This is a genomic window from Planosporangium spinosum (genome assembly GCF_049999945.1).
Classification (GTDB): Bacteria; Actinomycetota; Actinomycetes; order Mycobacteriales; family Micromonosporaceae; genus Planosporangium; species Planosporangium spinosum.
The window spans coordinates 227208-283301 of sequence record NZ_JBLYUB010000008.1 but is presented as its reverse complement, the minus strand read 5'-3'; the positions used below and the strand labels follow the sequence as shown (position 1 = coordinate 283301).

The following is a 56094-nucleotide window of genomic DNA, read 5'->3' as shown; positions in this document are numbered from 1 at the left end:
CGGTGCGCCACGACGGGCGTTGACGCGGTGACGATCTGGGTCGACACGGATGTCGAGTCTATGTACGCCTATCTGGCCAAGCGTGACGCCGCCCGAGACAGCTGGAAGCTCAGCAACTGGGACGCATACAGCAGGTGGATCGACCCATCGCTGCGCCCGGCCGTGCCGCACTTCGTCGTCGACAACGGCAGACAGGCCCCCGTCTCCCTCACCGCTCAGGCCAGCCGGCTCAGCCAGATAGTCTCACCCTCGTGATATCTGCCGGCATCGCCCTGTACGGACCGCCCGCGGCGGGCAAGGACACCATCACCGCAGCGCTACACCGGCTTGACCCACGCTACGTAGGGTTCGGCAAGCTCAAGCTCGCCGAGGAACACGGCGACTCCACCGGCTACCGCATCACCACTGAAGACGAACTGGCCGCGCTGCGCGCCACCGGTCAGGTGATCTACGAAAACGCCCGTTACCGCAACCGGTACATCGTCGACCGGCCCGGCCTCGATGCCGCGTTCGCCGCCGGCCACATACCGGTCGTGCACATGGGTCAGGTCGCCGGCGTACGCGCCTTGCTGGCCTACCCGGCCGCGTGGACCACCGTGCTGCTGTGGTGCCCCCGAGAGGTGACTGCCGAACGGGCCCGCCTACGCGGCAGCCGTGACATCGACGCCCGCCTGACCGCCTGGGACGAAACCGCCACCGACCTGCGCACCGCCACGCCGGACGAGTTCGCACTGAGGATCGACACCGACCGGCACACGCCCGACGTCGCGGCCGCTCTCATCGACGCCGCCATCCGTTACCACGCCGGAAGCGTGACGGCATGACGTGCTCCGTCGTCGTGCCGACCCTCACCCCGCTCACCCCCGACGGCCGCATCGACCGCGCCGCCCTGCCGCCGTATGTCCAGCGCGCCGCCGCCACCTGGGTCGACGCGTTCCTGGTGTCCGGCTCGACCACCCGCGGCGACCTGCTCACCGTCGCGCAACGGGCCGAGGTGCTCGACATCTGGCTGGAAACGATCGACCCATCCCGGTTGATCGCCTGCTGCTGGCACCACGACGACCTCGCCGTAGCCGCCCGGCGGGGTATCGCCCCGATGATGGTCATGCGGGATCTGCCTGACACCGCGGCAGCGCTGCGTCTGTTCGCCGATCTACCCCCCGGCAGTTACATCTACAGCCACCCCATGTACACCCCGACCGTGCTCGACGCCCGCCTGGCCGCCACCGCGACAGCTGCCGGCGTCCTGCCAGCCGGCGGGAAGATCGCAAAGATCGGACTCGATGGCATCACCGCCCTGCGGGCTGTCGTCGGCGACACCTTCCAACTCTGGGATGGCTCCTCACGCCGTATCGCCGCAAGCGTCCGCGCCGGCGCCACCGGCGTAATCGCCACTCCACTCAGCCCGATCCCCACACCTTTCCCACCACGTGAGCTGGCTGCCGTCCAGGCCGCCGTCGACCACGTCCAGGCGGAGCTTGACGCGCTGCCGGACCGCCCGCATCGCACCGCCATGCTGCAGGGTCGCGCCTTCCACGCCACCGCCGCCGACGCATGACCGCACCAGTTCCCCACCCTGAGCTGCTCATCGCCCGGCACGGCGAAGCGCACTGCAACATCGCCGGCATCATTGCCGGGCCATCCTGCACCGGCCTCACGTCGCGCGGCCGGGACATGGCCGCAGCCCTGGGCAAACGACTCGCCGCCGAAGCGCCTGTCACCGCCATCCACGCCAGCACTACCCCGCGGGCTCGCGAGACCGCCGACATCATCGCCGAAGCGCTACACCTACCCGTGACCGGGCAGCACGACCTTCGCGTTCCCGACCCGGGCACCGCCGAAGGACTCACCTGGGCCGAAGCCCGCGCCGCCGGTACCGACCCGGACAACCCCGTCCGGCCCGCCAGCGCGAGCGCCGAAACCTGGGCAGCCTATTTGGCACGCGCAAGCGCCTGCCTGCAGACGATCCTCGATGACCTCACCGGCAGGGTCCTCGTTGTCGGCCACAGCGAGACCCTCACCGCCGCGTTCCACCTGCTCCTGGGCGTCGACACCCTCGGCCGGCTAAAGCTCGCCCTCGACCACACCGCCGTCACCACCCTGCGCCCCGTCCGCGAGTACGCCGGCGTCGTAGTCGAACAACGATGGCAGCTTGTTCAGCACAACGACGTGACCCACCTCAATCAGCGGGCGTGAACGCGAGCACCGCTCCGTCCGAACTTTTGAAATGACGCGCCGTTCCCGCAGCGAACCACGCTGCCCATTCGATCTTCTACCGCAGGCGCGGCCCGTGCCAGCGCTGACGTGAACCCAGTCTGGGCATCCAGGCAGCAGCACGTCGGCCGGCCGCCATGGCGGCGGGACGGAAAGCTCGCGCCCGGTTTCGGCATCCACTGAGCGAGAGGTCCATGCGGACAACTCTCTTGTCCGCATACGCGGGGTACCTCAGCGCAGGTGTGGAAGCGGACGATGTGGCTGCGGCCCGTAGGCGGCCCGCTCCATCCGTAGGACCGGACACAACGCCCGAGTCACAACAGAAAGCGGAGCTGGCGATGATCAATAGCCTTGAACAAGTCAGCAGCCTTTCCCGAGAATGGGGAATAAACGAGGAGGACATTCTCCTCATCGCACTCAATTCGTGTGGGGTGCGGTCGCGCCTGGACAAGGCGCGGATGAGATTTCGGTTGCGCCTTGATTCGCGACCGGACGAGCAGCTTTACCTAATCTTGTCCCTCGGCCGGAGCGGATCCCCCTTCGAACTCGACGAGCACAGGTTGTGCCTCAACGGCCGCCGTATCGGCGTCGTGGACGCGCTGGAGGACGACGACGCAGTGCTGGGATATTGGCGCAACGGCCGCAAGGTCCTGACGCTGAACTCGAACGCACGCAGTCAGTGCACCGGGTGTGTCTTCTGCCCAAACACTCTCGAGGCGTCGTCGGACCCGCGGTTAGCCGCGTTGGCCGATCTGGACGCGTACCTCGCCGCCATTGTGTCCGACTTCGACTTGAGAGATCTATCGGAAGTGGAGACGGTGACCGTCTGCACCGGTTGCTTCCATTACGAGCACCTGGCGGTTGACCACCTGCGCCAAGTTCGCGCCGCGATGGCCGCGCACGGCTGCTCCGGCGATATTCACTTCCTGAGCAGTGTTCTGACGTCCCGTGAGGGCTTGGATAAGGCCGCTGCGATTGGACCTTTCCACCTCACTCTGACAGCCGAGTGCTTTAGCCGCCGCCCTCTCATCCTTAAGGAGTCGAAGGCCAGGCTGACGCCGACTCAAATGGTGGAAGTTCTGGCGACGGCAAAGGACAGGGGCATCGTCACCGATTTCACCTACATCGTTGGCCTGGACTCGCCTGAGGTCGCCGTCGAGCATCTCACCCGGTTCGTTCCGGTCACCACGACGTTTCCCCGCTTTCAGGTATACCAGCCGCACAACGACCTGATGGACGTGTTCGCCGCCGACGGTGCACGCGAAATCGAGTACTACCTGCGCATGCGCAGAGAGCTTGAACGGCTGTTCGCACCGACTGGGCTTCGCCCGAGGTCCTGGGAGAACTACCGGCCGCTGTGGTATTTCAGCTTCGCCGACGAGCCGCTGTCGGGCACCCGGATCTGAGGCGGCTGACGTGCCAGCACCCGCACCGGGCGCAGTCATCCGAGAGCTGCGGACGACTGCGCTCACGGCTCAGCCCCAGACGGCTGACGGCGTCCTGCCCGAGTGGGCCGAAGCGGCCGTGAGTCGGCCAACCCGTCCGCCGTGGCCGGAGACCCAGCGTCGGTATGTCATAGAGGTTCACGATAGCGACGGAGCGGTCGGCATGTTCGGCCCTTGCAGTGCGGCTGTCATCGAGGTCATCCGCGACCAAATCGCGCCCGCCCTGGTCGGCTGCCCCGTTGACGCCTGGCGCTGGCTGAGCCGACTGCCCGTCATTGGTCGCCACTGTAGCGGACCACACTTCCGGCTAGCCGTTTCGGCCGTTGAGCTCGCGCTGTGGGACCTGCGCAGCCGGCGCGCCTGCCGAACCGTGGCCGACCTGCTGGGCGGACGTTACCGCGACGCTGTCCCGGCGTACGCCACGGCGTTCGGCATCGACGTCGGCCATCCACTCGCACCGGACATCGCACGTTGGATCGTTGAATCCCGATTCTGGGGACAGAAGTGGCGGCTGACCGGCGTCGATCGCGACGAAAGCCCCCGCGCGGACATCGGCCGTTTGCACCGTCTTCGGGAAGCGATCGGGCCTGACGCACGATTGATGATCGATGGTATCGGTCGCTGGAGCAGCGCCTATCTGTTGAGGTTGCTTCCGGCGCTGGTCGAGGCGGACGTCACGTGGGTCGAGGAGCCCTTGGCCGGCGACTCGCCGGCGTGGCCCGGGGTGCACGTCCCGCTGGCCGCCGGGGAGCACGCCTACGACCCCGAGGACCAGATCGCCACGATCGTTTCGGGGCGCGTGCAGGTCTGGCAACCTGACGTCGCCTGGCATGGCGGCCTGACCCACGCTCTGGCGATGGTTGACCTTGCGGCCAGTTGCGGCCTGCCAAGCTTCCCGCACGCATCGAGTCTCCCTGCGGCGCTCCACCTGGCCGCGCTCTGCGATGACGCCACCATCCCAGCCGTCGAATACCACCTCACCCTTGATCCGCGCCGACATCACGTTCTCGAACAGCCCCCAGTGCCGGCAGGCGGTCTGCTGCCGTTGCCCGACGGAGTCGGTCTCACCAGTCGCTACCGCGTAGCCAACGACGACCGACTGACCCTCACCGTGGGAGGTATCCGTGCGTCCTGATCTGCTCAGAGCGATCTGCTTCGACATCGGCGGCACGTTAGTAGAGATGGAACGCGGCACGCTCGCCGAGGAGATCTCCGCGTTGCTCGGCGTGGACCGGCCACTCGTACGAGATCTGTTGATCGAACATGGCAAGCGCAGGCGTACGACGCCAGACAGTCTGGGAGCCGTGGTAGCCGAAGGCTGCGGACGCCGCGAGGACGCCGGCGTGGTCGCCGACGTCATACGACGCCGCCGCACCGACATCAGCCAGCCTCGCCTGTATGCCGACGCCGTCACCACGCTGGAGACGTTGACGCGGGGCGGGTGGCGGATCTTCTACCTCAGCAACGCCGTCGGCTATCTAGATCCTGGCCCTGTGCCTGACTTTTACTCCTACGCCGAGCTCGTCCTACACAGCTGGGAGATCGGCTTCTGCACACCAGAGCCGACCGCGTTTCGCGCTGTCATCGACCGCACCGGGCTCGAGCCGCACACGATTGTGCACGTCGGGGACTCGTGGGAAAGCAACGTGATAGGAGCGCTGGCCGCTGGCTGGCAGGCTATCCATCTGTCGCGAGACGAGGAGTCCCCGGCAACCAGTCACCCTGATGTACCTCGGATCGGTACTCTTCTCGAACTGGTCGACTTCCTTCCCCCGGGGCCTGTTACCGAGGCAACGACGGCTGAGCTAAGGGGCCGAGCGTGACCAGCGCACAGCGACCGAAGGGCCTACAGGTCACATCCGCTCAGCGCATGGTGACAGCGGTCCGTCAGCAGGCTGCTCTGCCCGTTGCCGGAGGATGGTGCACCGCCGCCCGACACGATCCGATCACGGGCCTCGTTGCCTATCCGGACTTCGATGACGAGTTCCCCGCGCTGTTGTGGCAGTCCCTGCAAAACGGCCAAACGGTAGGGCTCGCGGTCGGCGACGTCGATCATCTCAAGGAGTACGTCGAGGCGGCCAACGTGGCCGACCCGATGAGCTTCGGGCATCTGGCAGGCAACGCACTGATGCGGCAACTGGGCGAGGTCACCACGTCCTGGTTCCACCGGCAGGACTTCAGCGGCGGGTGCGCCTCAACGTTCGGCGGTGACGAGATCATCTTGGCCGCGCAGACCGAAGGGCTGGCTGTCTTCCATGACAGCGTCGTCTGTCTTGCCCGTCTGCTCGCTACCGAACTGCCGCGTACGGTCTCCTTCGCCTTGGCGATCCTGTCCCGCACCGATCTGCCGGCTGTGGGGCCGGGCCCAGGATGGAGTCGGCACCTGTACGTGCACCTCGTCTCGGCTGTCGATCGGTGCCTGTTTGCGGCCAAGGCGACACGAGGGCCCGGCGCCGTAGCGGGCTCGGTCACCATCGCCGCGCTACCACCGGTACCTCACCAGCGGCGGACCGCGGAATGAGCGACCTTCAACCGCTCCCAGTCGATCCCCGTAACCATGTCAGCGTCATCGGGCAGGTCCGGGAGGTAGCTGGCCGGACCCTGCTGGTACTGCCGTTACGTGCGCCGGTCGGCAACTCTCGGGGGCACCGGCTTCGGGTGGCTATCGGCGACGCGCCAGCGTCGGTGCGGGTGGCGCTCGTCGTGGCCGGTCAGCTCGCGCTCCGGCTCGACCGACCCAGCACGGTGGCCAACGGTCGTGTTCCGGTGACTGTACGGCCTCTGTCACGTCGCCGTGTGCGCCGTGTCCCGCACGACCTGGCATCCGCCTTGGCAACCGCTGGCCTGGATCTTGCCGACCTTCCCGACCACGAGGTGGACCAGCTCCTGCTGCTCATCGGGGAGGCCGGCTCGCCCGATGTGCGCGCAGGCCGCGTCGCGGCAGCGGTGGCGGCCGTCGAGGCGAGGAGCCGCCGTGACGTCTAGACGCGGCAATCCCTGGGCGCAAGCAGCCGCCATCGCCGAGGCTACCGTGCCTCGCGACTGCGTCGACGCGGCCTGGCGGGCGTTGAACTACCTGTCGGCCGCGCAGCTGTACCTGCGCGACAACCTCCTGCTCGAGCGGCCCATTACCGCGGAGGATGTGAAGGAGCACCCGTCCGGCCATTGGGGCACCTGCCCATCGGTCAATCTTCTGCTGGCGAGCCTCGGCCCGATTTTCGCCCATGCGCCTGCCAGTAATGACGCGATCGTGGTACATGGCGCCGGTCACGCCGGGCCGGCAGCCCTTGCGTACGGGTACCTGACTCGACGACTCGGGCATGTCTATCCGCGGTTCCGGCAGTCTGCCGCCGGGCTGCGTGCGCTGGTCACCGATTTTCCGCACCCGGACGACCTCGGCGGTGAGATCACACCGCTCCTTCCTGACCAGCTCTACATGGGTGGCCAGCTCGGTCCGGCCCTCTCCTTCGCCCACGGTGCGGCACTGGACGCCCCGGACCGCTTGGTCGTCGCACTCATCGGTGACGGTGAGTGCGAAACCGGCGCGACGGCTGCCGCCTGGCTGGCTGCTCATGCACTTCGCGGAACTGGCATGCACGGCCGGGTGTTGCCCGTCATCCTTCTCAACGGTCTACGCATGGGTGGCACATCCCTGCTCGGGCGGCTCGGCCCCCAATCGGTCCAGCGGTACCTTGACGGACTCGGATACCGACCGTTCGTGGTGGACGCCCCCAGCGATATGCCGGAGGCCCTCGCCGCGGCGCTGTCCGCTGCCGCCCCTCTGGAGGATGGGCCCTCGTCCGTGCTCATCTGCACCCTGCCCAAGGGGCACACCGGCCCGGAAACCGTGGACGGGATCCGGATCGGGGCCACTCCCCGGGTACACAAGACCCCGCTCGTTGACCCCCGCGACAATCGGGCCGAACGGGATGCGCTGTATTCCTGGCTGCTGTCGTACCGGCCGGCCGAACTGCTCGACCCCCACGGCCGCCCCACCACACCGGTATCCGCCGCGCTGTGCGGTCCGCCATCGCCACGTACGCCAAACCTCGGCGCGCCCCGGGGCTGCGTGCAGTCCTGCACTGTGCGCGCGGCCGCCGCAACAGGCATGAGCTTCTCCGAATCGATCACGAAAGTACTCGCGGACAGCGCAGCCACCGGCGGATTTCGACTGTTCAGCCCGGACGAGCTGGCATCCAATCGAATAGGCTTGTCCGATCCGATGGGTCACACCCCACCCTGGGTTGTCGAGGTCCTCAATGAGGAGATCTGCCACGCGTGGGCGCAGGGTTACCTCGAGACCGGCAGGCGCTCGGTGGTGGCCACGTACGAAGCGTTCGCACCGATCGCGTCGAGCCTGCTTACCCAGCACCTGAAGTATCGAGCACTCGCGCGCCACGCACAGCGTCCGGCCAAGCCCAGCGTCGTGTACCTGATCACCAGCCTCGGGTGGAACAACACCTACAGCCACCAGAACCCTGGGTTCGTCTCGGCGCTGCTCGCCACCGAGGACCCATCGGTGCACGTGCAGACGCCTGCCGACGCTCCGAGAGCGGCGGCGAGCCTCACCTTCGCGCTACGCAAGCTCGACCGATGTTCCGTCGTGATTGCCAGCAAACATCCCGTGCCGGAACATCCGCTCGACACGCTCGACGTCGAGCTGCGTGACGGACTCGCGGTCTGGCCCCACCTCACCGACCCCGAAAGCCCGGATCTCGTGCTCGCTGCAGCGGGCGATATCGCAGCGCGTGAGATGACTGCCGCGGCACGAACGCTACGTACCAGGCTTCCCGACGTGCACTTACGGTTCGTCGCCATTCACGATCTGACCGCACTCGGCAGTCCCCATACATGGCCGCTGGGCCTGTCCGCCGAGCGGTTCACGGCGATCTTCGGCGTCACCACCCCGGTCCTATTGGCCGTCCCGTTCTTCCCCGAGGCCGCCCGCGCTCTCCTGTGGCCGCGTCCGGCACCCGAAAGGTTCACGATCGTGGGCTATGTCGATCCCGGACGGCCGATGTCCGCCACATGCCTGTTACGCCAGTCGGGCATGGACAGCGACTCCCTCGCCTCGCGTGCCATAGCGCTGCTGCGATCTGCACCGCCTGCTGACAGGAATGAGACGAGCACCTCATGTTTCCCCGCCCCGATCTCCGTCTGATTGACGAATTCAACGAACGTGGCATCGTGGTCGTCCGCGACGCGATCGACCCTCACCAGCGCCTTGTGCTGCGGCGGGCGTGTGAGGCCCTACTCGCCTCGAACCGGACACGCGGCCGCGACCGTGGCGCCGACGGCAAGGACGGATTTCGCGGCTGCGTGGGCTTGGACGACGCCTTCCGGCCACTGGTTGCCAACCCGAACGTCCTCTCCATCATCGTGGCGTTACTCAGCCCGAACATCCACCTCCTGTCGAGCCACCTGGTCGCCCTACCGTCACTGTCGGCCGACGGACCGCGCACGATTCGTACACCTGAACGGCCAGGCTGGCACCGTGACATGTACGGCGTAGCGGAGGACCTCGGCTACGAAAACGTGCCGCGTATGGCGGTCAAGTGCGCCTACTATCTGACCGACCTCACGCCAGACTCCGGGATCACCGTGTTCCTTCCAGGCAGTCACCTACTGACCGAACGTCCCGCCATCCCCGCCGGCGCCGTCGACCCACCCGCAGCCATCACGCCAGACATCGGACCGTGCGATGCGGTTCTCTTCGATAACCGCACCTGGCATGCCGGCGGGATCAACACCTCCGGCAAACCACGACTTGCGCTGATGATGCAATACGGCTACCGCTGGCTCGCGCGGGTCGACGACCCGTCACCGGAACTTCTCGCACGTAACGATTTATCCCCTGTGGAGCGCCAGCTACTTGGCGCGCCAGACCGGGCCCCGGATGGTTCTCTGGTGAAGGGCGCTGGCGCCGCCCCGCTACGGGCCGCCATGGCTGGCCTCCGCTGTGGGTCGCGGGCCACGCACGAGGCGGATACGCCTGCCACCGGACCGGTCCCTGACGGACGTCGCCCGGATGTCCGCGAGTCAGCAAACACACCGAAGGAGCCGGCACGGTGAAGTACCAGCCCGACGAACTCTTCCGATCAACCGCCCCGTACTACGCCCGGTACCGCCCCGGGTATCCCCGCGAGTTCTTCACCTACCTACGCGAACGGTTCGGCCTCGACGGCACGCAGCGCGCCCTGGACCTTGGCTGCGGCCCTGGCCAGATCGCCGTCCCCCTCTCCGCGGACGTCCGTGAAGTGATCGCGGTCGACCCGGAGCCGACCATGCTCGACGAGGGCCGCACCCTGGCAGCGGAGCGCGGGATCACGAACATCCACTGGCGGGTGGGCGACTCCTACCAACTACCGACCATGGGGCTTGACCAACTGGATCTAGTGACCATGGGTGCATCGTTCCACTGGATGGACCGCCCCGAGGTGCTACGAACACTCGACCGCATGATCGTCGCGAACGGTGCCGTCGTCGTGGCCAGCGGCGGGCCGGCAGGGGCTTCGGCGCCGCCGCCGTGGGAAGACGTGGTCACCGAGGTACGCGCCACGTGGCTGGGTCCGGAACGCCGCGCTGGCTCGGGCACCTACACCCATCCCGAGCAGCGACACGAGGAGGTACTACGGCACTCGCCGTTCGGCCACGTAGAGGTCGTCAGCTGGACCTGGGAGTTGGAACGAACCCTCGACCAGGTCGTCGGCCTGCAGTTCTCCTACTCGTACTCCGCACCCGCACTGCTGGGCGACAATAAGGACGCCTACGAGGCCGACCTTCGCCGGGCACTGACCGCGACCAACCCCTCGGGCCGCTACATCCAGGTCATCCGTACCGAGGCGATCATCGCGACCCGGCCAGGCTGACCCGACTGCGAGGACAGGTCGACCCATCGAGTGCGCTGGGCGGTCGGGCGCCGGCCGCGTGGGACAGCAGGCCGCGCATGGTCAGTGCGTCCGCCACCCGGCCGCTGTGCCGCACCAGCCCCGCCCCGCGCTCCTTGGCGTCGACCGATCGCCGCATGCGAACTATCGACTCTGTCCGCATGCGGCGACAACTGCGCTGGTGCAGGCAGCCGCGCGACATCGAGCTGCCATAACATCGATTAGTGCTACTGCATCTCGGGCGACGCTACAGATCCGGAGAACTGCCGCGACTGGGTTCGGACCAGAAAGGCCATGGGACAGAGATCGCGATCGCTGCAGCCGTCGCTGTCGGCGGCGCATCTCTTCGGTGCCCGACTACGACAGCGGCGCGTGGAGCGCGAGCTGTCCCAGCACACACTCGGACGACTGGTGCACGTCAGCGGGGATCTCATCGGCAAGATCGAGAAGGGTGAGCGACGCGCGAATCACGACCTTGTCGATCGCTGCGACCGGGCGCTCGCCTGCGACGGCGAACTCGTCGCCCTGTGGGCCGCCGCCGAGGCCGAGCATCGAGGCGTCCGCGCCACCCCCGGCGCGGTGGAACGGGAGACGGTGCTCGCACACCTACCAGCGTTACGGCGAGTGCTTAATGCCTACGATCTCCCCGACGATGGGCCGTCGCCGCCGCTGGACGAGGTACGGCACGGCGTCGAACGGTTCGTCGGGATGCGGCTGGCCTCGCAGTACGTCGGGCTCGCCGAGGAATTGCCATCCGCATTACCCGCGTATCTGCGCGCCTACCACGCCGCCCATGGGCAGCGGCGGGCGGAACTGGCCCGACTGCTCGCCCAAGCGTTCCGCGCCGCGGACGCGATCGCGGACAAGTTCGGGCTCTACGACCTCTCAGCGCGCATCATCGGCATTCTGACCCTCATGGCCGAGGAATCCGGCGACGCGCCGACAATCGCGGCTGCGGCCTACGTCCGGGCGGAGATCTTCTTCGCCAGCGGCGAATGGGACATCGGTCGTCGCATGTTGGAGCGAGCCGCCACTGCGATGACTCCTATCGGGGACGTTTCCACAGCGGCATACGGTGCTCTGCATATGCGGGCGGCCGTGTTGGCGGCGCGCGCCGGCCGACCAGACCGGGCACGTGACCATATCGATGAAGCGGCTGGGGTCGCCGCACATATCCAGGAAGGCGTCTACGCCGGCACCGCATTCGGCCCCGCCTCGGTGCGCATCCATCACGTCTCGCTGGCGATGGACGCTGGCGATCCGGCTGACGCCCTGCGCATCGCCTCCGGTTGGGTGCCCCCGCTGAGAGTGCCCGCCGAGCGGCGCTCGCACTTCTTCGTCGACCTCGCCGACGCCCAGACTCGGTGCGGCCGGTACGAGGATGCCGTCACCACGCTTCAGGCCGCGCGGAAGGTCGCACCCCAACACGTCCGCTACCACCCGCAGGTCAAGGCGGCACTGCTGACCCTCAGCCACCGAGTACCCTCACCGTCATCCACGCTGCGCGACCTGGCGCGGTGGACCGGTGTCGCGGCGGGCCTCAGGTCATAGGCGCCAGCACGTCGACGAGATCGGTCAACGAGTCCACCACCCAGTCCGCGGTCTGACGCACCTGCGGTTCGTCGGCCCAGAGATAGCCCCAGGGGCCGCGGCGGATCAACGCTGTACGGAAACCCGCGGCATGCGCCGGAATCAGGTCGTTGTCACGGTGATCCCCGACATAGACGATCTCGGCACGTTCGCCTCGGGCAAACTTCGCGACCCGATCGAAGAACGCCGCATCAGGCTTGACCACACCCCACTCACCAGAGGTGGCGATCGCATCAACCGGCAGGTTCAGCGCTCGCAGCAGGGCAGCGGCTCGGGCGGTCTGGTTTCCCGCAATGCCGACCCACAGTCCGCCGGCTCGCAGACGTGTCAGCGCCGGTAGCACGTCCGAATAGAGATCGGCGGCGTCGATCTGCTCGCCCAGTCCCGCCTCCTCCCGGCGCTCCCGCTCCTTGAGCAGGTCGAAGCCTGGGCGGAAGTACTGAAACGTCTCCGCATTGTTGCGGCCCTGCGCCGTCACGGCACCGAGCACCGCCGAGAACGTATGGCGTGGCACGCCGATCCAGTCCGCCCACGCGGCGAACTCCCGCGTGTCGTCCAGCAGCGTCTCACCCACGTCGAACACCACAGACCTGATCATTGCCGAGCCTTCACCCCTTCCTCCGCAGCCGGCACGGTAGCCCCTGACGGTCGCTTTCCCGCCACCCCGGTCACGTTAAGCGTCCCCACCTTCGAACCTGCCAGGCCAGCCAGCGCCCTCGGACAATCCGACCGTCCGCATCACCGGTATCAACGGCTGGCCCCGGCTACGCGACCGTGGACACCGTCGCCCCGGCCGGACGTGCGTCAACGCCACCTTCAAAACTGACCCCCAGGCGGTCCCGCAGTACCCCAGGGGTCAGTCGGCAGACGTCTTCGACGCCGCGCTCGAGGTTGCCGCCACGCGCTCCGCCTGAACAGCGGGCCGTTTCACCTGTGGTGACACAAAGGGGCGGACATCGAATTGAGCAACGTGTACGGTAACTCGTACCGCTACCGAGCAGCCGCCACCTGCGCGCCCTCGCCGGCGCACGCGGTCGGCCCACTCCGTGAGGATGGGATGGCCCAGACTCCACGCCAGCTTTCGCCGCACACCTCGGCCAGGCACTACTTCGGCGCGCAGCTGCGATCGTGGCGGGAGCGGCGCGGCTGGTCACAAGCGCAACTGGGTGAGCGACTGCACGTCAGCGCAGATCTTGTCGCCAAGGTCGAGAAGGCGCTGCGCTGGCCGACGACCACGTTCACCACCGATTGCGACACGGCCCTGGACACCTGCGGCGCCCTCGCCCGTCTCCTGCCCCTGGTCGAACTCGAACGCAAACAGGAGCGGGCCGTGGCCGCCGCCACCGCCCGCGCCGTGCGCACCGCCGTCGCGCACCAGCGACGCACGGCCCCGTCTCTAGGATCGACATACGCTGACGCGTTGAGGACCACCCTTGGTGTCACCGCAGACCTCACCGGCGGCACCCAAGGCCGGCTGGCAGCGGCCCTACCCGGGGTACAGCTGACAGTCCCGCCGCCGGCGTGGCCGGTCGACCGGCTCCTGACCCTGCCGTTCGGCCGCGCGCTGCCCACGACCACGCTCACCCTGACCGCGGCTCCTCCACAGCCGCATGCCCCGACCCTCCCGCCCCTCAGGGACGGCGGCTCGCGCCACGTCGTGGCCGCGGGGCTACGAAACCTCGCCGTCGCGGAACTACGCCACGGCGACGAGCCCGCCATCGCCGTAGCAGCCGGGCCGCCGCTGGGAGCCGGTGCAATCTCACCGGCCTACCGCCTCGACGCCCTCACCCTCGGCATCATCTGGGCGCTGTGCGGCATGGACGACGCCCTCCTCAACGATGACGCCGCGCTCGCCGAGAGCATGCCCAGACTCCGCCGCTACGCCGAGCTGCCCGGCTCCGCGGTCAGCCGGGACGCCGCAGCAGACCTCACCCCGGTCAGCCAGATGTGGCTCGGTTCGGACTTCTGCGCCCGCTACATCAGCCGCCACCTCACCACGGTGGCGGATCGGCCGGTCTTCTGGACCAGCGAGCAGTACGGCGAAGAAGCAAGCACCTGGCTGCTGTTCCGCCACAAGATTGACTACCTGTGCGCCACGAGCCGCCGGTTCACCACCCCCACCTCCCCGGTCACACGGATCTTCTGCATCCCCGAAGCCGCGGTACGCGCAAGTCCCGAGGCAGAACGCGTCCTGCTGCTGCTATCGGCCGCGTTCATGGAGTCGCTGCGCATCGCGGTCCACGTCAACCCCGACCCCGGCTACGGCGCTGTTGAAGGCTTCGTGCTCGCACCCCACGCGCAAGTCCTCCTCGCCAACTGGGTGCGCTCCGACGGGCTATGGCACGTCGATGCCCTTGACCGGCGCACCGCCCTGCGCCGGTACGACGATGTCGCACGGGGCGGCCAAGCCGACTCGATCACCACGGCCCATCGCTCCGGTCAGCGCCTGATGGCCATCGCCGAATACCTCGGCCTCAACTGGTCCTGGCTGCGCCAGCGCTGCTCCGAGCTCGCCACCGCCGGCATCGACGGCCTCCTGCGACCACGCAGCCGCCTGCTGTCCACCGACGGCCTCAACGCCGCCTGCCACTACCTGGGCCGACTGACGTGACATTCCACTCGACCCCGAGCCTGTGGCAGGCTGCCGCAGGCACACCATACGGACAAGGAGAAGCGGTGGCACAGACGCCGGCATCGGTCCTGATGCTCTCCCTCGGCGGCACGATCGCCATGACGTCGAGCAACGCCGGTGGCGGCGTGGTGCCGACCCTCACCGGCGAGCAGCTGATCGCCGCCGTCCCCGGCCTGGCCGACACCGGCATCGACGTGCGGGTCCACACCTTCCGCCAATTGCCCGGGGCCTCGCTGGGCTTCGACGACCTGACCGCCCTGGCCGCCCTCATCGCCGAACGCACCGCGAGCGACGTCGACGGTGTCGTCGTCACCCAGGGCACCGACACGATCGAGGAGACCGCCTACCTGCTCGACCTGCTGCACGCCGGTCCGGCCCCGCTCGTGGTCACCGGCGCGATGCGCAACCCCACCCTGGCCGGCGCGGACGGCCCGGCCAACGTCCTCGCCGCGATCCGCACCGCCGCCAGCCCGGTCGCCCGCGACCTCGGCGCGCTGGTCGTGTTCGCCGACGAGATCCACGCCGCCCGTCACGTCCGCAAGACCCACTCGACCAGCGGCGCCACCTTCCGCTCGCCCGACACCGGCCCGCTCGGGTACGTCGTGGAAGGCGCGGTACGGCTGCTCACCCGACCGCCCCACCGCCTGACCGTGCCCGTCCAGCCGCTCACCCGGACGCCGCGCGTCGGGCTGTACACCGTGACCCTCGGCGACGACGGGACGCTGCTCGCCGGCGCCGACCAGCTCGACGGCCTCGTCGTGGCCGGCCTCGGCGCCGGCCACGTCCCGCAGCGGCTCGTCGACCCGCTCACCACGCTCGCCGCGACGATCCCGGTCGTCCTCGCCTCCCGTACCGGCGCCGGCCCGGTGCTGTCGGCCACGTACGCCTTTCCCGGCTCCGAAAGCGACCTGCAACGGCGCGGGCTGATCGGCGCCGGGTTCCTCGAGGCGTACAAGGCCCGCATCCTGCTGCACGTCGCCCTCGCCACCGGCGCCGACCGCGACCTCGTCGGCGGCGCCTTCGCCGTGGCCGGCGGCACCGCCGACCCCGACCGCTGGCCATGGCCGACCCACGACCGCCGCAAGGAGCAGCATGCGTAGTCACGACCTGACGCCAGGGCGGATGATCGGCGTCACCTTCGACCACGGCGAGGACTTCTTCACCGCCCTCGCCGAGGCATGCCGGATCAACGGCATCCGCCACGGCTACATCCCCGTATTCATCGCCGGGTTCAGCACCGTCGAGATCGTCGGCACCTGCCAACGCCTCGACAACCCCCAGGCCCCGGTCTGGGACCGCGTCCACCTGACCAACGTCGAAGCCCTCGGCGGCGGCACCATCGCCTACGACGCCACCGACGATCGCATCCTGCCGCACATCCACGTCAGCGTCGGGCTCAAGGAGCACAGCGCCACCGGCCACACCAGCCACCTGCTCGCCGCCACCGTGCAGTTCCTCACCGAGATGCTCATCATCGAGATCGCCGCACCCGCCATGCGTCGCGTCCCCGACCCCGACCTGTACGACGTACCGCTGCTGCGCTTCAACGGCGGTCGCTAACGAACCGACCGATGACCAGAACGCCGACGACACCGGCAACATGCGTGCCAGCACCTTGAAAGCAGACGGTTCGCGCAGCAGTGGATCACCAACGGTCAACCAGCGCTCTCATAGCCGATGAACCATGAACCGGGGCCCGGTTCCATCCGCCACTGACGCTAATGCCGGCACAGGCGGGGGAATGAACCGGCATCCACGGTGGAGGTGCGCTCGTGAAGACAATGCCGGCGACCACGCCCCCGCCTGCGACCGCTGCCGATTTCCTCGCATTGCTGGAAGACGGTGGCGGCGTGGTGCAGGTCGCCGATCCCCCTGAGCAGATCCGAGCCGCGTGGCGGCGTGCGATCCATGCGCTCAAGCAGCACAACGAGGTGCCCGACGGGTGGCATCTGCTGCACCGTGGCCGCAACAGCGGCGACCTGGTCATCCAGCTCAAGCCCGGGCAGCATCCGTGGCGCGCCAACCGACCCGGCGTGGGGTCGCGGATACTGGTACCGGAGCTGTTGGCCGATCCGCATCCCGTGGTGGACGCGCTTCGTAACCAGCCGGCACGGCTACCGGCCTCGCCGCAGAACCGTTCACGGACCTTGATGTTGCTGGAGGCGCTCGCCCGGGAAGCCGAACGGCGGGGTTTGGTGGTGCGGGCGGGCCAGGACGCAGCGCTGCTGCAGGTGGTGGCCGATGAGGAGCCCTACAGCGTGCGGGTGCACGAGGAGACCGGCGCCCGGTGGACGTTGCGCGTCGTGGTGGGCCTCGTCGGTGCCGGCACCGGTGGCCGCGACAGGTGGGCCGACCGAGCCAAGCAGCCGGTCGAAGAGCAGCTCGGCGACATCCTCGACGAGATCGTCCGCCAGGCCCGGGCCGTCAGCAGGGAACGTCGACGGCAGCGGCGGCGAGAGGAGCGACGCCGAGCCGAGGAGCAGGAACGGCTCCTGACCGACTACCGGGCCGAGATCCTCCGCGAACAGGTCCGGGCCTGGAGCCTGGCCGAGGACATTCGCGGCCACTGCGACCAGCTCGTCGCCGCGGGAATGGACCCGGATGACAAGTGGCTGCGGTGGGCCCGGCGGTACGCCGACGAGGTCGATCCCGTCATCGACCCGCCCGGGCTACCCGCCCCTGTCGACCCGGCCGAGCTTCACCGCCAACGCCGGCCCGCGCCACCGCCGCAGCGACCGGTCGCGATTCCTGTCCGCACGCCGTGGCATCCCAATCGACGCTGGTGGCATCAGTAATGCGACGGCCCGTACGGGCTGAAGCCGTGCAGGTACGGCCGCAGCTCGTCGGGACCCGGCTCCGGGACGGCCGGCATGCCGATGAGCTGCCGGCGTGGGTCGATCGTGTCGGCATATGCGTCGATCCAGTCCGCCCACGCCACGACCTCGTCGCGCTTCGCCGGCTTTAGTTCGGCGGCGCACGCCCGCAACGCTCGACTGTAGGCGCGGGCCTGGTCACTGAAGGCTACCTCGGCGATGCGGTCGACGACCGTCTGACGACGGTGGTCCTCGGCGAGTTCCCGCTTCGCGGTCTTCATCGCCGCTTCCCACGTCCGGCGCCGCTCATCTGTCCGCCGCCGCTCCACGGCGCGTTGCGCGATCGCGGCATCGGCTCGCTGCTCCATGCGGGTGAACGGCTGCCCGAGGCAGGTCTCGATCCGCCGGTCCGGCTCGTCGGTCCACACGTCGCCACGCCGACGCCGGTTCTCCGACGGCAAGCTCAGCTGCAGCGTGCCTCGGGTGATGGCGGTGAGGCTGATCGGACACTCGTCGGGCCGCATGATCACCACGAGGTGTCCCCGGTCGTGCGCGTTGTAGCTGTCTATATCGACGCGCACGTCGTAGCCGCGAAACACCGCCTCGTCGACGATGGCCTGCCAGATCCGCGCCATCCGCACCACCGGCGCTTTGCGCGGTGGCAGGGGCTTGTCCCACCGTTCGGCGAACAGCCGCTCCGGGCGTTCGGCGGCTGCCACCAGCTCCACCACCAACGGGTGCGGTTTGGGCACCCGGGAGGGTACCGGTACCACCCTGCCGACAAACTCGGCGGTGCGTGGTGGTACCGGCCGTGGCCGCATCGACCGGAGCAGTTCGTCGAACTCGGCGTCGGAGCACTCCGCCGGATGACCACTCGTCTCGTCGCTGGTGTCGACGATCCGTAGTCGTAGTGTGGTGGGGTCGTTACTGTCACGGATCAGCCGCTCTTGCCCGACCCGTAGCAGCCGCAGATACGCGTTCTTCGCGGCGTGCCGCCACGCCCGCATCTCGGCCGAGTCCAGTCCGGTCAGTACCAAACTGCCGCCCGCCTCCCGCACCCGTCGCAACAGCTCCTCTGGGCTGATCTCTTCCCGCTCTTCGCGTTCGGACATCGGATCGCCTTCCAGCGTGTCGGCCCAAACCTGCTGAAAAATTGGGCGACGGAGGCCTGGTCACACTGGCGACGCAGACGCCAACACCAGGCCCGCGCCTGCCACTACCGCAGACGCGGCTACCCAACACCCTAACTGCCGTTGCAGTACTAGGCCGCTGCTACTCGCCCGGCACTGCCTCGAATCCGAAGCCGGCAACTGGCGCCAGCGGTACGAGCCGTTCGAGGACCGGCTGAGTCGTGGTGCCCCACATTTTCGACAGCACCCACGTGCGGCCGCTGTCGTGGATCGGCGCGTCGAGGAACCATCGACCCAGACGGTTCGCTTGCGCGGGATGGGTTGTGAGGAAGGCGTCTGTGAGCTCCTGTCCGGTCAACTGACCCTCGACGTCGAGGAACTTGGAGCGAGTCAGTACTTCAGCGAGCTGTTCAGCTGGTACGCCGGCGCGGTGCAGCGCGGTCACCATCGCCAGAACCGCGCGGCGTTTGCGAAGTGGCTCACCGCGACCGTCGGGCGTGATGATTACGTACGGAGTCCAGTCTCGGGTGTCGGTTCGTACAGCGCGTGCCTGGGTTTCGCGGCGACGCAGTTGCACGGTCAGCTCGCTGGCCTCGGGTAGGGGGATAACTTGCTGTACGTCGAGCAGTAGCCGTTCGGCGACCTTGTACGGTGTGAGCCTGATACACCGAATGTCGAGTCCGTACACGTCGGTCAGCCATAGCACCGTAGTGGTGATCTCCCGGTCGAACCCGCCGGCTACGAGAACGACGCGCACCTCCCGGCTCAGGACGGCATCTTCACCGCCCACGTCTTCCAACCACTCCACCAGCCGCGAGCGTGCGTCGTCGACCGCTACCGGCTCGACACGGGCGAGGTACCGCTCGTAATGCTCGACGAGATCCTCGAAGGTCATCACCGACACCATCGCCGCGTAGCGCAGCGCTTGCAGTTCCAGATGACTGCCATCGGTGGTCCGCTTGAGTTCGAACACCACGAGCCGGCCGTCGCGGTCCAGTCCCAGGAGGTCCACCCGCCTCCGGGCGTCAGCGAACGCGCCGAACTCCTCGGACACCACAAGCACGCCGTCAACAATCATGTCGATCCGAGCCCGTAGCAGTCGTTGGAGATCCGCGCGTTCGAGGACCTGCTCCACCGCGAACGTCGTCGAAGGCACCGGGACCAGCGCGTCATCGGTCATCTCAAATAGAGGCACCGGGCCATTGTGACTGAGCGGGCTGTACCAACCAACGGTCTCATCGCCGGGCGGACCACAAACCGGGGCGGCCCCGTCAACCCGCACGTACACCCCGCATGACCGGATCTGTCGAGGCCTGTGGTGAGGTTGGTCGGCGGGTATGCCCTTGTCGGTGGACGGCTCCGGAGGTGGGTGCGACGGCGGGCACCGACCAGGTGGCCAGGCATGGCCGGGTGATTTCTGAACGGTCGGCAGCGGTCCAGCTTGCGAGAGTCCCTGGTATGCCCCTCGCCAGCGCTTCTTGCCTATCTCCAGCGCGGGCCCACGAGAACCGGCAACACTCGGTCGAGCACGAAGGTCAGCAGCGGCCGATTGGACAGGAGAGCCTGGAGTGCATGGCCGTCGCCGCAGGCGTTGTAGTACTCGCGCAGCATCCGGGGCGCCGTTGCGTTGTGGGATCGGTGGACGTGTTGAGCCCTGTCGGGTCCGCAGTCAGATCGCTTGGGCGAGTTCTGTGAACGCCGCGGCGATCCGCATTGTCGGCGGGGCGTCGACGGCGAGTTCGTAATGTCCACGTCGCAGGTTCTGCATGAAGGCGTGTCCGGCGATGATCACCTGCGCGGTCCGATCGGTCTGTAACCCGCGCATCGGTTTCAGCCGGCGCTTGAGGCGACTGTGATCGGGTTGTTGGCGTGCTGCTCGACGTGGTGCCACGCGTGCGGCATCAGTTCGTCGAGCACGCCGAGGTAGACTGCGGCGGCGTCGGTGACCACCTCGCTGGGTGTCACCATCAGTGTGGACAGTGCCCGGCGGAAGAACCGGCGGGCCGCGCCGGCGTCGCGGCGGGCCGAGACGAGCACGTCGATGACCTGTCCGTACTGGTCGATCGCCCGGTAGACGTAGCGCCAGACTCCGTTGACCTTCACGTAAGTCTCGTCGACGTGCCACCTGTCGCCGGGTGAGTGACGGGCGAATCGGGCGGCGTCGGCCAGCAGTGGGGTGAACCGCTGCACCCATCGATAGACGGTGACCTGGTCGGCCTCGATGCCGCGTTCGACCAGTAGCTCCTCTACGTCACGGTACGAGAGGTTGTACCGCAGGTACCAGCGGACCGCGACGACGATCACCTCGGCCGGGAACCGGAAGCCAGCGAACGCCGACTTCGGCGGCAGCCACGAGCGCGGGCGGATCGATGACCTCACTACTCAAGCCTGCCTCGATCTTGCCAACGCTCAACGCAACGGAACCTTCGAGAATATCGTTGAAGCACCTCGGCCCTCGATGACGTGCGCGAACCCCTGGAACTCTTGGATCTCCTTGTCGTAGTCTTCGATGCCTGGCTCCAGGAGTAGATGTGCCAGATCCGCTCGCATTGCGGCTGCATCCTCGGCCTCGCCGGCCGCGTCCAGAACTCTGAGGAGAAGCTGCAGGCTTCCGCGCAGGTAGTAAAAATTTCCCGGGTATTCGTGGGCATATTTGCCGTAGGCGGATGCCGAGATGATGGCGCAGGACTTCGCCTTCTCGAACTCACCCTCGCGCAACAGCAACTCCGCGGCCAATCCGTTGAGGTAGCCGACCGAGTCAAGCCTGTTGGTCTCGACGGTCTGTCCCACTTCGAAACCCTTGGAGTTGGCGGCCTCGGTGATCGCCTCCCGTGCCCGGTCGACGTCCCCGGCCTCCATCAGGTGATGGGTCAGCTCAGAGAGAGCCCGCTCGAGCCGGGGCCTTGCGCGCTCGCCGCCCTGACGCAACTCGGATCGCAGGAGTGCTATGGCCTCGGTGCTATAGGCGATTGCTTCGGCCGGCTTCCCTGCGGAGCAAAGGGAGTCCGCCAGATTCGTCAAGGCTATGGCTAGGTCTTCCCTTTCCTTCGGATCCTCCGCGGCGAGCTCGCGCCACAGCTCGGTAGCCCTCATCGCGGATCGCAGAGATTGGTCGTGCAGTCGCAGACTTCTGAAAAACTTTCCTGCGTGGCTGAGCGCAACCGCAAGGCTGCGCCGGTCGTGGAAGTTGCCGAACTTGGCACTGAGTACCGAGAAGATCTCGACGGCCTCCAGCGTCGCGGCTTGCGCCCGTCCCCAACGGCTGAGGCGACCTAGGCTCGTCCCGAGTTCGTTGAGCAGGCGTCCGAGCTCCGCGAAGTCCGCAGCGCGCTCCTCCACGAGCAGTTCGTCCGGAACCTCGTCGATGCTGCCACCAGCGCGCCTGCGGCTGCGGGTGATCGCCAGGCTGAAAACCTCTGCCCGGACCTCGGCGAGCCTGTCCGAATCAGACGGAATGCTCGCTGCGACCTGCTGGGCGATTCTCGACAACGCGATATTGGACTTGTCACAGACCGACAAGGCTCCGGCGAGCAAGCTATGGTCCTCAGTTTCCGCGTTGCTGATCTCCGCTTCTAGGAGCTGCGGCAGATGCCTCGCCAAGGCTGCCGTCAGCGCGGCCCGGGAGTTCCTTCCGTTCTGCGCTGAAAGGCTCAGCAGGTGGAACATTCTCGTCCGAGGCGCATCGGTAAGGGCATCACGGGCGTCGAGCAGGCGGAGGACGAGCGAGTCGAGGTCGTTCAGTGTTTCGAGTAGGTGCTCGACGACAAGATCCGGCCCGACGGGACGAATCACCCCGTCCTCGGAGCCGAACATGTCCGCAAGCCACTCGACAGCCTTGAGGACGTCCGGTTGCGAGCAGATCTCCGGCATCCTCTCCAGCAGCGCCTTAGCCTCGGCTCGCGTGGGGCTGAAGAGAGAGGCCAGAGCCACGAGTCGGCCCGCTTGGGTGGGATGGAGATGACCCAGCTTGTGAGCCTCCAGGGCTGCCTCCCACCGCGTGACCTCGCGATCGAGCAAGCCCTGCAGCAGCGCTTCCCGCGTGGCCGGACTACGTCCTAGCGGTTCCGCAGCCCCGAGTGCGAGTCCCGTTCCCCTGAGTGCGAGCAGTACCGAGATGTGAGTCAGGAGCGGGCTGGTCGAGTGTCCGGTCCGGATCTCGCTCGTCGGGATCGGCTCCACCCCGAGCTTCCGGGACAGTGAGCTCATAGCCAGTTCCAGGTGCCGACTCACCGATTCCGGGCTGATTGAGCTTTCGTGGAGTACGACGTGCTCGTCGAGAAGATGCTGAGCACGTCGACGCGTCAACCGGTTGACGGTCTCCCACCAGGCTCCCAATCTTCGTTCGACGAGAAGGAGCCGGACCGGCTTTCCCGACGAGTTCGCCGCGAGCCGTTCGATGAGCCCGGCTAGCCGCTCACCGAATCGGCTCGCATAGTCGATGATTATGAGCAAGGGTTGCTCGGACGAGACCTCATGCCAGCTCTGAACATTGTCGATGTTGAGGTAACCCGCGTCCCAGCCGACCTGCCGCATGCGATCCGCCAACTCGGCGGCGAGCCTACTCTTGCCCATCCCGCCGCTGCCGGTGATGGCGCCGATGCTAAACGGCTCGGAAGAGGTGGCCCACTTCGTCAGGTCATCCAGCCACCCCCCGTCATCGATGAAGTCGACAATCGCGTAGCGAGGGTCGAGCAGCCAAGAATCTGGATGGCGGTCCGGCAGCGTCCCGTACGGCGGGTGGATCACGGAGCCGGACTTGGTCACGGAGCGAATTGCAGGATCACCCACGAACTCGCGGAACCGAGAGTCCTTGAGGAGAGTGCTCGTCGGCACCACTTTCAGGCGGTTGTTCGGGTAGCCCGCAGGCACCGACTCGACGATCCCGAGCAGATGGGATTCGGGCGACGAGAACACCGCGCCTCCCGAGATACCCGCCCAGGGGGAAACCGACCCGATACGGTCGCGCGGACCCCCTGCGGACTGGATGACAATCCGGCCGTCCTTGTAGCCCGCCCCGGGCACCGTCTGGCCGCAGAAGGTGTCGGTGTCACGAACTCCGCTGGAGCGCGCCTGGACGGCCGGAAAGCCGGTGACCCGGCAAGAGATCTGCTCGTGGGTTCCGACGCTTCCCCAGCGCAGCGAAGAATCCACCGTTTCGGACGGGAGGGGCTGCCGGGTGCGCAGCAGTGCCGCGTCCACATCCCCCGTGCCACGCCAGATCACGTCAGCATCGACCCACTCGGCGCTCCCGAGAGTCCGTACCGACACTGCATGACCGTCCGCCACCACATGAGATGCGGTCAAGACCAGATCCTGCCCGAGTACGTGCCCGGTGCCGGACGCTCCGCCGTAGACCTCAGCCACAGAATTGATTCGCATCTGCGGTTCCGCTCCTTCACTCGGGCCGAACGGGGACCGGGTCCGCTACGTAGACGTCAGCACGAGGATCCGACAAAGTCATCGGCTTCAGCATCAACTTGACCTTGTGGGTCGCCGCCTTGGCATGGTCGGCACCGGCCTTGAGCGTCAGGACGCCGAACAACGTCCCGCCAGCTTCGCCCTTCACCGTGTTGGTCACCACGACCTGCATCTCGACCTCGATGGCTTCGACCGCGAACCGGAGATCTTCGCCGGTGGCGTTGTCGACGGCTGCCATCAACTCGTTGCGCAACTCGCTGATCGCATCCGCGAGTGGCAGATAGTCAGGCTCCACTTACGCTCCTTGGCCCGGCATCCCAACGTTCCCACCCTCTCACAGCGCCGGAACCTCAAGCGGAAGCGAGCCGCCGAGGTTTGCACACAGGCGGACGCGAAGCGCCCAAGACGGCGCCTCCAACGCTGCGGTGTCGGAGATGTCCAACAGCCGTCTGTGGGCGTCAGACACTGAGTGCAGCACAACACCTGGGGAGCAGATGGGGAGCACGCGGGCACCGTGAACTGCGCTGAACTGCTCCGAACGGCGTCAAGCTGCTGCGAACGGACGCCGCTGACCTGCGCCGGCTCGTGTTCACCCTGGTCACGGCGTCACAGCGTCCACGTTCACACCGAAGAGGTCACTGGTTCGATCCCAGTATCGCCCACAGCATTTATGCAGGTCAAACGCCCGTCACCGGAGACCCGGTAACGGGCGTTTCCCGTTGTGTCCCTTACGTGGGGAGCAAATGGGGAGCACAAGATCATCTAGGGGGCGGTGTACCCGGCTGCCGCAGGATCGTCCCCGTGCGCGGTGGTCATGCCGCCTCGGCCGGCCGCCCCCGCTCGGTCGGCGGTGCCTGGACGGATTCCCAGCGGCGTTGCAGCGCCTCGGTCAGGCGCTGCCGCATGACCGGGGTGACGTGGCTGTAGATGCCGCGGACGCCGCCGAGGCGGTGGCCCAGCCGTCGGGCCTGGGCGATCTCGGGGATGCCGTCCTCGATCAGCCAGGTCTTGTGGGTGTGGCGCAGGTCATGGAAGTGCATGCCGGCGAGGATCGGCGGGATGCCGGCGTCCGGGTCGCCGGCGACGGCCGGGGTCCAGGCTCGACGGTTGAAGTTGGAGCGGCGCTGGAAGCTGCCCCGGGCACCGGGGAACACGATCGGGTGGTCGTGTGCCTCGAGTGCCCGGGTGAGTTGGTCGGTCAGGAACGGCGGCAGCGGGATGTGCCGGACGGAGTCGGCGGTCTTGGGCGGGCCGAGGTACAGCGTGCCGCCGACCTCGTGCAGCGCACCGACCTCCGGGTGCACATAGATGGTGCCCTTGTCGAGGTCGACGTTGGCGCGGTCGAGGCCGGCCAGCTCGCCCCAGCGCATCCCGGTGTAGGCGGCGGTGACGACCATGAGGGCGTCGATCGGGCGGCGCATCCGGGCGGCGATGGCCGCGACCTGTTCGGGGGTGGCGTGCGGTCGCTCCGGCCAGTTCGGGTTGGCCACCCGCACCCCGCGGCAGGGGTTGAACGGGATCCGCCGGTCTTCCACGGCCTCCTGCAGCACCATGGACAGCACCATGACGACGTCGGCGGCCGAGCGCGAGGCCAGGGTCTTGCGCAGCTCGACGACAAGGGCCTTGACGTGCTGGCGGCGGATCGCCACCAGTTGAAGACGGCCCAGGCGGGGCAGGATGTGCAGCCGCAGGTGGCTACGGTAGGCCGCCCAGGTCGCCGGTGCGGCCTGGTGGGTGGCCATCCAGATCTCCACCCACTCGCCCAGGCTGATCTTGCCGTCACGCGGGTCAATGAAGGCGTCGCGGGCCATGTCCACGTCGATCTCCTTGGCCCGCAGCTGCGCGGCCTGCTTGGCCTCATGCAGCGAGTCGGTGATCACGGTGCCGTCGGGTAGCCGCAGCCGGACCCGGAACGCGCTGCGGTGACGTTCTACCCATGCCATGTACTGCTCCCCTGGTTTCGGTTGTGGTCAACGCGGTCGGGTGGATCCACGCTTCGCATCGGCCGGGTGGGCAAGTCGCGATCCCGGACCGTGGACCGCGACGCGCGCCGGCGGGGCCGGCGGCCGGTCGGGGCCTGGCCGTGCTGGGCGACGATCGCGGTCAGGTCGGCGACGGAGAACCGCAGATGCTTGCCGAGGAACGTGCACGGAATCTGCCGGGCGGCCGCCTTGCGGCGCAGCCACGACTCGCGGATACGCAGCCGCGCGGCGGCCTCCGCCGGGGTGTACAGCAATTGGTTGCCGTCCCCGGCTGACGACGGCGTCGTCGACGCGGGAGCCTCAACCGGCCGCTGTGCTGCAGGACGGGGCAGACGACGGTGCGAATTGGTGTTGGTAGTGGACACAGGGGACTCCTTGACGAAGGTCCGGCCGATGGAGCCGGACAACGAGGTGGAAAACAAGCAAGCCCGGTACCGCCAGAAGCGGGTACCGGGCTTTAGAAACGATTTCGGATCGAACAGTCAGGGCTTCACCGGCGAGCTCACCTCAGGTGGTCGCCGGCCGGCCGGGTGACGCCAACCAGGAGGCCAAGGGACCGTGACCTCTTCCGTGCGGGGGAAGAGGTCAGGCCCATGCATCGCCGCCGGTCGCTGCCTTGATCGATGCGACGACGAGGACGAGACCTTCGAATCGAAGGCGATAGAGATCATTTATGCGCATGCTCCCATTCTGCCCCCACCGGTAAGTGCAGCCACTCTCGTCAGTCGTTACGCCGGTGGCCTGTAAAGAGCTGTTGAGCTGGGGCGATACGACGCCATTCAACGCGGTTCAGCGCCGTTGAACGCTTCCGTGTCAACGAAAATCCGATCATGCGCTGACCTGCACAAATACAAGAACCCGCAGGTCACGCCGAGACGATCCGAGCAGCTCAGCCCGGTCGGACGCCGTTCAGCGCCGTTGGGAGCGCCCCGCTGCTCCCATTCTGCTCCCCCACGAACCGCGTCTCATGTCGCCGCGGTACGGCACGTTCAGCGTTCGCTGCTGAGCTTTCGCAACTGCTCCGGCAGTTCCGCGAGGCTGTCGATGCGCACGTGCGCTTTCTCGGCCTCGGGCCGCGCCGCATAGTAGTAGCCCCAAGACCCACGCCGGATGAACACGGTGATGAGGCCAGCGTTGAGCGCCGGCAGGATGTCGTTGTCGAGCCGGTCCCCCACGTAGGCGATCTCGGCCGGCGCACACCCGGCCGACTCGACGAGCGCGGCGAAGAAGGCCGGGGTGGGCTTCTCGGCACCCCAGTCTTCGGAGGTGGCGATGAGGTCGACGCCAAGGTTCAGCTCGCGCAGCAGCCGGCCAGCACGAGCGGTCTGATTGCCGGCCACGCCGACGAAGTAGCCGTCCGTCTTGAGAGCGGCGAGGCACTCGCGCACGTCCGGGTACAGGTCGCGGGCGTTGAAGTGCTCGGCGAGGCCGGCGTCGGCACGGCGTTGGCGCTCGACGGCGAGGTCGAAGCCGGGCCGGAAGTGCTGAAACACCTGCCGGTAGTCCTGGCCTTGGGCAATGACCTGACCGAAGACGGCCGAGAAGGTATGCCGGGGCACGCCGAGCCAGTCGGCCCAGGTGCCGTACTCAGTGGACTCATCGATCAGGGTTTCGCCGACATCGAAGTAGACGGCGCGGATGGGCGACTGGGCGGCATGGTCGCTCATGCGGTCAGTTCGGCCAATCTCTCGTCGAGGGTACGGACGGCGGAGGTATGGTCCCACGGGCGCAGCTGGGCGCGGAACTCGCGCAGCCACTCACCGGCGGCGGCATTGCCGGCGAGTGCGAGCCTGGCGGCACCGTCGGCGGCGAGGACGTAGGCGTGCTCGACAAGCATGGCGACGAGCCGGTCGTGGCCATCCAGCAGCAGATAGCAGTCCACGCCGCTGACCCGCCACAGCGGGACCAGCAGCAGGATCCCCTCCCGGGCTGATTGCGATAGGCCTTCACCCGCCTAGCGTCGACGCTGGACAACCGCACCATGGCCTACGGTCACGAGACCGCCACGTCGGTCGGGGTGGTGGCGGCCAGCCACCTTAGGGTCAGCTCCGCGGTGTCCTCGCCGAGCGCTCCCGCCGCCCGTTTGGTCAGTTCGGTGAGGTCGGCGCGCTCGGCGACGGTGATGAGCAGTTCCGGTGCGGGTGTTCGGCGCCACGACGTCCGGACGGCGTCGCGGGCCAGTCGGGTGACATCGGCGCAGCCGCGCCGAGCCAGCGCCGGGTCCCGGTCGGCCGCCAGCGTCAGTGCGGCGCGGAGGTGGACCGCGGTAGTCCGGTCGCGGAGCAGGCGGTAGCCGGCCCGGCGCACCTCGGCTCGAGAGTCGGTCAGTAGCTGCCAGGCCAGCCCGGGCGGCACCCGCCGAATACGAGGCCGGACAGCCGCGGTCGTCTCCCGTACCACGGCCGGGGACGGGTCACGCAGCAGCGGGATCAGCGCATCGACGTCGACCCCACCCAAGTGGTGCAGGGCCCGTACCGCCTGGGCGCGCACGCCGGCGGAGACGTGTGCCAGCAGTGGCTGCAACAGCGCCGCGTCCGTGGCGGAGCCGGCCTCGGCCAACCCGGCGATGGCACCCGGTGCCGGCACCGGCGCGGCCACCGCGGTCCGGTAGTGAACCAGCGGATCGACGCCGACGCGGCGGGCGGCGTCCCGCGCGACCGCACGGACCAGCGCGGCGTCATCGTCCAGATGCTCCAAGACCTCGGCGTCGTGGCCGCTGCGGACCAACCCTGTGAGCGCGACGACCCGCACCTCGCCGCGGCGGCTGCGCACCAGCCGGCGCAGGGTGGGCACGCGGCGGGTCCACACCGCCTCCCGGCACGCCGCCTCCGCGGCCCTGACCCGGATGCGCACATCTCCGTCCGTCTCGGCGGCGGCGACCAGTTCGTCGAGGCCGAGCCAGCCGTGGGCCAGCGCGGTGTCGAACACGAACCTCCGCTGCCCGCGGTCAGCGGAGGCTGCCAACAGCTGGCGTACCGGGGTCGGCGCGGTGATCAGCGCAGCCAGCATCTGGGCGTGCGCGAAGCCACCGCGCCGGTGGCCCGCCACCACCAACGTGGTGGGAAGCACGGCGGGCAGGTAGCTGCCGGAGTCGTTGGCGAGCAGCACCGCCAGCCCGGCGCGGGCCCGGTCGCGTACCGGTGCCACCCAGTCGCCGGTGCGCAGCACGAGGAACGGCATCAACTCCGGGCACGGCCGGGCCAGCAGCGCGGCGACCGCCTTCTCGCGGATCCGGCCGTCGCGGTGCGTGGTGGCCAGCGCGACCGCGATGGGGCCCGCTGCCCCGGCGTCCACCCGGGCCACCAGCCGGGCAAGAACCGGCGGCTGGTACGACGGGTACCACAGCGCCCGCCGGGCGTGCTCGTCCAGCCGCGCCACCACTCTCGGCAGCTCGCTCAGGACGCCGAGTGCCGCACGGCCCAGGTCCTCGCCGCCGGTCTCCTCGACATCGGCGAGCACCTCGACCAGACGCTCCAGCTCCTCCCAGCCCCGCGCGGCGGCCTCGGTCGTCGCCGTCCTGACGGCAGCCAGCGACGGTTGCTCCTCCGCCGCCGCCTGCCGCCCAGGCCGGGACCCTCGCTTCAGCCAGTTCATCCCGACATGGTGCCGTAGCCGTGGCCCTGCACGGATGGAATTTCCGGCTGTCCAGGTGTCCTGTCGTACAGTCGGGCCGAAAAGCGACTAGGTGGCTGGTGTGAAACGGGGGTTGGTCGGGATATCCGGTCAGCCGCTGTTGCTGTCTGTGCAGTGGGAGTCCGCTGGCGCGTTGGTGGTTGAGATGCGGAAGCGGTGCCAGTCCGGTGTTGTGGTCCGTGTCGTGCCTGTTGTGGTGGTGGGCGGACTGTCCCGGGTCGGGCTCAGGCGGGGTTGAGGGTCCAGCCACGGTGGGTGTGGGTGAGTCCGACGGTGGCGAGTCTGGCGAGATTGACTGCGGCGGCCAGCAGGGTGAAGTCGGCGGCGACGCGGGTTCGGCCGCGCATGCGGGCGCGTCGGCCGCCGTGGCGGCGGCGCATGAGGTGGGCGATCTTGCGTTCGACCTTGGGTCGGGTGGCGCGGTAGTCGGCTTGCCAGGTGGGGTCGGTCTGGCGGATGCGGGCGGCGGCGAGGTGGGCCTCGTGGTGGCCGATGGTGATGGTGCGGCCGGTCTTGGAATCGGTGCACTGTCCGCGCAGCGGGCAGGCGGTGCAGGCGGGACCAAACGCGGCTTTGCCGGCGTGGCGGGCGTGGCCGGTGACCGGCCGGATCGAGATGGTGACGCCGTTGGGGCAGGTCACCGTGGCCGCGGTGAGATCGATGTCGAAGCGGTCTTTGGTGAACTTGCCGGTAGGCGCGTTGGGGGTCTGAACCTTCGTTTTGGCCTCGATGCCGTGGGTGTCCAGGTGGTCGAGGACGTCGCCGGCGCCGTAGGCGGCATCGCCGTAGACCACGGCGGCGGCCCCGGCCGACTCGGTGAGGTCGGTGATGAGTTCGGCGGCCGGCTCGGCGTCGCCGGTATTGGCGGCGGTGACCGCGGTCGCGGTGATGATCTCGGCGTCCGGGTCGATGGCGATGTGGCCCTTGTAGCCGTCGAAGCCGCGGTGGCTGGTCTTGTGTCCGTGCCTCGCCTCGGGATCCATGGTGGAGATCACCCGGTCCGGGGTGACCTTGCGGGCGATCCGCAGCACGCCGTCGTCGCCGGTCTGCAGGTCCTGGCCCAGCACGGTGGCCAGCAGCCGCATCGCCTGGTCGACCGGCTCGGGCAGGTGCTGGCCGTCGAGGACGGCCAGCAGCGCGTAGCCGTCCCGGGCGCGGGAGTCGACCAACCCGTCGCGGGCGGCCTGGTCGTCCCAGTCGATGACCGGCTTGCCGGCCGTGGTGTAGTCGTCGCCGCTGGTCAGCGCCGCCCGTAACCGTGCCGCCAGATCGCCGCTGGCGGCGGCGAGCAGGCCACGGATCGCTGACCGGATCAGCGTGATCGTGTCCATCGTGGCGACCGCGTCATACAGCGGCGTCGAGTCCAGCACCCGCCGCCGCCCCAGCAGCCCGGCCGTCCGGGCGGCGTCCAAAGCCACCTCGAACACCCGATCCGGCCGGTCGGAGCAGCGCAGCCGTTCCCGCATGTCCACCAGCACGGTGTGGGCGAATCCTGTCGGGCTCGAAAATTGAATTTCGGCTACGCCGCCTGCGAATACTCGTTGATCAAGCCGCCGAGGATTGGGCGTCGCTGCACCCGGACGGCGTTCAAGTCTACGATCTGAGGCGGCCGGCTCGGTGGCTGCTGGCCCAACGAACGATGTGGACGATGGCCGTTGTAGTGAGCCACGTACTCGCTGAGGATTGCCGCCAAATGTCGCTCGCCGATGATGAGCATCCGGTCGGTGCACTCCCGGCGTACGGTGCCCACCCACCGTTCGGCGAATGAGTTCGCTCTCGGCGACTGAGGCGGAGTCTTGATCACGTCGATACCCGCAGCGGTGAACACCGCGTCGAACGCCGCGGTGAACTTCGCGTCCCGGTCGCGCAGCAGAAACCGCAAGTTGGACACCCGCCCGTCGAGGTCCATCAGCAGGTTCCGGGCCTGCTGAGCCACCCAGGCGCCGGTCGGATGTGCGGTCACCCCGACGACGTGGACTTGACGGGAGGCGATCTCCACGAAGAACAACACGTAGATCCGCTGGAGGAACACCGTATCGACGGTGAAGAAGTCGCAGGACAGGATCGTGTGCGCCTGGGCGGTCAGAAACTGTTTCCAGGTCGGCCCACAGCGCCGCGGCGCCGGGTCGACCCCGGCCTTGTGCAGGATCTTCCATACCGTGCTGGCCGCCACCCGGTAGCCCAAGCCGACCAGCTCACCCTGTATCCGGCGGTGCCCCCACGTTGAGTTCTCAGCGGCCAGTCGCAGCACCAGGTCCCGCACTTGCTGGTCGACCGGCGGCCGGCCGGGCCGGGTATGCGGGTAGGTCCAGTGCCGGGCGATCAGCTGTCGGTGCCACCGCAGCAGGGTGGCCGGGGTGACGAAGAACGCCGCCCAGCGCGGGCGGGGCAGCAGCCGCGACAAGGCGGCCAGCACCACCCGGTCGGCCGGTTGGAGGACGGGGCGGCCCACCTGCCGGCGTAGCACCGCCACCTGGTGACGGAGTACAAGGAGCTCCACATCCTTGGCCCCGCCATCACGGGCGATCTGGGTCAACATCTGCAAAACCTGGCGAAGCAGTAGGTACACAAGGGACGCGGCCATGGCCTCCATCGTGCCGGCCACGCCGATGGCGGGCATGCACACAACTGCAGGTCAACCGGCGTAATCCAATTCCCGAGCCCCACACGCGTCACCAGGTTCCGAGCGATGCCGGAAGGGCAGGCCGAGGGGTTCGGCTGCCACTGGTCCGCCCGTTCGGCCAGTGTGGAGCCTGCGGGTGAGGCGGTAGCATGCCTCTCGACATTCACTTGCGTAAATGGAAATGCAGCTGGCGTCGCCAGCGGGGGGAGGTAGGGATGACACGTCAGGTTCGCAGCCGCCGAACAGTCCTCAGCGTGGCGGTCACCGGTATCCTCGCCGCCGCGTCGCAGGCCGCCGTCGGTGCCCCTCCGGCGCAGGCTGCGGAAGCGAGCACGTCCGAGAATGCCGTCATCGTCTGGGACCGCAACGCGCAATCCGCGATCTGGGACGTGGCAGGCCAGCAGCCGCAGGTCCAGGCGCGCAGCTTCGCCATGGTGCACGGCGCCATCTACGACGCGGTCAACGCCATCGCCGGGACGCCCTACCAGCCGTACCTGACCGCGCCGGCCACCAACGGCCGCGAGTCGGTGAACGCGGCCGTCGGCACCGCCGCCTTCCAGGTGCTCAGCTCCCTGTTCCCGGCCCAGCAGGCGCGGCTGCAGACGCAGTACGACCAGTGGCTGGCCGCTGTACCTGACGGCAGCGCGAAGCGGCGCGGGATCTCGGTGGGCAGCCAGACCGCCGCCGCGATGATCAGCGCCCGGCAGAACGACGGGGCGTTCGGCAACGCGGCCTGGCCCGTCGGCACCGGACCCGGCCAGTGGCGGCCCACCCCGCCGACCAACGCCAACGACGGCGCATGGGTGGCCAACCTCAAGCCGTTCCTCATCCCCAGCGCGTCGATGTTCCGCTCGTCCGGCCCGCCCGCGCTCACCAGCGAGCAGTACGCCCGGGACTTCAACGAGGTCAAAACGATCGGCGCCGTCAACAGCAGCGTCCGGACGGCGGACCAGACCCAGGCCGCGACCTGGTGGCACGACCGGCACCTCGGCGAATGGGAGATCAAGCGCCAGCTCGCCACGACCCAGCGCCTGAACACCCTGCAGGCGGCGCGGATGTTCGCGATGGTCGACCTCGCCGAGGCCGACGCGACGACCGCCTGTTACAACGAGAAGGCCGCCTGGATGTTCTGGCGTCCGGTCACCGCCGTCCAACTGGCCGACACCGACGGCAACCCGGCCACCGAGGCCGATGCCGGCTGGATGCCGCTCCTCGTCACCCCACCGCACCCCGACTTCACCTCCGGGCACACGTGCTTCACCGCGGCCAGCATGCTGGCGCTGCGGTACTTCTACGGTCGCGACGACATCCCGTTCAGCGCCTACAGCGAGGCCTCGGGCACCACCCGGTCGTTCGGCAGCTTCTCCCAGGCCATCGCCGAGGTCATCGAGGCCCGCATCTGGGGCGGCATCCACACCCGCACGGCCGACGTCGAGGGCGCGAAGATCGGCGCCAAGGTGACCGCGTACATGATCAGCAACTACTTCCGCCCACGGCGGTGACAGACCGGGCGTGCGGCGGCGCCGTTGCGTTGTGGAACCGGCAGAGACGTGTTGAACCCGCGCCCGGTCGGCGGTCAGATCGCTTGGGCGAGTTCGGTGAACGCGACGGCGATCCGCAGGGCCGGTGGGGCGTCGACGGCGAGTTCGTAGTGGCCGCGGCGAAGGTTCTGCATGAAGGCGTGTCCGGTGATGATCACTTGTGCTGTCTGGTCCGCTCGTAGCCCGCGCATCGGTCTCAGCCTGTGTTTCAGCTGGCTGTGATCAGCCTCGATCGGATTATTGGCGTACTGCTCGACGTGGTGCCAGGCCGACGGGATCAACTCGTCCAGGACGCCGGGGTAGACCGCGGCGGCGTCGGTGACCACCTCGCTGGGCGTCACCTTCAACGCCGATAGCGCTCGTCGGAAGAACCGCCGGGCCGCGTCGGCGTCGCGGCGTGCCGAGACGAGCACGTCGATGACCTGCCCGTACTGGTCGACCGCCCGGTAGACGTAGCGCCAGACTCCGTTGACTTTGACGTAGGTCTCGTCGACGTGCCACCGGTCACCCGGCGAGTGCCGGCAGAACCGGGCAGCGTCGGCCAGCAGTGGGGTGAACCGCTGCACCCACCGATACACGGTGACGTGATCGACCTCGACGCCACGCTCGACCAGCAGTTCCTCGACATTGCGATAGGACAAATTGAACCGCAGATACCAGCGCACCGCGACGACGATCACTTCCGGTAGGAACCGGAACCCGGCGAACGCCGAAGTCGGCGGCAACCAGGGGCGAGGACGACCCGACGACTTCACAGCCCAAGCCTGCCTCGATCACGCCAACGCTCAACGCAACAGTGCCGCAGCAGTTGGGTGACGTCGTTGCGCTGGGCGCCGGTCAGGCCGACCGCGAGCGGGACACCGGCCGCGTCGGTGAGGACATGGTGTTTGGAGCCCGTCCGGACGCGGTCGACCGGGCTCGGCCCGGTTTGGGCCGCCCTTGGGCGCCCGGACCTGCGAGCTGTCGGTCACCGCCCTCGACCAGTTAAGGCGGTCGGCGCCCTGCAGCTCGGCCAGCAGCAGTTCGTGCAGCCGCTGCCACACCCCGGCCCGGTTCCATTCCTCCAGGCGGCGCCAGCAGGTCATCCCGGACCCGAACCCCAGCTCCGGACCGCCTCCGTTGCGGACGGGTGGTGCGGGAACAGCCCGGTTGCTGTGCCGGGCATCAGGTCAGTGGGTGCGCGTACGCGCAGTGCGGTGGTCTGCGACGGGCCAGGGCGACGCCCGGCCGCGCAGCGGCAGGCGCGCCGGCACGGTGACGCGGCCGTCGCGGCGGGGTGCGGCGACTGCCGGCAGCGCCAGCGCCACAAGCGTGGCGGACGTGGCCACCGCGCCGACCGTCGGCGGCGCCACGGCGCGCGCCGCTCGTGCCATGAGCGGCGCGTGCAGCGGCGCGCCGGTGGTACGGACGGCCATCTGTGCGCGGCGGATGGCGGGTAGCGGCGCGGAGACCGCGGCGCGCGGCGCGCCGGCGTGGCCTGACAGGGCGGCAGCAGCGGACCACAGGGCTGCCGTGGCGGCCATCGCCGCGGCGAGGATGCCCGCCGCCGCGGCCGCTTGCCGACCATGACGATCATGATGCGGCCACAGGCTGAGAGAATCCCGTAGTCGGCGCTGTGAAATTGCTGAGTGTCGCCGCCGGCCGGTTCAGCCCTGCCGGGCCACGAGGTTCCAGTACTCGTTCGGCAACTGCACTGTGACGTCGAAGAACTCGGTGCGCACCGTCTCCCGCAACGTGTTGAACACCGCTCGCGCGTACTCGCGCGCCGCGGGCGGCGGCAGCGCGGCGCGGTCGGGGGGGATTCCGGTCCGCTCGGCGACCCGGTTGAGGAACTCGTTCACCGACATGCGGCTCGTCGCCTCGTTCGCCCGCGCCGCGCCCCGTTTGAGCGGTGGGTGCAGCGACACCGGAAGCTGGGTCAGCAGGTCGTCGACCTCGCCCTCGCCGATGCGCTCGCCGAGCGTTTCCAGCACGGCCTCGGTGGCCCGCCGGGCGAGGTCGGTGTTGACGCCGGCCCGCCTGGCGACCCCGGCCAGGAACGCGTCGCCGGACGCACCGCCGCCGGCGCCCGGCCCCTTGGGCAGGAGCGGCACGTAGTCGTTGGACAGCCGGGCGACCAGGTGGGCGTACGCTTCGTCGCTCAGCGCCCGGCCCAGCGCCAGGAAGACCGCGCGCACGTGCCGCGCGGCCGTGGCGTCGTCGGTGTGTTCGCGCTCGGCGACCCGGCGCAGGAACTCGGTCACATCGAACGACTGCGCGGGGCCCTCCGAGAAGAGCCAGCCGCCCAGCTCAAGTGGCAGCTGAGGCACCAGATGACGGCATTCGTCGCGGCCCAGGTGCTCGCCCAGCGTCGCGAGCGTGGCCTGCGTCGCGCGCTCGGCGGTCTCCCGGTCGCCGCCGGCCGCCTGCTCGACGAGGGAGATGAACCGGTCGTAGTCCACTGTGTCATCACCGTCCAGGTCAGGGCGTCTCCGCGTGGACCAGCGGCGTGTCGACGAGGTGTTCGGCGAGGAACCACGCCTGCAGCTCCCCGGTGCGGATGACACCGGAGACCAGCAGGTCGTTGGTGCCGTCGTCGCCTAGCTCCGCGACGCGGGCCGCGGCGTCGTGCGACTCCTTGAGAAGGATCTCGTGGGCCTCCAGCAGCCGGGACAGCATCGCCGGTACCTCTTCGGCCCCGTCCGGCGCGCGCGGCACCGCGGTGATCTCGGCGGCCTTACGCGGATCGCCGACCGCGACCCCGCCGAGGGTCTGCACCCGCTCGGCCAGCGAGTCCACCAGCTCGCGCTGCTCGTCGGCGTGCTTGTCCGACAGGAGATGCAGTTGGTAGAACGTCACGCCGCGCACCAGCCAGTGGTGCTTCTTGTACAGCGCGTAGAGGATCTCGGTATCCGCCAGGATCCGGTTCAGGCGCTCGCACGAGTACCTGCGCGTCTCGCTCGACAACGCGACCGGAAACTGCCGGACGGTGCCGAAGGCCTGGACCTCGCGGCTCGGCTGATGCAGCCAGGGCTGGCTCCGGACCTCCGTGGCTGTCATAGCGGCAGGACTGCCCCGATCCCCGCGTTCGTAACCTGGGCCGGTCCGGGTGAGAAAGGGGCCGGGTGAGAAAGGGGTAGGACGACGGCCGACGGGGGTAGGGACGGGCGATGCCGACCCGGCCGAAGGTGCGCCTGTCCCGCGCGCTCGGTATCCCGCTCACACCCAAGTCGACCCGGTACTTCTACTTCGAACGCCGGCCGTACCCGCCCGGCGTGCACGTCCGGGAACGGCACCTGCGCCGCGTCGTCGACGAGGCGTTCCACAGTCCCGGCCGGACCGGCGAGACGCTCATCGAACTGCTCGAGCGGCGGCTGGACGCCGTGGTGCTGCGGGCCGGCTTCGCCCGTACCATCTACCAGGCCCGCCAGCTGGTCTCCCACGGTCACTTCGAGGTGGACGGGCAGCGGGTCGACGTTCCGTCGTACCGCGTGCGGCCGGGCCAGACCGTCCGGGCGCGGGAGGCCGCCCGGGACAAGCCGCCACTCGTGCTCGCCGCCGCCGGGGCCAACGCGCCGGCCGGTCCGGTCCCGCCCTACCTCGACGTGCGGCTGCCGGAGCTCACCGCCACCCTCATCCGCGAACCGAAGCGTTCGGAAGTGCCGGTCATCTGCAACGAACAGCTGGTCGTCGAGTACTACGCGCGGTGAACACCGGCTACTGCGCCTGGCCGAGTCGGACGCCCGGCTGGGGATCACGCCCGCGAAGCTGGGCGTGGTCTATCCGGCGGTGCCCACCGCCTGGCTGGTGCGCCTGGTCGGACCGGCGCGCGCCAAGTACCTGCTGTTCACCGCCGACCTGATCGACGCCGAGCGGGCCGCGGCGTTCGGCCTGGTCGACGAGGTGGCGCCGGCCGGCGAGGTGGAGGGCCGGGCCCTCGCCCTGGCGCGGACGATCGCCGCGCGATCACCGCAGAACCTCGGCGCGGCCAAGGACGTCGTCGACGCGGTCGTGGCCGGTGACGATCCGCAGCGGGCCGTCGCGTCGTAGGAGCGCGCCTCCCGGCACGCGCCGGACGTCCGCGAGGGCCTTGCCGCGTTCCTGGAACGGCGCCCGCCCAGCTTCCAGCCCGTGCCCGAGAGCAGGTGACCGGTGCCGTCGCCCCGTGTCAGGCGACCGGTGCCGTCGCGATCTGGAACCTGCCCTTGCCGCGCGACTTCGCACCGTACATGGCCGCGTCGGAGCGCCGCAGCAGCGCGCTGGCGTCGTCGTCCGCCCGTACCACCGCGACGCCGGGCGGCGATCTCGACATGACCGCCGCCTTGCCCAACAACGCGGACGAGGAGACCACCTTCCTGTACGACATGCACCTCGACGACGGTGGTGTCGGCGCCTATCCACAGACCTTCACACCCGACGAACTCAGCCCACTTGCTGGCGCTGGCGGTTGATGGCTGGTCTTCGGGTCGTCATCCCGGCTGCTATGCCGGCCGTAGTTGGCGGACTAGTCTGCGCTGTCGCGCGCTAAGAGTTCCTAACGAAATGGTCATTTGCTGAGGCGGCGGTAGCAGATCATGGCGCAGGCCAGGGTGAGGAACGCCTCGTGGATGTCGTCGCGGATCTCCCAGCGGATGCGCAGCCGCCGGAACCAGTGCAGCAGCGCGATGGTCTGCTCGACGACCCAGCGGTAGCCGCCCAGACCGGAACCGTGCGGGGTGCCGCGTCGGGCGATGACCGGCGTGACGTGATCGCCTACAGATGCCTCGATCCGCAGACCTGAACCCCCGCCGGGGTTGGCCGGCTACCGCCGTTTGACCAGGGTCGGCACCAGGTTCTGGAACTCCTTCGGGAGCTGGGCCATGATGTCCTGGAATTCGCCGGTGCTGACGGCCGCGTCCAGCGTCTGGAACACGGCCTCCACGCCCCGGAGCGCCGTGTCCCGGTCCACGCCGGCGCGCAGGCCCGTGCGGCGGATGAACTCGTTCAGGTCGAACCCCTCGGCGGACTCCTGCTTCTTGTCCAGGAACGGCTTCAACTCCTTCGGCAACTGCGCGGCCAGATCCCTGGCCTCACCACCGGTGATCCGGTCGGCGAGGGTCGACAAGGTCGCCTGGGTCAGGGACTCCGCCTGCCCCAGCGAGGTGCCCCCCATCCGCTCGGCGACCTTCTCGACGAACTGTGCGTACTTCATCGCGGATCGTCCTCTCGTATCGCAGCCCGTCGGCTACCCGCGCGTCACCCGACGAAACGGCCCGACGTCGGCGTCGCCCGTACGCGTGTCAGGCCGGGAGGCGCAGGCTGTGGCGTCCGCCACACCCGCGCCTGTCCCGTCCGCGATGGGCGTACCCCTCGTGTGCGGCATGAGCGAACGAATGAACTTCGCCGCCGTCGCGCCGGCGGCGTACCACGCGGTCTCCGGGCTGGAGCGCCACGTCGGGCAGCACGTGGACCACCGGCTCGCGGAGCTGGTAAAGCTGTGCGTGTCGATCCTCAACGGCTGTTCCTTCTGCGTCGATCAGTACCCGGGTCAAGGTCCGGCCCGAACTGGAGAAGGCACTCACCCTGGCCCGCGAGATCAAGCGGGCCGCCGGCGACCAGCCGGTCATCCTCACCATCCACGAGATGAAACGCCTGGCCCGCAACGCCGCCGAACTGATGACCTTCCCCGCCACCCTGCAGGCCGCCGGCATCAGCTCGAACTGCTCACCGGCCCGCTCACCGGCATCTACGACCCACCGGCATGGGCTCCATGCTGTTCGCCGTCTGCGCCGTGGCCGCCCAGCTCGACCGCGACTACATCCGCGAGAAGACCCTCGATGGCCAGCGCTCCGCCGCCGCCCGCGGCAACCACGGCGGCCACCCGAAGGTCATCGACGACGACTCGTTCTTGAGGCACTCCTCGAAGCCGCCGCGGTACCGCGTGCCCGCGACCAGGCTGGTCAGGTCGAGCTGGATCAGCCGCTTGCTGACGGGCGTGCGGGGCACGTCGCCGTCGCAGATCCGCTGCGCGAGCCCCTCGACCACCTAGGGTCCCTCCAGCGGCGATCAGCGTGCCTCAGGGACGCTCACCGCCGATCAGCGGCGACAGCGCCACTGGCGGCCGCATGCCGTTCACGCCGACCACCATGGTCTTGACTGGTGATCACCCGGGCACACCGCCGCGCTGCCGCCCCGGCCACGTAGACGACCGGGACCAGCACACGATCGGGCCGCATCCACCCGTCAGCCACTACCGGGACAGTTGCCGGTCGGGCTGGTAGCCGTACGCGGCCTCCCGTACGTCCTCGTCGCTTTCCGCCGCGGCGCCGAGCGCCCCGCCGAGAGTCGCGAGCGAGCAGGCCAACCACGCCAGCTTGAGTTGGTCACCGACACCGACCGGATGGCCGACGATCCCGGCGAGGGTGCGCCCCGGCACGAGCAGCACCGTACCGGCCAGCATCAGCACGAACAGCGCGAGATAGAGCGTCAGTACCCCGATGACGACGGTGGCCACGGTGACGACGTTGAACAGGATGACCTGCTCACGCGCGGAGGTCCGGGGCGGCACGCGCTCCCACAGGCCGGCGCCGACGATGACGGCCAGCACCACCGCGACGACGGAGCCGAGCCCCAGCAGGCCCAGCCGGACCGGTCCGAGCCCGTCGGCGATCCGCCAGACGTCGCTCAGGACGATCGCGAGCACCCCGGTCGCGAGCGCGGCGATCAGAGCATCCGACAAGCGCAGCGTCAGCCGCCAGGGGCGATTGGCGCGCAGCATGCCCAGCAGCAGCCGGAGATTACCGGTGATCGCGCCGGCGACCAGGCCGAACCCGTGCCCGTCCAGCTCGACCCGACCCCCGATCTCTTTCGCCCGCCGGGTGAGCAGCGACTGCCGACGCAGGTCGCGGTTGGAGCCGGCACGGGGCGCCTCGCCATCGCCGAGCAGCGCGGCGACGAGGCGGACGACGGCCTCCGACGCGCGACGGGCGACCGCGACGGGCCCCAGGGCGGGCAGCGACAGCACCGCGACCCCGTGCGTCATGCTGGCATGCGCGACGACCGGGCGTCGAGCCGTCTGCAACGGCAGGTCCGTGATGCACACCGCGAACTGCCAGCCTTCGGCCAGGGCCCGGCTGCGGGCTGCCGACACGAGGCGGCTCAGGTCCGCCGGCCGTTCGACGAGCCGGTCGCAGACGTACCGCACCTCCCACCGCACACCCGGGATCCGGTCCGCGAGGCGCCCGGCAAGATCGGATAGCACGCTTTCGGCCAGTTCGGCGCAGATCCCCGGCGATGCGATCACGCCGACGACCACGTTGGGCTCCATAGGCCCATCGGCGGGGAGGCGGTCCCGCTCGAGCGATCGCCCCACCCCCACAGTCTCCCAGACCGATGCCGGATGGCAGGTGGAGCGGCGGATCGGTGGGCTCGCGCCGGGACTCCCCCGTGATCGCTGCGGTGCGACGGCCGTCCGTGCGGCGGTGTACTTCCCGGCGCGATGAGCGCGTCCGTCGTACCGCGCCGGCACGGTTTGTCATGGCAACGGCACCCGAACGATCACCACACCATGGCCGAACGGACAAACCTTGCAGGAGGAAAGCAATCGGTCCCTCTAATCTGCAGGGAGGAAGTATTTACTGAGGCAAATCCGACGGCGCGCATGAACGACAGCAGCAGCGGAGCGCGCACTCCGATCACCGCGGCGGTGAGCCCGGTCGCCACCGTGCCGATCGCCAGGTACCCGGACAGCCGGAACTCGGAGCGGATCACCGACCACGGCGGCACCCGGTTGACGACGCCGACGATCTGGGCCAGGCAGCACAGGTTGACCGCGGTGAACACGACCGTGCCGAGCAGCACGCCGACCAGTACCCGCAGGGTGAGCGTGCCGGGAATGCCGCCGACGAGGCGGACCACCGCGACCAGCGGCGACACCGCCGCCGCGTACGTGCCGAGGTTGAACAGGATCTTCACCGGTGTGCGGCGCTGGACGACGCTGGCGGGTTCGGGCCCCACGAGCACACCGCCGCGAAACGGCCGGCCGGTGCGGGTACCGTCCGGTCACCGGACGGTACCCGCACCGTCCGGCAGATTCATCCGGGTCTCCTCGCCCGACAGCCAGGCAGCGCCACGCGAGCGATGCACCCGAGCCGGGCGACCTTCCGGCCTCCCCGTGAACCGGACGCCTGAGTCGTCACCCGGCGAGCGGGCGACCTGCCACTGGTCACCGTTGGGGGTGCGGCACCCGCTCCATCGGGCTCTGCACCGGGTTGACCAGGTCGTCCGGCTGCCCGGCGTCGACGGGCAGGTAGAAGTAACGCACGAAGTCCCAGCCGGGCTCGTTCTCCAGGCTGCCCTGCCACTGGCCGAGGGCGTCCACGCCGACGACCTGCCTGGCGCCGGAGTCGGAGTCCTCCACCAACGCCCAGACGGTCAGCGGAGACGACCGGGTGACCTCAGGGCTCATCCGCCAGCGCGCGTACCAGCCCGGTGGGGCCGAGTCGAACTCGATGATCCTTTTCACGGCGCCCTTCCTTCCGCCGATTTCCCTGTGCTGCTGCCCCGGCCCGCGGCCATTATTCCTTCGGCGCGGGAACCCCCGGCTCACGACCGATCCGGGAGCCGGGTTCACGACCGCGGGCCCCGGGACGTGGGCGGTCCGGTCGACCCGACCAGGACAGGGCTTTCGGCCTTGCCCGCCGCCCGGCCTCCGGCATGTGCTTGACGGTGGTCTACGGGGTCGGGACGGTGACGAGGTAATGGCGGTCACGCTGAACGAGCGCGGGTACGTGCGGGCCCGGGAGTTGATCGAGCAGGGACGGTACGTGCTCGACGGCCGGGATGCCTGGAGCGAGCACCAGCCCTCCACCGAGGAGGAGGAGAACGAGTTCATCGCCGTGCACGGGATCGGCGAGTACGCGAAGTGGCACCTGGGCGTGGACGACGAGGAGCTGCCGGAGCGCAAGGGGCACTACAAGTTCCCGTACGGCGACTTCGACAAGGTCCACCGGTGCGGCGTGCTGTCCGCGGAGGTCCGCGCGGGCCAGTACAAGTACACCGACATCGAGCAGGCCGCGGCCCACCTGCACGGGATGCTCGAGGCGCTGCGGCAGGTGCAGAGCGCCTGACCCGTGGGCCCGGTGGAGTGTGGCCCGGGCGGTTTGTCCCCCTGGGGCCGGGTAACGACACTGCGTAGTCGGATTCACACTGAGCGGGAGGACGGACATGTCGGGCCCTGTGTTCCGTGACCGCAGGGACGCCGGCCGGGTCCTGGCCGGCCTCCTCGATCACTACCGTGACAACCCCGACGTGCTGGTGCTGGCGCTGCCCCGGGGCGGCGTACCGGTGGGGTACGAGATCGCGATGGCCCTCGGCGCCCCGCTCGACGTCTTCGTGGTCCGCAAGCTGGGCGTTCCCGGCCACGAGGAGCTCGCGATGGGCGCGATCGCCAGCGGCGGTGTGATCGTGCTCAACGACGACGTGGTCCGGGCCTTGAACATCACGCCGGAGACCATCCGGCAGGTCGCCGAGCGGGAGGGCCGCGAACTGGTGCGCCGCGAGCAGGCCTACCGGGAGGGCCGCCCCCCGATGGATGTCACGGGAAAGACCGTCATCCTCGTCGACGACGGCCTCGCCACCGGCGCGACCATGCGCGCTGCCATCCACGCCCTTCGGGAGCACGAGCCGGCCAGAATCGTGGTCGCGGTGTCGGCCGCGCCGACGTCCAGCTGCCAGGAACTGGCCGACCTGGCCGACGAGGCCGTATGCGCCACGACGCCGTCACCGTTCTTCGCCGTCGGCACCTCGTACTGGGACTTTTCCCAGATCAGCGATGAGGAGGTGCGTAACCTCCTGCGCGCCACGGCGGCCACCCACGTGCCCGCCGGAGCGCGCGGCCCGACGGAGGCGGCGACCGTACGCGCCGACGCGCTGCCGGTCGAGGCGGGCGTGCCGACCGAGGATGCGCTGTCCGACCTGGTCGGCGACGCACACTACGTGTTGATCGGCGAGGCCTCCCACGGCACCCACGAGTTCTACGCCGCCCGCGCCGCCATGACCCAGCGGCTCATCGAGCGGATGGGTTTCCAGGCGGTCGCGGTCGAGGCGGACTGGCCCGACGCCTACCGGGTGAACCGGTACGTGCACGGTCGGGGCCAGGACACGACGTCCGAGGAGGCGCTTCGCGGCTTCGAGCGGTTCCCCACCTGGATGTGGCGCAACACCGCAGTGCTCGACTTCGTCGGCTGGCTGCGCGAGCACAACGACCGCACCGCCGACGAGCGGGCCAAGGCCGGCTTCTACGGCCTGGACCTGTACAGTCTGCACCGGTCGGCGCAGGAGGTGATCGCCTACCTCGAACGGGTCGACCCGACGGCCGCCGCCCGCGCGCGTGAGCGCTACTCCTGCTTCGACCACGCCAGCGGCGACGACGGCCAGGCGTACGGCTTCGCGGCCGCCTTCGGCGCCGGTGAGACGTGCGAGCGGGAGGTGGTCGAGCAGCTCGTCGACCTGCAACGGCACGCACCCGACTACGCCCGGCGCGACGAGTTCGTCGCCGACGAGGCGCTGTTCTACGCACAGCAGAACGCCCGCGTCGTCAAAGCGGCGGCGGAGTACTACCGCACCATGTTCGGCGGCCGGATCTCGTCGTGGAACCTGCGCGACTGCCACATGGTCGACACCCTCGACGCGCTGGTCGACCACCTCGGCCACCGCCGGGGCCGGCCGGCGAAGGTCGTGGTGTGGGCCCACAACTCGCATATCGGCGACGCGCGGGCCACGGAGCTGGGCAGCCAGGGCGAGCTCAACGTCGGCCAACTGGTACGGGAGCGCCACCCCGGCGACTGCCGGCTGATCGGTTTCAGCACGTACACGGGCACGGTGACGGCGGCCGACGACTGGGGCGGCCCCGCTCAGCGCAAATGGGTCCGGTCCGGGCTCGCCGGCAGTGTCGAGGAACTGCTCCACGAGACGGGCGAGAAGGAGTTCCTCCTGTCGTTCGGCCTCGCGGCCCGGGCCGCCGAGGCGCTGCGCTCGACCCGGCTGGAGCGGGCGATCGGGGTCATCTACCGGCCGGACACCGAGCGGCAGAGCCACTACTTCCGGGTACGGGCGGCCGACCAGTTCGACGCGCTGATCCACGTCGACGAGACCCGGGCGGTCGAGCCGCTGGAACGCACGGCTCCATGGGAGCGCGGCGAGGTGCCCGAGACCTACCCGTTCACCGTGTGAGGCCCCGACGGGGTGTCCGCCGTCCCTGGCCTACCGGCTGATAGTTTGGCCTGGTAGCAACGCCCGGCACAGCGCGACCCGGTCGCCACCGCCCGGGTAGGGCTTTACGCGGGTAGCTGCGGCATGAGTTGGCGTACATCCTCATCGGCATCGACTCGGCAGTACCGGCCGGTGAGGAGTCGTCTCCGCCGGGCTCGTCGGCTGCCGGCCACACCTCCGGGCGCCGACTGATGCGCCGCTCGTTACGCATCGCGATGGTGGCCCCACCCTGGTACCGGATCCCGCCCAGCGGGTACGGCGGGGTCGAATTGGTCTGTGCGGCTCTGGTCGACGCGCTGGTCGCCCGTGGTCACCGGGTGACCCTGTTCGGCACCGGCCCGGGCAGCGGGACCGCCGCCCGGTTCGTGGGCACGGCGCGGACCCTGCAGTACCGGCGGATGGGCGAGGACATGATGCCGGTGTTGATGCACGTGGCCCGGGTCAACCGGCACTTGGCGGCCGGCCATTTCGACGTCATTCACGACCACACCGTGGCCGGGGCGCTGTCGGCTGCCGGCCGCTCGGCCCCCACCGTGGTGACCATGCACGGGCCCCCGGTCAGCGAACTGGGCGACTTCTACGACGAGGTGGGAACCGACATCCGCCTGGTGGCCATCTCCGAGGCGCAACGCCGCGAGCGCCCCGGGCTTCCCTGGGCCGGCATGATCCACAACGGGGTCGACCCGGTCGGTTTCCACCCCAGGCGCAGCGCGTACGGGCCGATCCTGTGGCTGGGCCGCTTCTGCCCCGACAAGGGCCCGGACCTGGCCATCCAGGCCTGCCGCGCCTCCACCCTGCCGCTGGTGCTCGCCGGCAAGTGCAGCGAGCGGGCCGAGCGCCGCTACCTCGACGACGTCGTGCGTCCGCTGCTCGGCCCCGGCGTCGACCTCGTCCTCAACCCCGACCGGCCCACGGCCCTGGACCTGCTCGCCACCGCCCGCTGTCTGATCCTGCCGATCCGCTGGGACGAGCCGTTCGGGATGGTCATGATCGAGGCGATGGCCTCCGGCACGCCGGTGGTCGCCCTGCGACGCGGCTCCGTGCCCGAGGTCGTCGACGACGGCGTCACCGGCTGGATCTGCGACGAACCGGCACAACTGCCGGACGCGCTGCGCCGCGCCGACGAACTCGACACCGACGCCTGCCGCACCCACGTCCGGCGGCGCTTCTCGGCCGAGGTGATGGCCTCCCGCTACGAGGCGGTGTACCGGCAGGCCATAACCAGCGGCGGCGGCCCGGACCGGACCCGACCGGGCCGCTAGCCCGCCGGCTCAGCGCGCGGGCACGGACTCATGCGGGACCGGCCACACCTCCGCCGGCGATCAGCGGTTAGCGGCGATGTGCTGACCTGCTCCCCGCCCGCCCCGGACGCGGTGCCGGGGACCGTGGTCGAGATGATCCGACCGGGATACGCGGCCGTCGACATCCTGCTACATCCGGTGGCGGTGGCGGTGGCCGGAAAGCGGGAGTGAGATGGCGAGGGGCGATCGGGACTACTACGACATCCTCGGCGTCCCGCGCGTCGCCGGCCCGCAGGACATCCAGCGGGCCTACCGGCAGCTCGCCCGCCGCAACCACCCGGACGTGAACAAGGAACCCGGCGCCGAGGAACGGTTCAAGGACATCACCGAGCCGTACGACGGGACCGCCGGGCAGCCCGGGCAGCCCGGGCACGAGTGGATGCCCTGAGCGTGGGTAGGTCGGTTGGCCGGAAGACAGCACCTTAAACCCCGGAGGGCCAGATGAAGGCTGTCGTCTACGACGGGCCGCGTAACGTCAACGTCAAGGACGTGCCGGACGCCCGGATCGAACGTCCGACCGATGCTCTCGTGAAGATCACCACGACGAACATCTGCGGTTCGGACCTGCACATGTACGAGGGTCGCACCGACTTCGAACCCGGCCGGATCTTCGGCCACGAGAACCTCGGCGAGGTGGTCGCCGTCGGCGACGCCGTCGACAAGGTGCGCGTCGGCGACATGGTCGTCCTGCCGTTCAACATCTCGTGCGGGTTCTGCGAGAACTGCGAGCGAGGTCTCACCGCCTTCTGCCTCACCACCAACCCGGATCCCCGGATGGCCGGTGCGGCGTACGGGTTCGCTGACATGGGCCCGTACAACGGCGGCCAGGCCGAACTGCTGCGGGTGCCCTACGCCGACTTCAACTGCCTCGTCCTGCCCGAGGACGCCCGGGACTCCGAGCGGCAGCGCGACTACGTGATGCTCGCGGACATCTTCCCGACCGGCTGGCACGCCACCCGGTTGGCCTGCCTGAACCCCGGTGAGACCGTCGTCATCTACGGGTCGGGACCGGTCGGGCTGATGGCCTGCCACTCGGCGATGATCCAGGGCGCCAGCAAGGTCTGGCAGGTCGACTGCCACCCCGACCGGCTCGAGCTCGCGGAGCGGATCGGTGCGATCCCGATCAACTTCGAGCAGACCAACCCGATTGACAAGATCATGGAAGACACCGGCGGCAAGGGCGCCGACCGGGGATGCGAGTGCGTCGGGTACCAGGCGACCGACGCGCAGGGCTCCGAGCACCCGAACATCACGCTGAACAACCTCGTGAACTCGGTGAAGTTCGCCGGCACGATCGGCGTCGTCGGCGTGTACGTGGCGCGGGACCCGAAGCACCCCGACCCGCTGTACAAGGCGCATGACGGCGAGGTCGCCTTCGACTTCGGCGAGTTCTGGATCCGGGGCCAGACCATGGGGACCGGCCAGTGCAACGTCAAGAACTACAACCGGCAACTGCTCGCCCTGATCGTGGCGGGCAAGGCTCGGCCGTCGTTCGTCGTCTCGCACGAGCTTTCGCTGGACGCCGCGCCGACCGGATACGAGCACTTCGACAAGCGCGAACAGGGCTGGACCAAGGTCGTCATGCATCCGGACGGCGGTCGCTGACCGGTATGGCCGACACGGGCCGGCTACCCCGGCCCGTGGCACGACCTTCAATCGCAGGAGGCACGACATGGCACGGGAACTGCAGGGCCGGAAGATCGCGATCCTGGCCGCGGACGGTGTGGAGCGGGTGGAGCTCGTGATGCCGCGCGGCGCGCTTTACGGCGCCGGCGCGCAGAGCGATGTGATCTCACTCCACCCCGGCGAGATCCAGGCGCGTCAGTTCGACCTGATCTCGGCCGGTACCGTGGCGGTCGACCGGGTGGTCACCGACGCGAAGGTCGACGACTACGACGCGCTGCTCATCCCGGGCGGCACGGTCAACCCGGACAACATGCGCATCAACCAGGCCGCCGTCAAATTCGTCAAGGAGTTCGTGGCCACCGGCAAGCCGGTCGCCGCGATCTGCCACGGTCCCTGGATGCTGGTCGAGGCGGACGTCGTACGTGGACGCCGGGTGACCTCGTGGCCGAGCGTGCGGACGGACCTGCGCAACGCCGGGGCGGAGGTCGTCGACGAGGAGGTGTGCATCGACGGCCAGTTCACCACGAGCCGGTCGCCCGCCGACCTGCCCGCCTTCTGCGCGGCGATCGTCGAGCAGTTCGCGAAGGCCCGCCAGCGGGTGCCGGGTTAGGCCCTACGGGGCGGCACCGTCGGCGACGTTCTGCTTGCCGAAGTTCTCCGGGTCGTCGAGGTCCCGGCTGACGGCGGCCGCCTTGTCGATGTACGAGCCCGCGTCCATCGTCCAGCCCAGCAGCGCGGCGAGGAACGCGTTGCGCTGGTCTGGCCGCAGCCGACGATCCTGATCCGCGGCGGTAGCCATGGCATGATCCCATGACGATAGTTGCCAATGCGAAATATCCTTTCACCCGGCGGTCTGACGCCGAGCAGACGACCGACCCCGAGCCGGCGGCAGGCCGCCCGTAGGCTGCAGAACGTGATCGACAAGATCATGATCTAAAGCTGCTGTCGGCCGCCGAATGGGCGGCAGCCGAAGCCCCGGGCCACCGCGACGGTTCGGCGCACGACCGGCGTGACGGCTTCATCCACCCTCCGGCCCCGACCAGGTCGTCGAGACGGCGCAGCGGCACTTCGCCGGGCAGACCGGGCTGGTCCTGCTCGCCGTGGACCCGGACCGGCTCGACGAGGATCTCCGGTGGGAGCCGTCGCGAGGGGGCCACGCTCTTTTCCCCATGTGCACGGGCCGCTGCCGGCGCATGCCGTCATGGCCGCGTACGCGGTACCCGATGACCGGCCGGTCGCGGCGGCGGTGGCCGCGCTTGGCGAGCTGAACGACAAGCAGAGCTGACGACGAAGCGCCGCCCGCGCGTTCGATGCCACCTCCGCTGGGCAGTGGGTCAGGAACACGCCCGAGGAGACATCATGACCGCCACGCCATCAGTCGCGCGCACGTCGATCAAGAGCGTCAATCCGTACCACAACGAGGTACTGCGCGAGTTCCCCGCGATGACCGACGAGGAGGCCGACCGAGCGGTCGACCAGGCTCACCGGACGTTCCAGGAGTGGCGGTGGCTGTCCGCCGGGGAACGCGCGCAGGTCGTACGCCGGGCTGCTGACCTGATGCAGCAGCGCCGCGACGAGCTTGCCCGCACCGTGACCTTGGAGATGGGCAAGCTCATCGAGGAGAGCTACGGCGAAGTGGATCTCGTGGTCGACATCCTCCGGTACTACGGAGAGCAGGGGCCGGAACTCCTCGCCGACGAGCCGATAACCGTGGACGAGGGCACGGCGGTCGTGGCGAACCGGCCGCTCGGCGTGCTCCTGGGCATCATGCCCTGGAACTACCCGCTCTACCAGGTGGCCCGCTTCGCGGCGCCCAACCTGGTTGCGGGTAACACGATCCTGCTCAAGCACGCGAGCAACTGCCCGCAGTCGGCACTCGCGCTCGAACAGCTGTTCCGTGACGCCGGCGCTCCCCCCGGCGGCTACACGAACCTGTTCGTACGGGGATCCAGGGTCGGGCGGATCATCGACAATCCACTGGTACAGGGCGTCTCGCTGACCGGCAGCGACCGGGCCGGTGCGAGCGCGGCCGAGCGGGCCGGGCGCAACATCGACAAGACCGTACTGGAGCTCGGCGGGAGCGACCCGTTCATCGTGCTCGACGGCAAGGACTTCGACCGGACCATCGACGCCGCCGTCGTCGGCCGCCTGGGCAACACGGGGCAGAGCTGCGTGAGCGCCAAGCGGATGATCGTCCTGTCCGACATCTACTACGAGTTCGTCGACCGGCTGCGCCAACGGTTCGAGGCGCTCACCCCGGGCGACCCCATGAACCCGGCGACGACCCTCGGTCCCCTGTCGTCCGAGGGGGCCGCCGAGAACCTCGTGAGCCAGATCCGCGACACCGTCGCGCAGGGCGCCGCCCTGGTGACCGGTGGCAGGCGCATCGACCGGCCCGGCGCCTTCGTCGAGCCGACGATCCTCACCGACGTACGCCCCGGCATGCGCGCCTACCACGAGGAGCTGTTCGGGCCGGCGGCCGTGGTGTACCAGGTCGCCAACGACGACGAGGCCGTCAGTCTGGCCAACGACAACCCGTACGGGCTGGGCGGCGTCGTCATGTGCCGGGATCTCGACCGGGCCCGCCGGGTCGCCGAGCGGCTCGACACCGGCATGGTCTGGATCAACCACCCCACCTCGTCCCGGCCCGAACTGCCCTTCGGCGGCATCAAGTGCTCCGGGTACGGGCGGGAGTTGTCCTACCTGGGGATCAAGGAGTTCGTCAACCGGAAACTGATCCGCACCTTCCCGACGACCTCGGCGATCGGCTTCGCCCAGGGCTGAGCAGCATCGATACGCACGATGGGGACCGGGCGCGCTCAGTGCCGCCGCGCTGGAGCCGACGGCGTTGAAGACCGGCCGGGCGTGACGGTGGCCGTGCGGCGACTGGAGGATCAGCTGGCCGCGGGTACCTGGCAGGCCCTGGGCGAGAGCGATCCACCCGTCGCCTCGTGGCACGAGGCCTACCGGCGGTTCGGGACCAACCCTCGCCGTTCACGGCGCAGCATGGACACGCTGAGCCGGCGACCGTCCAAGAACGGGAAGCTGCCCCGGGTGCACACGGCGGTCGACGCGTACAACCTGATCTCAGCCAGCTACGGCACGCCGCCACGGTGTCGCTGGCGCTGATCGACGCGGGCACGCCGGCGGCGACGTTGGAGGCGGCCCGGCCCGCCTGACACGGAGCGTCAGTTCTCCAGCGTCACCGGCTGGACCGCGCGGTAGTACAGGTCCAGGCAGAGCAGCAACTCGGTGTGAGCCACCCCGGTGAGCGTGCGGATGTCGGAGTCGACAAGGTGCATCAGGTCGCGCGAGTCGCGGCAGACCGCCTCCACGAAGATGTCGAACCGCCCGGCGCAGGTGACCACGTACTTGATCGACGGCAGCTTGGTCAGGGTGTCCGCGAGATCCGTGATGCTGTGGCCCGGGGCGCATCGGATCGCCATCCAGGCCTGCATGGCAAAGCCGAGACTGCGCGGGTTGGCGATGGCGGTGATGCGAATGGTCTTCTCTTGGAGCATGCGGGTGACCCGCTTGCGCACCTGGGACTCCGAGATCCCGAGCCGCTCGCCAACGAGCCCGAACGGCAGCCGCCCGTCGGTGCTCAACTCAGCCACGATCCGCCGGTCCGTGCCGTCGAGCGGCGCGCGCGCCTCAGCCTGGCCGTTCCCGCCATTGCGCTGTCCCACGTCCCAGACCGGTTCCTGGTAGTGCAGCTGCAGGTACGGGAAGACCTCGGCCGACCGGACCCCGGGCGCCCGGACGAACGACTCGTCAACCACGGTCAGCAGTTCGGCGGTGTCCCGGCACAGCACCTCGACCAGCGCGTCGTAACGGCCGGTGGTGATCACGGCGTAGTCGACCGCGGGCAGCTTCGCCAACGACTCGATCAATGGTTTGATGCCGCGCCGCCCATCGACGCGGATGCCGACCAGAGCCGCGACGGTGTACCCGAGGACGGCCGGGTCGGCCACCGTCGTGATCTGGATGACCCGGCTCTCCAGCAGCTCGTTCACCCGTCTGCGGATGGTCTTCTCCGGTATCCCCAGCTCGCGCGAGATCGCGGCGAAGGATCGCCTGCCGTCGAGCTGCAACAGCCGGATCAGTGACCGGTCCAGCTCGGAGAGGTGCGCGCGGTTGTCTGCGTCGCCGGGCGACGGGAAGGTCGCGCCCGGGAAGCCGGACACCAGGTACGCCGATCCGTGCATAGCGGTCACCATAGTTGTCGGGTTGTCCCGTGCCGATGCCGCGCTAGACACCGCGGTCCCCTGGGGCCCGCCCCGCGACACGCTCCATACCGGCTGTCCTCCTCGAGTTCGCGACGCGTGGCCGGCCGGGTGGTTACGGACCGCCAGCGACTCCCGTGTACCGAACTCTATCGGCCCGATGGTGCTCTCATTTCATGGAATCGACGATATCCAGCCACCAGATGCGCGTACAGCGGCGGAATTCGGCCGTTTACCGCGACGAGTAGCCGCTCCAGCCCGCAACTGACGCCTTGTTTCGACCGAACGGGCGAGCTGGTGGCCCCCACGGAGACTGATAGCGCCATGAAACACACGAGCTACGACGGTTTCATCCCTTGACATGTCGTCTTCAGACTGATTACGGTCTGCACGCGGCTCACGTGAGCGGCGTCCCACGCGCGGTCTACAGCACGATCCGACTGCGGAGCAGCCGCGTCGATTCTCAATATGCCTGTGTTGGTGGAAGGACGTTCGAATGCCATCTGGAGTGCGTCATGCGGAGGTCGCCGGAGGAGGACTCGGTGGGTTGACCGTAGCTACCGCGCTCGCGCAGCGCGGGTGGAGCGTTCGCCTCCACGAACGTGGCAGTGAGCTGCGCGAGATCGGCGCCGGCATCTTCATGTGGGAGAACGCGGTTCGCGTCCTCGAGCATCTCGGCGCCTTCGACGAGGCCCTCGGCCGTGCCGAGCGCATCGAGAGCTGGCGGCTGTTCGACGAGCGCCAGCGCCCCATCCAGGACGACTGGATGAAGTCCGACGACGTACGCCTCTACACCGTGCTGCGCACGGACCTGCACCGCGCGCTCGGCAACGCCGCGAAGCGCGCCGGCGTCGAGATCGTCACAAACTCGCTGGTCGCGGGCGCCTCCGAGGATGGCGAACTGTTCCTCGAGAATGGCACGTCGCACAAGGCCGACCTCATCGTCGGCGCCGACGGCGTGGGCTCCGCGGTGCGCAACTCCATCGGGCTGAACATCGAGGTCAAGGACCTCAGGGACGGTTGCAGCCGGCACCTGGTCCCACGGCTCCCGCACGACCCGGTCAACCACGCGCTCGAGTACTGGAACGGCGGCCGCCGCGTCGGCATCACGCCCGTCTCCGACGAGCAGGTCTACATCTACACCTGCTGCCCGTCGACCGACCTCGCCGGTCGCGAGCGCCCGTTCAACGTGGAGTCGTGGAGCGCGTCGTTCCCGCACCTGCGCCACTTCTTCAACCGGATCCCGAACGTCTCCCGCTGGGCGTCGTTTGCGGACGTCCGCTGCCACGGCTGGGTCAAGGGCCACGTCGCGCTCGTCGGCGACGCCGCGAGCGCGATGTCGCCGAACCTGGGCCAGGCCGCGTGCCTGGCGATGACCAACGGCTACGCACTGGCGATGATGCTCGAGGGCGCCACCAACATCCCGTCGGCCCTCCTCGGCTGGGAAGCGCGTCAGCGCCCCGTCACCGACGCGACGCAGAAGTACTCGCGCCTCTACGGCAAGGTCGGTACGCGCTGGCCCCGCCAGCTGGCCGATGTCCGTTCCGCGCTCATCTGGGCGGCCGGCAAGTCGAAACCGTGGCAGGCGAAGGTGAACGTCGCCGCGCACGCGGGCGCCGAACTGGTCGGCAAGGTCGCCAAGTAGTCGACACAGACCCAAAGGGGGCGGGAGCGGCATACGCCACTCCCGCCCCTTTGCACAACGTGATCGTGAAGGATTCGGGGCGTCATGACGCCCCGAATCCTTCACGATCATGAGAGCTGGGCGAGCACCATAACCTTCTCGTGCGTGAGGTCCTCCATCGCCGAACGCACGCCCTCGCGGCCCACGCCGGACTCCTTGACGCCGCCGTAGGGCATCTGGTCGGCGCGGTAGCTCGGCACGTCGCCGACGATGACACCGCCGACCTCCAGCTCGGCCTGCGCCCGGAACGCGACCCGGAGGTCGTGGGTGAACACGCCCGCCTGCAGCCCGTACCGCGAGTCGTTGACCGTCGCGAACGCGGCGTCGACCCCGTCGACGGTCGTCACGGTGAGCACCGGCCCGAAGACCTCCTCGCCGGAGAGCTTCACGCCCGCGGGCACGTCGGCGAGCACGGTCGGCGCGACGGTGGCGCCGTCGCGCGTACCGCCGGTCAGCAGCGTGGCGCCGGCCGTGACCGCCTCCCGCACCCACTCCTCGACCCGCTCGGCGGCACCGACGTCGATGAGCGGACCGACATCGGTGGTCTCGTCCCACGGGTCGCCGGTACGCAGCGCACGCACGGCCGCCACGAGTCGGTCGAGGAACCGGTCGGCGACCGACCGGTCCACGAGCACCCGCTGCACCGACACGCAGGACTGTCCGGCCTGGTAGTTGGCGAAGGTCGCGATGCGCGATGCCGCCCAGTCGAGGTCGGCGTCGCTGCTCCAGTCCGGGCAGACCACGGCTGCGGCGTTACCGCCGAGTTCGAGGGTGACGTGCTTGCGCGGGACGGCGTCCCGGATCGCCCAGCCCACCGGCCCGGAGCCGGTGAACGACACGACCGGCAGTCGCGGATCGGCGACCAGGTCGGCGGCGCGCTCGTTCGGCACGACGACCACCGAGACCATGCCGGCCGACAGGTCGGTCTCGGCCAACAACTCCCCCAGCACAAGCGCGGACAGCGGCGTCTTCGGCGCGGGCTTGAGCACGATCGGCGCGCCGACCGCGATCGCCGGGGCGATCTTGTGCGCGACGAGGTTCAGCGGGAAGTTGAACGGCGCGACGCCCAGGACCGGTCCGCGCGGGACCCGCTGGATCATCGCAACCCGGCCGGTGCCGCCCGGGTCGGTGTCGAGCCGCTGCAGCTCGCCGCTCCACCGGCGGGCCTCCTCGCTCGCCAGTCGGAACACCGCCGCCGCGCGGGAGACCTCGGCCCGCGCCCACTTCAGGGGCTTACCGGACTCGGCGGTGATCAGACGGGCGATCTCGTCGGCCCGTTCGAGCAGTCGCCCGTGGACGTGGTCGAGGGCGCCGGCCCGCACGTGGGCCGGTAGCGCAGCGGCGGCGCCCCGCACCGCGTCGGCGGCGGCGACCGCCGTCTCGACCTGCTCCGGCGTGGCGAGGCTGACCAGACCCGCCGGTCGGCCGTCCCACGGGTGGACGACCTCGAGAACGTCGTCGGACCGCGCTGGAAGACCAGCGATCCAGTTCGGCTGCACCTGGTCTCCTGTCATGTCGGGGCTCATGCGGTGACATCCTGGGCGCCGGCACGGACGTGGACCGAGCGACCGCCGAGGAAGACCTGATCGACTTCGATTCCGGCGATCTCGTCCTCGGCGCAGGTCAGCGGGTCACGGTCGACGATGATCAGGTCGGCGAACTTGCCCGGCTCGAGCGAGCCGCGGTTGCCGTCCTGCCCCATCGCCGCCGCGGCGTTGAGCGTGTGCATGCGCAACGCCTCGATCCGGCTGATCGTCTGGTCCGGCTCGATCGGGTCACCGTGGAACGAGTGGCGGCTCACGCAGCAGGCGATGCTGAAGAACGGGTTCGTCTGCCGCTGCTCGGAGCCGATCCAGACGTCGGAGCTGCCGGAGATGGGCCACCCGTCGTCGAGCAGGCGCCGGAACGGGAACTGGCCGCGGCGCGCGTACTCCCCCACGTAGGTCGGGATGAACTCGCCGAAGTTGTACAGGAAGACGGGCTGCGGTACGGGGATGATGCCGGCGCGCCGCCACGCCTCGGTAGCCCACTCGTAGTCCGGCACGAAGTTCCCGGCGTGCTCGACCCGGGGCCGCAGCGCTCCGGCCGGCAATTGGATGCCCTCGAACGCTGCGCACACC

General features: G+C 69.2%; 58 protein-coding genes and 3 pseudogenes (2 of these 61 running past the window's edge). 31 read left to right on the top strand and 30 right to left on the bottom strand.

What is annotated here, in order from left to right:
* From ACNTMW_RS14255 to ACNTMW_RS14200, 12 genes are all read left to right on the top strand, one after another.
* Nucleotides 1-255: the end of a helix-turn-helix domain-containing protein gene (locus ACNTMW_RS14255; protein ID WP_426633996.1), read on the top strand. It extends 771 nt beyond the left edge of the window; only the last 255 of its 1026 coding nucleotides appear in the window; its start codon lies beyond the left edge, outside the window; the stop codon is at nt 253-255.
* Nucleotides 252-824: an ATP-binding protein gene (locus tag ACNTMW_RS14250; protein ID WP_426633995.1), complete on the top strand. Its 573-nt coding sequence runs from the start codon at nt 252-254 to the stop codon at nt 822-824. Before ACNTMW_RS14255 ends, ACNTMW_RS14250 begins: the two co-directional genes overlap by 4 nt.
* Complete coding sequence (locus ACNTMW_RS14245) at nt 821-1558, top strand: dihydrodipicolinate synthase family protein (RefSeq protein WP_426633994.1); 738 nt, start codon at nt 821-823, stop codon at nt 1556-1558. Before ACNTMW_RS14250 ends, ACNTMW_RS14245 begins: the two co-directional genes overlap by 4 nt.
* Nucleotides 1555-2196, top strand: a complete 642-nt coding sequence (locus tag ACNTMW_RS14240) for a histidine phosphatase family protein (RefSeq protein ID WP_426633993.1) — start codon at nt 1555-1557, stop codon at nt 2194-2196. Before ACNTMW_RS14245 ends, ACNTMW_RS14240 begins: the two co-directional genes overlap by 4 nt.
* A 356-nt stretch (nt 2197-2552) precedes the next feature.
* Nucleotides 2553-3620 carry a radical SAM protein gene (locus ACNTMW_RS14235; protein WP_426633992.1) on the top strand — a complete coding sequence of 356 codons (1068 nt, stop codon included), beginning with the start codon at nt 2553-2555 and terminating at the stop codon, nt 3618-3620.
* A gap of 10 nt (nt 3621-3630) precedes the next feature.
* Nucleotides 3631-4794, top strand: coding sequence for a mandelate racemase/muconate lactonizing enzyme family protein (locus ACNTMW_RS14230; RefSeq protein WP_426633991.1), 1164 nt, complete (start codon nt 3631-3633; stop codon nt 4792-4794).
* Nucleotides 4784-5482, top strand: a complete 699-nt coding sequence (locus ACNTMW_RS14225; protein WP_426633990.1) for an HAD family hydrolase — start codon at nt 4784-4786, stop codon at nt 5480-5482. The genes ACNTMW_RS14230 and ACNTMW_RS14225 overlap by 11 nt, the downstream gene beginning before the upstream one ends.
* On the top strand, nt 5479-6180 hold the full coding sequence (locus ACNTMW_RS14220) for a nucleotidyl cyclase domain-containing protein (protein WP_426633989.1): 702 nt from the start codon (nt 5479-5481) through the stop codon (nt 6178-6180). Before ACNTMW_RS14225 ends, ACNTMW_RS14220 begins: the two co-directional genes overlap by 4 nt.
* 170 nt (nt 6181-6350) lie before the next feature.
* The gene (locus ACNTMW_RS14215; protein WP_426633988.1) at nt 6351-6644 is read left to right on the top strand and encodes a hypothetical protein; all 294 of its coding nucleotides are present in this window, start codon (nt 6351-6353) and stop codon (nt 6642-6644) included.
* Nucleotides 6634-8820, top strand: coding sequence for a phosphoketolase family protein (locus ACNTMW_RS14210; RefSeq protein WP_426633987.1), 2187 nt, complete (start codon nt 6634-6636; stop codon nt 8818-8820). The genes ACNTMW_RS14215 and ACNTMW_RS14210 overlap by 11 nt, the downstream gene beginning before the upstream one ends.
* Entirely contained in the window at nt 8793-9731 is a 939-nt protein-coding gene (locus tag ACNTMW_RS14205) for a phytanoyl-CoA dioxygenase family protein (protein ID WP_426633986.1), read from the top strand. The genes ACNTMW_RS14210 and ACNTMW_RS14205 overlap by 28 nt, the downstream gene beginning before the upstream one ends.
* Nucleotides 9728-10528, top strand: a complete 801-nt coding sequence (locus tag ACNTMW_RS14200) for a class I SAM-dependent methyltransferase (protein ID WP_426633985.1) — start codon at nt 9728-9730, stop codon at nt 10526-10528. The genes ACNTMW_RS14205 and ACNTMW_RS14200 overlap by 4 nt, the downstream gene beginning before the upstream one ends.
* Here ACNTMW_RS14200 and ACNTMW_RS14195 read toward each other — a convergent pair.
* Nucleotides 10506-10685 carry a hypothetical protein gene (locus tag ACNTMW_RS14195; protein WP_426633984.1) on the bottom strand — a complete coding sequence of 60 codons (180 nt, stop codon included), beginning with the start codon at nt 10683-10685 and terminating at the stop codon, nt 10506-10508. The two genes, ACNTMW_RS14200 and ACNTMW_RS14195, sit on opposite strands and share 23 nt — an antisense overlap.
* A gap of 155 nt (nt 10686-10840) precedes the next feature.
* Between ACNTMW_RS14195 and ACNTMW_RS14190 the strand changes: the two genes are divergently transcribed.
* Nucleotides 10841-12097: a helix-turn-helix domain-containing protein gene (locus tag ACNTMW_RS14190; protein ID WP_426633983.1), complete on the top strand. Its 1257-nt coding sequence runs from the start codon at nt 10841-10843 to the stop codon at nt 12095-12097.
* Here the strand turns inward: ACNTMW_RS14190 and ACNTMW_RS14185 are convergent.
* On the bottom strand, nt 12087-12734 hold the full coding sequence (locus ACNTMW_RS14185; RefSeq protein WP_426633982.1) for an HAD family hydrolase: 648 nt from the start codon (nt 12732-12734) through the stop codon (nt 12087-12089). The two genes, ACNTMW_RS14190 and ACNTMW_RS14185, sit on opposite strands and share 11 nt — an antisense overlap.
* Nucleotides 12735-13193: 459 nt before the next feature.
* On the opposite strand from ACNTMW_RS14185, the gene ACNTMW_RS14180 reads away from it, so the two are divergent.
* The 4 genes from ACNTMW_RS14180 to ACNTMW_RS14165 all read left to right on the top strand — a co-directional run bounded on the left by ACNTMW_RS14180 (nt 13194) and on the right by ACNTMW_RS14165 (nt 17563).
* Nucleotides 13194-14747 carry a helix-turn-helix domain-containing protein gene (locus ACNTMW_RS14180; protein WP_426633981.1) on the top strand — a complete coding sequence of 518 codons (1554 nt, stop codon included), beginning with the start codon at nt 13194-13196 and terminating at the stop codon, nt 14745-14747.
* 92 nt (nt 14748-14839) lie between these two features.
* A complete protein-coding gene (locus ACNTMW_RS14175; RefSeq protein ID WP_426634006.1) occupies nt 14840-15868 on the top strand; it encodes an asparaginase in 1029 nt (342 codons plus the stop codon).
* Nucleotides 15861-16328 carry a PPC domain-containing DNA-binding protein gene (locus ACNTMW_RS14170; protein ID WP_426633980.1) on the top strand — a complete coding sequence of 156 codons (468 nt, stop codon included), beginning with the start codon at nt 15861-15863 and terminating at the stop codon, nt 16326-16328. Before ACNTMW_RS14175 ends, ACNTMW_RS14170 begins: the two co-directional genes overlap by 8 nt.
* Nucleotides 16329-16540: 212 nt before the next feature.
* Nucleotides 16541-17563, top strand: coding sequence for a hypothetical protein (locus ACNTMW_RS14165; RefSeq protein ID WP_426633979.1), 1023 nt, complete (start codon nt 16541-16543; stop codon nt 17561-17563).
* Here the strand turns inward: ACNTMW_RS14165 and ACNTMW_RS14160 are convergent.
* The 7 genes and pseudogenes from ACNTMW_RS14160 to ACNTMW_RS14130 all read right to left on the bottom strand — a co-directional run bounded on the left by ACNTMW_RS14160 (nt 17557) and on the right by ACNTMW_RS14130 (nt 26476).
* On the bottom strand, nt 17557-18693 hold the full coding sequence (locus ACNTMW_RS14160; protein ID WP_426633978.1) for a hypothetical protein: 1137 nt from the start codon (nt 18691-18693) through the stop codon (nt 17557-17559). The two genes, ACNTMW_RS14165 and ACNTMW_RS14160, sit on opposite strands and share 7 nt — an antisense overlap.
* A 160-nt stretch (nt 18694-18853) precedes the next feature.
* Nucleotides 18854-19906, bottom strand: coding sequence for a hypothetical protein (locus tag ACNTMW_RS14155; protein WP_426633977.1), 1053 nt, complete (start codon nt 19904-19906; stop codon nt 18854-18856).
* 474 nt (nt 19907-20380) lie between these two features.
* Nucleotides 20381-21060: pseudogene (locus ACNTMW_RS14150) on the bottom strand (IS6 family transposase).
* 60 nt (nt 21061-21120) lie between these two features.
* Nucleotides 21121-24090, bottom strand: a complete 2970-nt coding sequence (locus tag ACNTMW_RS14145) for a tetratricopeptide repeat-containing S1 family peptidase (RefSeq protein ID WP_426633976.1) — start codon at nt 24088-24090, stop codon at nt 21121-21123.
* Nucleotides 24091-24106: 16 nt separating this feature from the next.
* The gene (locus ACNTMW_RS14140; protein ID WP_426633975.1) at nt 24107-24424 is read right to left on the bottom strand and encodes a trypco2 family protein; all 318 of its coding nucleotides are present in this window, start codon (nt 24422-24424) and stop codon (nt 24107-24109) included.
* A gap of 517 nt (nt 24425-24941) precedes the next feature.
* Nucleotides 24942-26072, bottom strand: a complete 1131-nt coding sequence (locus tag ACNTMW_RS14135) for a tyrosine-type recombinase/integrase (protein ID WP_426633974.1) — start codon at nt 26070-26072, stop codon at nt 24942-24944.
* Complete coding sequence (locus tag ACNTMW_RS14130) at nt 26060-26476, bottom strand: helix-turn-helix domain-containing protein (protein ID WP_426633973.1); 417 nt, start codon at nt 26474-26476, stop codon at nt 26060-26062. Before ACNTMW_RS14130 ends, ACNTMW_RS14135 begins: the two co-directional genes overlap by 13 nt.
* A gap of 28 nt (nt 26477-26504) precedes the next feature.
* On the opposite strand from ACNTMW_RS14130, the gene ACNTMW_RS14125 reads away from it, so the two are divergent.
* Nucleotides 26505-26645, top strand: coding sequence for a hypothetical protein (locus ACNTMW_RS14125; RefSeq protein ID WP_426633972.1), 141 nt, complete (start codon nt 26505-26507; stop codon nt 26643-26645).
* 455 nt (nt 26646-27100) lie between these two features.
* Here the strand turns inward: ACNTMW_RS14125 and ACNTMW_RS14120 are convergent, their stop codons facing one another.
* The 5 genes from ACNTMW_RS14120 to ACNTMW_RS14100 all read right to left on the bottom strand — a co-directional run bounded on the left by ACNTMW_RS14120 (nt 27101) and on the right by ACNTMW_RS14100 (nt 32364).
* Nucleotides 27101-27778, bottom strand: a complete 678-nt coding sequence (locus tag ACNTMW_RS14120; RefSeq protein ID WP_426633971.1) for an HAD family hydrolase — start codon at nt 27776-27778, stop codon at nt 27101-27103.
* Nucleotides 27775-27993 carry a hypothetical protein gene (locus ACNTMW_RS14115; protein WP_426633970.1) on the bottom strand — a complete coding sequence of 73 codons (219 nt, stop codon included), beginning with the start codon at nt 27991-27993 and terminating at the stop codon, nt 27775-27777. The genes ACNTMW_RS14120 and ACNTMW_RS14115 overlap by 4 nt, the downstream gene beginning before the upstream one ends.
* 110 nt (nt 27994-28103) lie before the next feature.
* Entirely contained in the window at nt 28104-29705 is a 1602-nt protein-coding gene (locus tag ACNTMW_RS14110) for a hypothetical protein (RefSeq protein ID WP_426633969.1), read from the bottom strand.
* A gap of 263 nt (nt 29706-29968) precedes the next feature.
* The gene (locus tag ACNTMW_RS14105; RefSeq protein WP_426633968.1) at nt 29969-31222 is read right to left on the bottom strand and encodes a transposase; all 1254 of its coding nucleotides are present in this window, start codon (nt 31220-31222) and stop codon (nt 29969-29971) included.
* A gap of 41 nt (nt 31223-31263) precedes the next feature.
* Nucleotides 31264-32364, bottom strand: a complete 1101-nt coding sequence (locus ACNTMW_RS14100) for an integrase core domain-containing protein (RefSeq protein WP_426633967.1) — start codon at nt 32362-32364, stop codon at nt 31264-31266.
* A gap of 257 nt (nt 32365-32621) precedes the next feature.
* On the opposite strand from ACNTMW_RS14100, the gene ACNTMW_RS14095 reads away from it, so the two are divergent.
* Nucleotides 32622-33869, top strand: a complete 1248-nt coding sequence (locus ACNTMW_RS14095; RefSeq protein ID WP_426633966.1) for a vanadium-dependent haloperoxidase — start codon at nt 32622-32624, stop codon at nt 33867-33869.
* 74 nt (nt 33870-33943) lie between these two features.
* Here ACNTMW_RS14095 and ACNTMW_RS14090 read toward each other — a convergent pair whose 3' ends face one another.
* The 5 genes and pseudogenes from ACNTMW_RS14090 to ACNTMW_RS14070 form a co-directional block, all read right to left on the bottom strand.
* Nucleotides 33944-34633 (bottom strand): IS6 family transposase, encoded by a 690-nt coding sequence (locus tag ACNTMW_RS14090; RefSeq protein WP_426634005.1) that lies wholly within the window; start codon nt 34631-34633, stop codon nt 33944-33946.
* Nucleotides 34634-34710: 77 nt separating this feature from the next.
* Nucleotides 34711-35011: pseudogene (locus ACNTMW_RS14085) on the bottom strand (transposase family protein); the annotation flags it as partial.
* Between the two features lie 66 nt (nt 35012-35077).
* Nucleotides 35078-35431 (bottom strand): hypothetical protein, encoded by a 354-nt coding sequence (locus tag ACNTMW_RS14080; protein ID WP_426633965.1) that lies wholly within the window; start codon nt 35429-35431, stop codon nt 35078-35080.
* A 123-nt stretch (nt 35432-35554) separates the two neighbouring features.
* Entirely contained in the window at nt 35555-36349 is a 795-nt protein-coding gene (locus ACNTMW_RS14075) for a DUF2267 domain-containing protein (RefSeq protein WP_426633964.1), read from the bottom strand.
* A gap of 19 nt (nt 36350-36368) precedes the next feature.
* Nucleotides 36369-36947, bottom strand: coding sequence for a Dps family protein (locus ACNTMW_RS14070; protein ID WP_426633963.1), 579 nt, complete (start codon nt 36945-36947; stop codon nt 36369-36371).
* Between the two features lie 110 nt (nt 36948-37057).
* On the opposite strand from ACNTMW_RS14070, the gene rpsD reads away from it, so the two are divergent.
* Nucleotides 37058-37597 carry a 30S ribosomal protein S4 gene (rpsD, locus tag ACNTMW_RS14065; protein WP_426633962.1) on the top strand — a complete coding sequence of 180 codons (540 nt, stop codon included), beginning with the start codon at nt 37058-37060 and terminating at the stop codon, nt 37595-37597.
* Nucleotides 37598-37661: 64 nt separating this feature from the next.
* The gene (locus tag ACNTMW_RS14060) at nt 37662-37937 is read left to right on the top strand and encodes an enoyl-CoA hydratase/isomerase family protein (RefSeq protein WP_426633961.1); all 276 of its coding nucleotides are present in this window, start codon (nt 37662-37664) and stop codon (nt 37935-37937) included.
* A 118-nt stretch (nt 37938-38055) separates the two neighbouring features.
* Here ACNTMW_RS14060 and ACNTMW_RS14055 read toward each other — a convergent pair whose 3' ends face one another.
* Nucleotides 38056-38199: a hypothetical protein gene (locus ACNTMW_RS14055; protein ID WP_426633960.1), complete on the bottom strand. Its 144-nt coding sequence runs from the start codon at nt 38197-38199 to the stop codon at nt 38056-38058.
* Between ACNTMW_RS14055 and ACNTMW_RS14050 the strand changes: the two genes are divergently transcribed.
* Nucleotides 38198-38338, top strand: a complete 141-nt coding sequence (locus ACNTMW_RS14050; RefSeq protein WP_426633959.1) for a hypothetical protein — start codon at nt 38198-38200, stop codon at nt 38336-38338. The genes ACNTMW_RS14055 and ACNTMW_RS14050 overlap by 2 nt on opposite strands.
* Nucleotides 38339-38433: 95 nt before the next feature.
* Here the strand turns inward: ACNTMW_RS14050 and ACNTMW_RS14045 are convergent.
* From ACNTMW_RS14045 to ACNTMW_RS14020, 6 genes and pseudogenes are all read right to left on the bottom strand, one after another.
* Nucleotides 38434-38631: pseudogene (locus ACNTMW_RS14045) on the bottom strand (transposase); the annotation flags it as partial.
* A 57-nt stretch (nt 38632-38688) separates the two neighbouring features.
* On the bottom strand, nt 38689-39078 hold the full coding sequence (locus ACNTMW_RS14040; RefSeq protein WP_426633958.1) for a DUF2267 domain-containing protein: 390 nt from the start codon (nt 39076-39078) through the stop codon (nt 38689-38691).
* A gap of 602 nt (nt 39079-39680) precedes the next feature.
* Nucleotides 39681-39911, bottom strand: a complete 231-nt coding sequence (locus tag ACNTMW_RS14035) for a hypothetical protein (RefSeq protein WP_426634007.1) — start codon at nt 39909-39911, stop codon at nt 39681-39683.
* Between the two features lie 205 nt (nt 39912-40116).
* Nucleotides 40117-41193, bottom strand: a complete 1077-nt coding sequence (locus tag ACNTMW_RS14030; protein ID WP_426633957.1) for a hypothetical protein — start codon at nt 41191-41193, stop codon at nt 40117-40119.
* Between the two features lie 230 nt (nt 41194-41423).
* On the bottom strand, nt 41424-41882 hold the full coding sequence (locus tag ACNTMW_RS14025; protein WP_426633956.1) for a hypothetical protein: 459 nt from the start codon (nt 41880-41882) through the stop codon (nt 41424-41426).
* A 208-nt stretch (nt 41883-42090) separates the two neighbouring features.
* On the bottom strand, nt 42091-42390 hold the full coding sequence (locus ACNTMW_RS14020; RefSeq protein ID WP_426633955.1) for a hypothetical protein: 300 nt from the start codon (nt 42388-42390) through the stop codon (nt 42091-42093).
* Between the two features lie 235 nt (nt 42391-42625).
* Between ACNTMW_RS14020 and ACNTMW_RS14015 the strand changes: the two genes are divergently transcribed.
* The 6 genes from ACNTMW_RS14015 to ACNTMW_RS13990 all read left to right on the top strand — a co-directional run bounded on the left by ACNTMW_RS14015 (nt 42626) and on the right by ACNTMW_RS13990 (nt 48674).
* On the top strand, nt 42626-42994 hold the full coding sequence (locus ACNTMW_RS14015) for a hypothetical protein (RefSeq protein ID WP_426633954.1): 369 nt from the start codon (nt 42626-42628) through the stop codon (nt 42992-42994).
* 97 nt (nt 42995-43091) lie between these two features.
* Complete coding sequence (locus ACNTMW_RS14010) at nt 43092-45098, top strand: erythromycin esterase family protein (RefSeq protein ID WP_426633953.1); 2007 nt, start codon at nt 43092-43094, stop codon at nt 45096-45098.
* A gap of 230 nt (nt 45099-45328) precedes the next feature.
* Complete coding sequence (locus tag ACNTMW_RS14005) at nt 45329-46399, top strand: glycosyltransferase family 4 protein (protein ID WP_426634004.1); 1071 nt, start codon at nt 45329-45331, stop codon at nt 46397-46399.
* A 211-nt stretch (nt 46400-46610) separates the two neighbouring features.
* Entirely contained in the window at nt 46611-46826 is a 216-nt protein-coding gene (locus ACNTMW_RS14000; protein WP_426633952.1) for a DnaJ domain-containing protein, read from the top strand.
* 53 nt (nt 46827-46879) lie between these two features.
* Nucleotides 46880-48043 (top strand): glutathione-independent formaldehyde dehydrogenase, encoded by a 1164-nt coding sequence (locus ACNTMW_RS13995; RefSeq protein WP_426633951.1) that lies wholly within the window; start codon nt 46880-46882, stop codon nt 48041-48043.
* A gap of 67 nt (nt 48044-48110) precedes the next feature.
* Nucleotides 48111-48674, top strand: coding sequence for a type 1 glutamine amidotransferase domain-containing protein (locus tag ACNTMW_RS13990; RefSeq protein WP_426633950.1), 564 nt, complete (start codon nt 48111-48113; stop codon nt 48672-48674).
* Nucleotides 48675-48677: 3 nt separating this feature from the next.
* On the opposite strand, the gene ACNTMW_RS13985 is transcribed toward ACNTMW_RS13990, so the two are convergent.
* A complete protein-coding gene (locus tag ACNTMW_RS13985) occupies nt 48678-48863 on the bottom strand; it encodes a hypothetical protein (protein ID WP_426633949.1) in 186 nt (61 codons plus the stop codon).
* A gap of 560 nt (nt 48864-49423) precedes the next feature.
* Here ACNTMW_RS13985 and ACNTMW_RS13980 point away from each other — a divergent pair.
* Nucleotides 49424-50848 carry an NAD-dependent succinate-semialdehyde dehydrogenase gene (locus ACNTMW_RS13980; RefSeq protein ID WP_426633948.1) on the top strand — a complete coding sequence of 475 codons (1425 nt, stop codon included), beginning with the start codon at nt 49424-49426 and terminating at the stop codon, nt 50846-50848.
* Nucleotides 50849-50929: 81 nt separating this feature from the next.
* On the top strand, nt 50930-51193 hold the full coding sequence (locus ACNTMW_RS13975; protein ID WP_426633947.1) for a hypothetical protein: 264 nt from the start codon (nt 50930-50932) through the stop codon (nt 51191-51193).
* Between the two features lie 59 nt (nt 51194-51252).
* On the opposite strand, the gene ACNTMW_RS13970 is transcribed toward ACNTMW_RS13975, so the two are convergent.
* On the bottom strand, nt 51253-52272 hold the full coding sequence (locus ACNTMW_RS13970) for an Lrp/AsnC family transcriptional regulator (RefSeq protein WP_426633946.1): 1020 nt from the start codon (nt 52270-52272) through the stop codon (nt 51253-51255).
* 514 nt (nt 52273-52786) lie between these two features.
* On the opposite strand from ACNTMW_RS13970, the gene ACNTMW_RS13965 reads away from it, so the two are divergent.
* Nucleotides 52787-53935, top strand: coding sequence for an FAD-dependent oxidoreductase (locus ACNTMW_RS13965; protein ID WP_426633945.1), 1149 nt, complete (start codon nt 52787-52789; stop codon nt 53933-53935).
* A 107-nt stretch (nt 53936-54042) separates the two neighbouring features.
* Here ACNTMW_RS13965 and ACNTMW_RS13960 read toward each other — a convergent pair whose 3' ends face one another.
* Together ACNTMW_RS13960 and ACNTMW_RS13955 are read right to left on the bottom strand one after the other, a co-directional pair.
* Entirely contained in the window at nt 54043-55488 is a 1446-nt protein-coding gene (locus ACNTMW_RS13960) for an aldehyde dehydrogenase family protein (RefSeq protein WP_426633944.1), read from the bottom strand.
* 8 nt (nt 55489-55496) lie between these two features.
* Nucleotides 55497-56094: the 3' end of an amidohydrolase gene (locus ACNTMW_RS13955; RefSeq protein WP_426633942.1), read on the bottom strand. 1082 nt of this gene lie beyond the right edge of the window; 598 of the gene's 1680 nt are visible here — the last part of the coding sequence; its start codon lies off the right edge, out of view; it ends in the stop codon at nt 55497-55499.

What these genes read in the sequence shown, in the direction of transcription:
- ACNTMW_RS14245 (WP_426633994.1), top strand. Translation starts at nt 821, where the DNA reads ATGACGTGCTCCGTCGTCGTGCCGACCCTCACCCCGCTCACCCCCGAC.
- ACNTMW_RS14240 (WP_426633993.1), top strand. Translation starts at nt 1,555, where the DNA reads ATGACCGCACCAGTTCCCCACCCTGAGCTGCTCATCGCCCGGCACGGC.
- ACNTMW_RS14235 (WP_426633992.1), top strand. Translation starts at nt 2,553, where the DNA reads ATGATCAATAGCCTTGAACAAGTCAGCAGCCTTTCCCGAGAATGGGGA.
- ACNTMW_RS14205 (WP_426633986.1), top strand. Translation starts at nt 8,793, where the DNA reads ATGTTTCCCCGCCCCGATCTCCGTCTGATTGACGAATTCAACGAACGT.
- ACNTMW_RS14195 (WP_426633984.1), bottom strand. Translation starts at nt 10,685, where the DNA reads ATGCGGCGATCGGTCGACGCCAAGGAGCGCGGGGCGGGGCTGGTGCGG.
- ACNTMW_RS14190 (WP_426633983.1), top strand. Translation starts at nt 10,841, where the DNA reads ATGGGACAGAGATCGCGATCGCTGCAGCCGTCGCTGTCGGCGGCGCAT.
- ACNTMW_RS14185 (WP_426633982.1), bottom strand. Translation starts at nt 12,734, where the DNA reads ATGATCAGGTCTGTGGTGTTCGACGTGGGTGAGACGCTGCTGGACGAC.
- ACNTMW_RS14180 (WP_426633981.1), top strand. Translation starts at nt 13,194, where the DNA reads ATGGCCCAGACTCCACGCCAGCTTTCGCCGCACACCTCGGCCAGGCAC.
- ACNTMW_RS14175 (WP_426634006.1), top strand. Translation starts at nt 14,840, where the DNA reads ATGCTCTCCCTCGGCGGCACGATCGCCATGACGTCGAGCAACGCCGGT.
- ACNTMW_RS14170 (WP_426633980.1), top strand. Translation starts at nt 15,861, where the DNA reads ATGCGTAGTCACGACCTGACGCCAGGGCGGATGATCGGCGTCACCTTC.
- ACNTMW_RS14160 (WP_426633978.1), bottom strand. Translation starts at nt 18,693, where the DNA reads ATGTCCGAACGCGAAGAGCGGGAAGAGATCAGCCCAGAGGAGCTGTTG.
- ACNTMW_RS14145 (WP_426633976.1), bottom strand. Translation starts at nt 24,090, where the DNA reads ATGCGAATCAATTCTGTGGCTGAGGTCTACGGCGGAGCGTCCGGCACC.
- ACNTMW_RS14135 (WP_426633974.1), bottom strand. Translation starts at nt 26,072, where the DNA reads ATGGCATGGGTAGAACGTCACCGCAGCGCGTTCCGGGTCCGGCTGCGG.
- ACNTMW_RS14125 (WP_426633972.1), top strand. Translation starts at nt 26,505, where the DNA reads ATGGAGCCGGACAACGAGGTGGAAAACAAGCAAGCCCGGTACCGCCAG.
- ACNTMW_RS14120 (WP_426633971.1), bottom strand. Translation starts at nt 27,778, where the DNA reads ATGAGCGACCATGCCGCCCAGTCGCCCATCCGCGCCGTCTACTTCGAT.
- ACNTMW_RS14110 (WP_426633969.1), bottom strand. Translation starts at nt 29,705, where the DNA reads ATGAACTGGCTGAAGCGAGGGTCCCGGCCTGGGCGGCAGGCGGCGGCG.
- ACNTMW_RS14100 (WP_426633967.1), bottom strand. Translation starts at nt 32,364, where the DNA reads ATGCCCGCCATCGGCGTGGCCGGCACGATGGAGGCCATGGCCGCGTCC.
- ACNTMW_RS14080 (WP_426633965.1), bottom strand. Translation starts at nt 35,431, where the DNA reads ATGGCCGCCACGGCAGCCCTGTGGTCCGCTGCTGCCGCCCTGTCAGGC.
- ACNTMW_RS14070 (WP_426633963.1), bottom strand. Translation starts at nt 36,947, where the DNA reads ATGACAGCCACGGAGGTCCGGAGCCAGCCCTGGCTGCATCAGCCGAGC.
- rpsD (WP_426633962.1), top strand. Translation starts at nt 37,058, where the DNA reads ATGCCGACCCGGCCGAAGGTGCGCCTGTCCCGCGCGCTCGGTATCCCG.
- ACNTMW_RS14050 (WP_426633959.1), top strand. Translation starts at nt 38,198, where the DNA reads ATGACCGCCGCCTTGCCCAACAACGCGGACGAGGAGACCACCTTCCTG.
- ACNTMW_RS14055 (WP_426633960.1), bottom strand. Translation starts at nt 38,199, where the DNA reads ATGTCGAGATCGCCGCCCGGCGTCGCGGTGGTACGGGCGGACGACGAC.
- ACNTMW_RS14040 (WP_426633958.1), bottom strand. Translation starts at nt 39,078, where the DNA reads ATGAAGTACGCACAGTTCGTCGAGAAGGTCGCCGAGCGGATGGGGGGC.
- ACNTMW_RS14030 (WP_426633957.1), bottom strand. Translation starts at nt 41,193, where the DNA reads ATGGAGCCCAACGTGGTCGTCGGCGTGATCGCATCGCCGGGGATCTGC.
- ACNTMW_RS14015 (WP_426633954.1), top strand. Translation starts at nt 42,626, where the DNA reads ATGGCGGTCACGCTGAACGAGCGCGGGTACGTGCGGGCCCGGGAGTTG.
- ACNTMW_RS14010 (WP_426633953.1), top strand. Translation starts at nt 43,092, where the DNA reads ATGTCGGGCCCTGTGTTCCGTGACCGCAGGGACGCCGGCCGGGTCCTG.
- ACNTMW_RS14005 (WP_426634004.1), top strand. Translation starts at nt 45,329, where the DNA reads ATGCGCCGCTCGTTACGCATCGCGATGGTGGCCCCACCCTGGTACCGG.
- ACNTMW_RS14000 (WP_426633952.1), top strand. Translation starts at nt 46,611, where the DNA reads ATGGCGAGGGGCGATCGGGACTACTACGACATCCTCGGCGTCCCGCGC.
- ACNTMW_RS13995 (WP_426633951.1), top strand. Translation starts at nt 46,880, where the DNA reads ATGAAGGCTGTCGTCTACGACGGGCCGCGTAACGTCAACGTCAAGGAC.
- ACNTMW_RS13990 (WP_426633950.1), top strand. Translation starts at nt 48,111, where the DNA reads ATGGCACGGGAACTGCAGGGCCGGAAGATCGCGATCCTGGCCGCGGAC.
- ACNTMW_RS13985 (WP_426633949.1), bottom strand. Translation starts at nt 48,863, where the DNA reads ATGGCTACCGCCGCGGATCAGGATCGTCGGCTGCGGCCAGACCAGCGC.
- ACNTMW_RS13980 (WP_426633948.1), top strand. Translation starts at nt 49,424, where the DNA reads ATGACCGCCACGCCATCAGTCGCGCGCACGTCGATCAAGAGCGTCAAT.
- ACNTMW_RS13970 (WP_426633946.1), bottom strand. Translation starts at nt 52,272, where the DNA reads ATGCACGGATCGGCGTACCTGGTGTCCGGCTTCCCGGGCGCGACCTTC.
- ACNTMW_RS13965 (WP_426633945.1), top strand. Translation starts at nt 52,787, where the DNA reads ATGCCATCTGGAGTGCGTCATGCGGAGGTCGCCGGAGGAGGACTCGGT.
- ACNTMW_RS13960 (WP_426633944.1), bottom strand. Translation starts at nt 55,488, where the DNA reads ATGACAGGAGACCAGGTGCAGCCGAACTGGATCGCTGGTCTTCCAGCG.